At 71.7% G+C, this 56716-nt stretch carries 52 protein-coding genes and 1 pseudogene (1 of these 53 cut by a window edge); 30 read left to right on the top strand and 23 right to left on the bottom strand.

From position 1 onward, the window contains the following. The 9 genes from ACFXPL_RS25945 to ACFXPL_RS25905 all read left to right on the top strand — a co-directional run. Nucleotides 1-710, top strand: the 3' end of a protein-coding gene (locus tag ACFXPL_RS25945; protein ID WP_384923984.1) for a germacradienol/geosmin synthase. The gene continues 1642 nt to the left of window position 1, outside the view; 710 of the gene's 2352 nt are visible here — the last part of the coding sequence; its start codon lies beyond the left edge, outside the window; the stop codon is at nt 708-710. A 75-nt stretch (nt 711-785) separates the two neighbouring features. After that, nucleotides 786-2192, top strand: a complete 1407-nt coding sequence (locus ACFXPL_RS25940) for a beta-ketoacyl-ACP synthase 3 (protein WP_384923982.1) — start codon at nt 786-788, stop codon at nt 2190-2192. Continuing rightward, nucleotides 2176-3612 (top strand): beta-ketoacyl-[acyl-carrier-protein] synthase family protein, encoded by a 1437-nt coding sequence (locus tag ACFXPL_RS25935; RefSeq protein ID WP_384923980.1) that lies wholly within the window; start codon nt 2176-2178, stop codon nt 3610-3612. Before ACFXPL_RS25940 ends, ACFXPL_RS25935 begins: the two co-directional genes overlap by 17 nt. A gap of 235 nt (nt 3613-3847) precedes the next feature. Beyond that, the gene (locus ACFXPL_RS25930) at nt 3848-6004 is read left to right on the top strand and encodes an acyl-CoA dehydrogenase (RefSeq protein ID WP_384923978.1); all 2157 of its coding nucleotides are present in this window, start codon (nt 3848-3850) and stop codon (nt 6002-6004) included. Nucleotides 6005-6044: 40 nt separating this feature from the next. Further along, nucleotides 6045-6302 (top strand): acyl carrier protein, encoded by a 258-nt coding sequence (locus tag ACFXPL_RS25925; protein ID WP_384923976.1) that lies wholly within the window; start codon nt 6045-6047, stop codon nt 6300-6302. Then, nucleotides 6299-7537: a beta-ketoacyl-[acyl-carrier-protein] synthase family protein gene (locus ACFXPL_RS25920; protein ID WP_384923974.1), complete on the top strand. Its 1239-nt coding sequence runs from the start codon at nt 6299-6301 to the stop codon at nt 7535-7537. Before ACFXPL_RS25925 ends, ACFXPL_RS25920 begins: the two co-directional genes overlap by 4 nt. A gap of 86 nt (nt 7538-7623) precedes the next feature. Further along, nucleotides 7624-8481: an SDR family oxidoreductase gene (locus ACFXPL_RS25915; RefSeq protein ID WP_384923972.1), complete on the top strand. Its 858-nt coding sequence runs from the start codon at nt 7624-7626 to the stop codon at nt 8479-8481. Between the two features lie 192 nt (nt 8482-8673). Then, nucleotides 8674-10833, top strand: a complete 2160-nt coding sequence (locus ACFXPL_RS25910) for a TerD family protein (RefSeq protein ID WP_384923970.1) — start codon at nt 8674-8676, stop codon at nt 10831-10833. A gap of 223 nt (nt 10834-11056) precedes the next feature. Beyond that, nucleotides 11057-11815 (top strand): alpha/beta hydrolase, encoded by a 759-nt coding sequence (locus ACFXPL_RS25905; RefSeq protein WP_384923968.1) that lies wholly within the window; start codon nt 11057-11059, stop codon nt 11813-11815. 169 nt (nt 11816-11984) lie between these two features. On the opposite strand, the gene ACFXPL_RS25900 is transcribed toward ACFXPL_RS25905, so the two are convergent. The 3 genes from ACFXPL_RS25900 to ACFXPL_RS25890 all read right to left on the bottom strand — a co-directional run bounded on the left by ACFXPL_RS25900 (nt 11985) and on the right by ACFXPL_RS25890 (nt 13563). After that, nucleotides 11985-12338 (bottom strand): antibiotic biosynthesis monooxygenase family protein, encoded by a 354-nt coding sequence (locus ACFXPL_RS25900; RefSeq protein ID WP_384923966.1) that lies wholly within the window; start codon nt 12336-12338, stop codon nt 11985-11987. A 140-nt stretch (nt 12339-12478) separates the two neighbouring features. After that, nucleotides 12479-12682 (bottom strand): DUF397 domain-containing protein, encoded by a 204-nt coding sequence (locus ACFXPL_RS25895; protein ID WP_384923964.1) that lies wholly within the window; start codon nt 12680-12682, stop codon nt 12479-12481. Then, the gene (locus ACFXPL_RS25890) at nt 12679-13563 is read right to left on the bottom strand and encodes a helix-turn-helix domain-containing protein (RefSeq protein ID WP_384923962.1); all 885 of its coding nucleotides are present in this window, start codon (nt 13561-13563) and stop codon (nt 12679-12681) included. The genes ACFXPL_RS25895 and ACFXPL_RS25890 overlap by 4 nt, the downstream gene beginning before the upstream one ends. A 267-nt stretch (nt 13564-13830) precedes the next feature. On the opposite strand from ACFXPL_RS25890, the gene ACFXPL_RS25885 reads away from it, so the two are divergent. Then, nucleotides 13831-14283 (top strand): ATP-binding protein, encoded by a 453-nt coding sequence (locus ACFXPL_RS25885; protein ID WP_384923960.1) that lies wholly within the window; start codon nt 13831-13833, stop codon nt 14281-14283. An 8-nt stretch (nt 14284-14291) separates the two neighbouring features. After that, nucleotides 14292-14534, top strand: coding sequence for a hypothetical protein (locus ACFXPL_RS25880; RefSeq protein ID WP_384923958.1), 243 nt, complete (start codon nt 14292-14294; stop codon nt 14532-14534). 109 nt (nt 14535-14643) lie between these two features. On the opposite strand, the gene ACFXPL_RS25875 is transcribed toward ACFXPL_RS25880, so the two are convergent. Continuing rightward, complete coding sequence (locus ACFXPL_RS25875; protein ID WP_384923956.1) at nt 14644-15207, bottom strand: DoxX family membrane protein; 564 nt, start codon at nt 15205-15207, stop codon at nt 14644-14646. 226 nt (nt 15208-15433) lie between these two features. On the opposite strand from ACFXPL_RS25875, the gene ACFXPL_RS25870 reads away from it, so the two are divergent. The 3 genes from ACFXPL_RS25870 (at nt 15434) to ACFXPL_RS25860 (ending at nt 18534) form a co-directional block, all read left to right on the top strand. Beyond that, nucleotides 15434-15904 (top strand): MarR family winged helix-turn-helix transcriptional regulator, encoded by a 471-nt coding sequence (locus ACFXPL_RS25870; protein WP_384923954.1) that lies wholly within the window; start codon nt 15434-15436, stop codon nt 15902-15904. Nucleotides 15905-16528: 624 nt separating this feature from the next. Further along, complete coding sequence (locus ACFXPL_RS25865; protein ID WP_384923952.1) at nt 16529-17377, top strand: hypothetical protein; 849 nt, start codon at nt 16529-16531, stop codon at nt 17375-17377. A 206-nt stretch (nt 17378-17583) separates the two neighbouring features. Then, nucleotides 17584-18534, top strand: coding sequence for an intradiol ring-cleavage dioxygenase (locus ACFXPL_RS25860; protein ID WP_384923950.1), 951 nt, complete (start codon nt 17584-17586; stop codon nt 18532-18534). A 95-nt stretch (nt 18535-18629) separates the two neighbouring features. Here ACFXPL_RS25860 and metG read toward each other — a convergent pair whose 3' ends face one another. Then, nucleotides 18630-20234 (bottom strand): methionine--tRNA ligase, encoded by a 1605-nt coding sequence (gene metG, locus ACFXPL_RS25855; protein WP_384923948.1) that lies wholly within the window; start codon nt 20232-20234, stop codon nt 18630-18632. Between the two features lie 362 nt (nt 20235-20596). Between metG and ACFXPL_RS25850 the strand changes: the two genes are divergently transcribed. Continuing rightward, nucleotides 20597-21250, top strand: coding sequence for a response regulator transcription factor (locus ACFXPL_RS25850; RefSeq protein ID WP_384923946.1), 654 nt, complete (start codon nt 20597-20599; stop codon nt 21248-21250). A 74-nt stretch (nt 21251-21324) separates the two neighbouring features. Then, nucleotides 21325-22521: a sensor histidine kinase gene (locus ACFXPL_RS25845; protein ID WP_384923988.1), complete on the top strand. Its 1197-nt coding sequence runs from the start codon at nt 21325-21327 to the stop codon at nt 22519-22521. 152 nt (nt 22522-22673) lie between these two features. Here ACFXPL_RS25845 and ACFXPL_RS25840 read toward each other — a convergent pair whose 3' ends face one another. From ACFXPL_RS25840 to ACFXPL_RS25830, 3 genes are all read right to left on the bottom strand, one after another. After that, a complete protein-coding gene (locus tag ACFXPL_RS25840; RefSeq protein WP_384923944.1) occupies nt 22674-23084 on the bottom strand; it encodes a VOC family protein in 411 nt (136 codons plus the stop codon). Between the two features lie 10 nt (nt 23085-23094). Next, on the bottom strand, nt 23095-23565 hold the full coding sequence (locus ACFXPL_RS25835; RefSeq protein WP_384923942.1) for a helix-turn-helix transcriptional regulator: 471 nt from the start codon (nt 23563-23565) through the stop codon (nt 23095-23097). 118 nt (nt 23566-23683) lie between these two features. Then, complete coding sequence (locus tag ACFXPL_RS25830; protein ID WP_384923940.1) at nt 23684-25255, bottom strand: VWA domain-containing protein; 1572 nt, start codon at nt 25253-25255, stop codon at nt 23684-23686. Between the two features lie 335 nt (nt 25256-25590). Between ACFXPL_RS25830 and ACFXPL_RS25825 the strand changes: the two genes are divergently transcribed. From ACFXPL_RS25825 to ACFXPL_RS25795, 7 genes and pseudogenes are all read left to right on the top strand, one after another. Beyond that, nucleotides 25591-27687, top strand: a complete 2097-nt coding sequence (locus ACFXPL_RS25825) for a PhoX family protein (protein WP_384923938.1) — start codon at nt 25591-25593, stop codon at nt 27685-27687. Nucleotides 27688-27784: 97 nt separating this feature from the next. Next, on the top strand, nt 27785-28213 hold the full coding sequence (locus ACFXPL_RS25820) for an RNA-binding S4 domain-containing protein (RefSeq protein WP_384923936.1): 429 nt from the start codon (nt 27785-27787) through the stop codon (nt 28211-28213). 264 nt (nt 28214-28477) lie between these two features. Beyond that, nucleotides 28478-28573 (top strand): annotated as a pseudogene (locus ACFXPL_RS25815) (IS5/IS1182 family transposase); the annotation flags it as partial. Between the two features lie 1041 nt (nt 28574-29614). Next, entirely contained in the window at nt 29615-30427 is an 813-nt protein-coding gene (locus ACFXPL_RS25810; protein WP_384923934.1) for a 2OG-Fe(II) oxygenase, read from the top strand. A 53-nt stretch (nt 30428-30480) separates the two neighbouring features. Then, on the top strand, nt 30481-34767 hold the full coding sequence (locus tag ACFXPL_RS25805; RefSeq protein WP_384923932.1) for an amino acid adenylation domain-containing protein: 4287 nt from the start codon (nt 30481-30483) through the stop codon (nt 34765-34767). 32 nt (nt 34768-34799) lie between these two features. Then, on the top strand, nt 34800-35558 hold the full coding sequence (locus ACFXPL_RS25800) for an SDR family oxidoreductase (protein ID WP_384923930.1): 759 nt from the start codon (nt 34800-34802) through the stop codon (nt 35556-35558). Between the two features lie 196 nt (nt 35559-35754). Beyond that, entirely contained in the window at nt 35755-37332 is a 1578-nt protein-coding gene (locus ACFXPL_RS25795; protein WP_384923928.1) for a class I adenylate-forming enzyme family protein, read from the top strand. A gap of 66 nt (nt 37333-37398) precedes the next feature. On the opposite strand, the gene ACFXPL_RS25790 is transcribed toward ACFXPL_RS25795, so the two are convergent. The 5 genes from ACFXPL_RS25790 to ACFXPL_RS25770 form a co-directional block, all read right to left on the bottom strand. Continuing rightward, nucleotides 37399-37905 (bottom strand): hypothetical protein, encoded by a 507-nt coding sequence (locus ACFXPL_RS25790; RefSeq protein ID WP_384923926.1) that lies wholly within the window; start codon nt 37903-37905, stop codon nt 37399-37401. Then, nucleotides 37889-38380 carry an RNA polymerase sigma factor gene (locus tag ACFXPL_RS25785; protein ID WP_384923924.1) on the bottom strand — a complete coding sequence of 164 codons (492 nt, stop codon included), beginning with the start codon at nt 38378-38380 and terminating at the stop codon, nt 37889-37891. Before ACFXPL_RS25785 ends, ACFXPL_RS25790 begins: the two co-directional genes overlap by 17 nt. A 115-nt stretch (nt 38381-38495) precedes the next feature. After that, entirely contained in the window at nt 38496-39125 is a 630-nt protein-coding gene (locus ACFXPL_RS25780) for a class F sortase (RefSeq protein ID WP_384923922.1), read from the bottom strand. Then, a complete protein-coding gene (locus tag ACFXPL_RS25775) occupies nt 39122-39571 on the bottom strand; it encodes a sortase-dependent protein (RefSeq protein WP_384923920.1) in 450 nt (149 codons plus the stop codon). Before ACFXPL_RS25775 ends, ACFXPL_RS25780 begins: the two co-directional genes overlap by 4 nt. Nucleotides 39572-39854: 283 nt before the next feature. Beyond that, nucleotides 39855-40622 carry a hypothetical protein gene (locus ACFXPL_RS25770; RefSeq protein WP_384923919.1) on the bottom strand — a complete coding sequence of 256 codons (768 nt, stop codon included), beginning with the start codon at nt 40620-40622 and terminating at the stop codon, nt 39855-39857. A gap of 234 nt (nt 40623-40856) precedes the next feature. On the opposite strand from ACFXPL_RS25770, the gene ACFXPL_RS25765 reads away from it, so the two are divergent. Then, nucleotides 40857-41654: an SAM-dependent methyltransferase gene (locus ACFXPL_RS25765; RefSeq protein ID WP_384923917.1), complete on the top strand. Its 798-nt coding sequence runs from the start codon at nt 40857-40859 to the stop codon at nt 41652-41654. Nucleotides 41655-42318: 664 nt separating this feature from the next. On the opposite strand, the gene ACFXPL_RS25760 is transcribed toward ACFXPL_RS25765, so the two are convergent. Together ACFXPL_RS25760 and ACFXPL_RS25755 are read right to left on the bottom strand one after the other, a co-directional pair. Continuing rightward, on the bottom strand, nt 42319-42510 hold the full coding sequence (locus ACFXPL_RS25760) for a DUF397 domain-containing protein (RefSeq protein WP_384923915.1): 192 nt from the start codon (nt 42508-42510) through the stop codon (nt 42319-42321). Then, on the bottom strand, nt 42510-43409 hold the full coding sequence (locus tag ACFXPL_RS25755) for a helix-turn-helix domain-containing protein (protein ID WP_384923913.1): 900 nt from the start codon (nt 43407-43409) through the stop codon (nt 42510-42512). The genes ACFXPL_RS25760 and ACFXPL_RS25755 overlap by 1 nt, the downstream gene beginning before the upstream one ends. Nucleotides 43410-43646: 237 nt before the next feature. Here ACFXPL_RS25755 and ACFXPL_RS25750 point away from each other — a divergent pair, with 237 nt between their 5' ends. Further along, complete coding sequence (locus ACFXPL_RS25750) at nt 43647-44081, top strand: ATP-binding protein (RefSeq protein ID WP_384923911.1); 435 nt, start codon at nt 43647-43649, stop codon at nt 44079-44081. Between the two features lie 94 nt (nt 44082-44175). Here ACFXPL_RS25750 and ACFXPL_RS25745 read toward each other — a convergent pair whose 3' ends face one another. Next, complete coding sequence (locus ACFXPL_RS25745; RefSeq protein ID WP_384923909.1) at nt 44176-44922, bottom strand: DUF4232 domain-containing protein; 747 nt, start codon at nt 44920-44922, stop codon at nt 44176-44178. Nucleotides 44923-45099: 177 nt separating this feature from the next. Here ACFXPL_RS25745 and ACFXPL_RS25740 point away from each other — a divergent pair, with 177 nt between their 5' ends. Further along, nucleotides 45100-46620, top strand: coding sequence for a helix-turn-helix domain-containing protein (locus tag ACFXPL_RS25740; RefSeq protein ID WP_384923907.1), 1521 nt, complete (start codon nt 45100-45102; stop codon nt 46618-46620). Between the two features lie 85 nt (nt 46621-46705). Here the strand turns inward: ACFXPL_RS25740 and ACFXPL_RS25735 are convergent, their stop codons facing one another. After that, on the bottom strand, nt 46706-47539 hold the full coding sequence (locus ACFXPL_RS25735; RefSeq protein ID WP_384923905.1) for a M55 family metallopeptidase: 834 nt from the start codon (nt 47537-47539) through the stop codon (nt 46706-46708). Between the two features lie 114 nt (nt 47540-47653). Next, the gene (locus tag ACFXPL_RS25730) at nt 47654-48157 is read right to left on the bottom strand and encodes a MarR family winged helix-turn-helix transcriptional regulator (RefSeq protein ID WP_384923903.1); all 504 of its coding nucleotides are present in this window, start codon (nt 48155-48157) and stop codon (nt 47654-47656) included. 128 nt (nt 48158-48285) lie between these two features. Here ACFXPL_RS25730 and ACFXPL_RS25725 point away from each other — a divergent pair, with 128 nt between their 5' ends. The 3 genes from ACFXPL_RS25725 (at nt 48286) to ACFXPL_RS25715 (ending at nt 50505) form a co-directional block, all read left to right on the top strand. After that, the gene (locus ACFXPL_RS25725; protein ID WP_384923901.1) at nt 48286-48801 is read left to right on the top strand and encodes a YceI family protein; all 516 of its coding nucleotides are present in this window, start codon (nt 48286-48288) and stop codon (nt 48799-48801) included. A gap of 74 nt (nt 48802-48875) precedes the next feature. After that, the gene (locus ACFXPL_RS25720; RefSeq protein ID WP_384923899.1) at nt 48876-49673 is read left to right on the top strand and encodes a maleylpyruvate isomerase family mycothiol-dependent enzyme; all 798 of its coding nucleotides are present in this window, start codon (nt 48876-48878) and stop codon (nt 49671-49673) included. Between the two features lie 163 nt (nt 49674-49836). Then, entirely contained in the window at nt 49837-50505 is a 669-nt protein-coding gene (locus ACFXPL_RS25715; RefSeq protein WP_384923897.1) for an ATP-binding protein, read from the top strand. Here ACFXPL_RS25715 and ACFXPL_RS25710 read toward each other — a convergent pair. From ACFXPL_RS25710 to ACFXPL_RS25690, 5 genes are all read right to left on the bottom strand, one after another. After that, a complete protein-coding gene (locus ACFXPL_RS25710) occupies nt 50474-52642 on the bottom strand; it encodes an FUSC family protein (protein WP_384923895.1) in 2169 nt (722 codons plus the stop codon). The genes ACFXPL_RS25715 and ACFXPL_RS25710 overlap by 32 nt on opposite strands. 122 nt (nt 52643-52764) lie before the next feature. Further along, entirely contained in the window at nt 52765-53019 is a 255-nt protein-coding gene (locus ACFXPL_RS25705; protein WP_384923893.1) for a DUF2630 family protein, read from the bottom strand. A gap of 75 nt (nt 53020-53094) precedes the next feature. Beyond that, nucleotides 53095-54111 (bottom strand): endonuclease/exonuclease/phosphatase family protein, encoded by a 1017-nt coding sequence (locus tag ACFXPL_RS25700; RefSeq protein ID WP_384923891.1) that lies wholly within the window; start codon nt 54109-54111, stop codon nt 53095-53097. 261 nt (nt 54112-54372) lie between these two features. After that, a complete protein-coding gene (locus ACFXPL_RS25695; protein ID WP_384923889.1) occupies nt 54373-54903 on the bottom strand; it encodes a hypothetical protein in 531 nt (176 codons plus the stop codon). A 72-nt stretch (nt 54904-54975) separates the two neighbouring features. Further along, a complete protein-coding gene (locus ACFXPL_RS25690; RefSeq protein WP_384923887.1) occupies nt 54976-55896 on the bottom strand; it encodes a hypothetical protein in 921 nt (306 codons plus the stop codon). 354 nt (nt 55897-56250) lie between these two features. Here ACFXPL_RS25690 and ACFXPL_RS25685 point away from each other — a divergent pair, with 354 nt between their 5' ends. Beyond that, nucleotides 56251-56622, top strand: coding sequence for a hypothetical protein (locus tag ACFXPL_RS25685; protein ID WP_384923885.1), 372 nt, complete (start codon nt 56251-56253; stop codon nt 56620-56622). Nucleotides 56623-56716 lie beyond the last annotated feature (94 nt).

The following is a 56716-nucleotide window of genomic DNA, read 5'->3' as shown; positions in this document are numbered from 1 at the left end:
CGCGGCGCACGTTCCGCAAGGCGGTCGAGGACATGACGGCGTCCTGGCTGTGGGAGCTGGCCAACCAGGCGCAGAACCGTATCCCCGACCCGGTCGATTACATGGAGATGCGCCGCGCGACCTTCGGCTCGGACATGACGATGGCCCTGTCCCGGCTGGGCCACGGCCGGCGGGTGCCGCCGGAGCTCTACCGGGCGGGGCCGATGAAGTCCCTGGAGAACGCGGCGCAGGACTACGCGTGTCTGCTCAACGACGTCTTCTCGTACCAGAAGGAGATCGAGTTCGAGGGCGAGGTGCACAACGCCGTGCTCGTCGTGCAGAACTTCTTCAACTGCGACTACCCGACGGCGCTGTCCGTCGTGGATGACCTGATGAAGTCTCGGATGCGCCAGTTCCAGCATGTCGTCGCCCATGAACTGCCCGTCCTGTACGACGACTTCGCCCTGGACGACGAGGCCCGGCGGGTGCTCGGCGGCTATGTGGGGGAACTGGAGAACTGGCTCTCGGGAATCCTCAACTGGCACCACGGGTGCAAGCGTTACAAGGAGCACGAACTCCTGGAGGACCGGGCAGGTATCGCCCGCTGGGCGCCTCCGGTCCCGACCGGGATCGGTGTCTCGGCGGCACGCGTCCGGCTTCCGGGATGGTCGCCGACGGGCGGGTCCGCGCTTCCCGCGCCCGTTTCCGTTGTCCCCCAAATGGCCCAGTAACCCGTTTGCCCGGCAGGGAGTTTGACATCCGGTCGACGCGGTCGGCGACGATCGTGAACCGGATGGGGGCCTTGAGTGGCGAGCGGGCAGGTCCGGGGGGCCCGGGGTGCGCGGGCGGCGGTGCTGGAGGCCGTCGCAGGATGGGTCCCGGGCGAGCCGGTCCGTAACGAGGCACTGCCCGCCGCGTGGGGCGTGGACGACGCGTGGGTCCGTACGCGTACGGGCATCGCGGCCCGTCACCGCGCCGGGCCGGGAACGGCGACGGGGGACCTCGCGTACGAGGCGGCGCGGCTGCTGATCGGAGGCGGAGGCGGAGGCGGAGGCGGCTACGGAGGCGGGGGCGGCTACGGGGGCGGAGGCCGGGCCCCGGCGGGCTCCGGGGTCCGGCGCGGCTCCGGGGCGCACCAGGGCTACGGGGCGCGCGGCGGTCTCGCGGGCTCCGGTTTCCACGGGGGCCTGGGGGGCTCCGGGGTCCATGGGGGCCCTGGTGTCCAAGGGGGCTCCGGCGACTCCGGTGTTCATGGGGGTGCCGGGGTCCGTGGGGACCCCGGGGGCGGTTGTGAGCGGGCTGCGTGCGGCGTGGCGGCGGACCGGGCCGTGGACGGTGTCGACGCCGTGGACGCCGTCGTGCTGGCCACGGCCACCCCCGACCACCCCTGCCCCGCGTCGGCGCCCGAACTGGCGGCGCGGCTGGGGCTCGGCGCGGTGCCGGCGTTCGACCTGGGCGCGGTGTGCAGCGGCTTCGTCTACGGCCTCGCCGTCTGCCACGGCCTGGTGGTCTCGGGGCTCTACGACCGCGTACTGCTGGTGGGCGCGGACACGTACTCGACCTGGCTGGACCCCCGGGACCGCGCGGCGGGCGTGGTGTTCGGGGACGGCGCGGGGGCGGCGCTGATCGGCACGGGCAGAACCGGTTCCCCTGGCGAGTTGCTCGGGTTCGACCTGGGCAGCGACGGCTCGGGGCGAGAGCTGATCACCGTCGCCGGGGGCGGCTCGCGGGCCCGCGCCCAGCCCCGGTCCCCGGGCCAGGACCGGTCCGATCCGGCCGTCGGGAGCGACCCGTACTTCCGGATGCGCGGCCGGGCCGTCTACCAGCACGCGGTCGAGCGGATGACCGGCTCCTGCCGCACCCTGCTCAACACCGTGGGCTGGGACCCGGCCCAGGTGGACCACTTCGTACCGCACCAGGCCAACGCCCGCATCCTGCGGGCCGTCGCCGACCGGGTGGGGATCGGCGCGGACCGCTGCGTCACCCACCTCGACCGCGTCGGCAACACCGGCGCGGCATCCATCCCCCTGGCCCTGGCGGACGCGGCGGCGCGGGGGCGTTTCCGCGCGGGCGACCGCGTGCTGCTCACCGCTTTCGGCGGCGGCCTCACCTGGGGGACGGCGGCCCTGAGCTGGCCCGGAACCGTACGGGCCACGCCTCTCGACGGAAGGTACGCACCATGGGAAGGAACGCATCATGACGGGGATGGCTGAGCGGGCGGCGCGGGCCGGGGTGGCGGTGACCGGGCTCGGGGTGGTGACGCCGGCGGGCATCGGCGAGCCGGCCTTCTGGGCGGGGCTCTGCGCGGGACGGTCGGTCGCGCGGCGGCGGCCCGAACTGGCGGGCATGCCGGTCGACTTCGTGTGCGCGATCGGCGACCCGGGGGAGGCGGACACAGAGGTGACGGAGGAGGAGGCGGCGCGGGTGGCGGACGCCGCCGCGCCGTTCGCCCCGGCGTCCGGCACTCTGTACGGCCCGCACGGCTTGCCCGCCGCGACCGCCTCGTACGCCTCCACCGCCCCGCACGCCTCCACCGCCCCGACCGCCCCGCCCCGCCCGTCGTACAGCGTGCTGGACGTGGACACGGCGGTGGGCGGGCGCTCCGTGTGGCGCATGGCCCGGTTCGTGAAGCTGGCGCTGATCGCCGCGCGGCAGGCGGTCGCGGACGCCGGTCTCGACCCGGCCACCTGGGACGGCGGCCGGGTCGGGGTGGTCCTCGGCGTCGGCGTGGGCGGTGTCTCCGTACTCGCCGACAACGCGCTCAAGCTCCAGGCCCACGGGCCGCAGTCCGTCTCGCCGCTGCTGGTGCCGATGATGATCCCGAACGCGGCGGCCGGCGAGGTGGCCATCGCGCTCAAGGCCCGGGGGCCCAGCCTGGCCCCGGTGACCGCCTGCGCGTCCGGGGCGACCGCGCTCGTCGTCGCCCGCGACCTGCTGACCGGCGGGCAGTGCGACGTGGTGGTCGCGGGGGGCGCCGAGTCCGTACTGACCCCGCTGGTGGTGACGGCGTTCGCGCGGATGGGCGCCCTGTCGACGCGTACCGACGACCCGGCCGGGGCGTCGCGGCCGTTCGCCGCCGACCGCGACGGATTCGTCATCGGGGAGGGCGCCGGGATACTCGTCCTGGAGCGGGAGGCGGACGCCCGCGCCCGGGGCCGGGTGCCGCGCGCGCTGCTGACCGGCGCGGGGGCGAGCACGGACGCGCACCATCCGACGGCGCCCGCGCCGGACGGACGGATCGCGCAGGTGGCGGTGGAGACGGCGCTGCGGGAGGCGGGGTGGAGCGCGCGCGACGTCGAGCACGTCAACGCGCACGGCACCTCGACGCCGCTCAACGACGCCATGGAGGCGTCGCTGATCGAGCGCGTCTTCCCGCACGGGCCGCCGGTCACCGCGGCGAAGGGCGTGGTGGGGCACACGCTGGCGGCGGCGGGGGCGATCGAGGCGGTGGCGACCGTACTGACGCTGGAGCACGGCCTCATCCCGCCGATCGCCAACCTGGACGCCCCCGCCGTCGAGTTCGACCTCGACTGCGTGACGAAGCAGGCGCGCCGGCAGCGGGTGCGGAGCGCGGTCAGCCACAGCTTCGGCTTCGGCGGACACAACGTCGCGCTGGCGTTCGCGAGAGTCTGACGGGATGACGGTCCGTGCGCGGACCGTGCGGTGCGCGCGGACCGTGCGGCACGTACGGCGCGTGCGGCGCGTGCGGCGCGTACGGAACGCACGGTGCGCGCGGAGCGTCCGGTGCGTGCGGAACGCGCTGGTGGCGGGCGCGTGGAGCGGATCGGCCGAACGAATGTCTTGTGGCCCCGAGCGCGGCAAAGTCGTTTCTTCATCAACCGTCGCTCGTTCTTCTCAGGTGAGCGTAATGATCAACAGCGGTGCCGCGGACGTGAGGAAGGCGACGGCGAGGCGGCTGACGCACGTGCTGTACGGAGACGACTTCGAGCGGGTGCACGGGCCCTGGCGACGGTTCGCCGCCGACGGCCTCTTCCGCGGTCGCCCGGACTCGCCCCCCGCGGAGCGGCTGTCCCTGGCGTACGACCGGCTGCGGGCCGTGAACGGGGCGATCGACAGCCCGGCGGGCCTGGCCGCCGACCCGCGCGGGGTCGCGGCACTGCACGAGTGGCTGGGGCCGATCGACCCGTCCTTCACCACCGTGGCCGGCATCCACTACAACCTCTTCCTGGGCAGCCTGCTCGACCTCGACCACTCCGCCGACGGGGACCCCGGGGCCGCCGAGCGCGATCTGACGGACTTCCTGACGCTGCGCCGGATCGGCACCTTCCTCTGTACGGAGGTGGCACACGGCAACGACGCGGTCGCCCTGGAGACGACGGCCACGTACGACCGTGTCAGGGACGGCTTCGTCCTGCACACGCCGCACGCGGGCGCGCAGAAGTTCATGCCCAACACCAGTACCACGGGCGGCGCGAAGAGCGGGGTGGTGGCCGCGCGGCTCCTCGTGGACGGCACCGACCACGGCGTCTTCCTCTTCCTGGCGCCGCTGACGGACGGTTCGCGCACGCTCCCCGGGGTACGGGTGCGGCTGCTGCCCGAGCGGTACGGCAGCCCGCTGGACCACTGCGTGACCTCGTTCGACCGGGTCTTCGTCGGGCGGGACGCGCTGCTGGGCGGCGTACGGGGACGGCTCGGCCGGGTCACCGGGGACGGCGCGTTCAGCAGCGCGGAGAGCAACCGCAGGCGCCGCTTCCTGGCCTCGATCGGCCGGGTCTCCGCCGGGAAGCTGTCGATGAGCGCCGGCGCCCTCGGCGGGGCGCGCGTCGCGCTGGCGCTCGCCGTACGGTACGGCGGGCACCGGCTGATCTCCGGGCCCCGGGCCGCCGAGCGGGTGCCCGTCTTCGCGCACCGCAGCCACCACGGTCCGCTCACCGGGGGCCTGGCGACGGTCTTCGCGATGACGCTCCTGCACCGTACGGTCGTCGACGCGTGGGAGGCGCGCACCGAGGCGAACCAGGGCGAGACCGAGCGGCTGGTGGCGGTCGCCAAGGGCTGGATCACCTGGCGGGCGCGCGAGATCATCGTGGAGTGCCGTGAACGGTGCGGCGCCCAGGGGCTGTTGGCACACAACGGCATGACCGAGATGCTGGCGAACATCGAGGGCGCGATCACGGCGGAGGGCGACAACACCGCGATCTACGCGAAGGCGGCGGCGGAACTGCTGTTCTCGGCGCGGGCCCCGGAGCGGAGCCCGGCGGCGGGGCCGCCCCCGGAGCCGGATCCCGCGGCGGTCCGTGACGCCGGCCGGGACGGGGATCCGAGCCGCGCCCACGGCGCCGATCCGGGCGCCGATCCCGGGGAATGTGACGCGTATTACGTCTCCCCGGAGCTGACCGACACGGGCCATCTGGGTGATCTCCTGCTGGCGGTCGAGCAGTTGTGGCTGGATCGCGCCCGCCGCCGGATGGGCCGCGCCCCCCAGGGCGACCCCCTCTCCCGCTGGAACGCGGCGTCCGGCGCCGCGCTGCGCGCCGTGGAGGCGCACGCCTACCGGCGGGCGGCCGAGGCGTACACGGCGGCGGAACGGAAGCTGCGCGAACGGGAGCTGAGGGATACGGAGCCGGGCGCGGAGCCCGGGTCCGTACCCGCCTCCGCGCCCGGCTCGGCAGCCGCTCTGCTCCGCTCCCTGCACCGCCTCTTCGCACTCCAGTGGATCGACCGCAACAGCGGTGACCTGCTGGCCCACGGTCTGCTGGCCCCCCGGCACCTCGATGAACTCCCCGAGGCGATCGAGCGGCTCCTCGCCGAGCTGGCCGCGTACGCGCCCACCCTGGTCGAATCCTTCGCGCTGCCCGAGGAGATGCTGGCCGACCGGCCGATCGCCGGCGCGGGGTACGCCGACGCGTACGACGACCCGGAGGGCCCGTGGACCGTACCGGAGGCCCTGCCGCGGTGCGCGGCCTGTCGCCAGTTGCCGCCGACCTCCATGCCCTTATCAGATCGATTTGATGTTGTCCATCGGCTTTTGAGGTTTATCAACAATTTGAGAAACTTGCCGCGCTGAGTCCCTTGAGTGCCTTGAGTACCTTTTGAAAGGACATGCCATGAATGCGACACGTCAGGCGATCCATCCGAAGATCACGGAGGTCCTTGCCGAGACCTTCAAGGTGCCGGCCGTCGAGATCCACCCCGAAGCCACCATGGACAGCCTGGAGATGGACTCCCTCGCGGTCGCCGAGTTCGCCGTCATCATCAAGGAGAAGCTGGGCGTCGACGCCGACTCGGAGACGCTGCTCAAGGGCGCCACGCTCGCCGAGATCACCGCGTTCCTCGACATGGCGGCCGTGAGCGTCGGCCGATGACCGGTGGAGCCAGGCCCGCCGTCGCCGTCACAGGACTGGGGATGATGACCCCGGCCGGGAACGACACCCAGTCCACCTGGAACGGGGTCTGCGCGGGCGTGTCCCCCGCGCGTACGGTGCCCGAACTACGGGGCTGCGCCGTCGACTTCGCCTGTACGGTCGACGGCATCGACCTGGACGCCGCCATCGGCGGGCGGACGGCCTTCCGGATGGGCCGCCACGTGAAGTTCGCGCTGCTCGCCGCGCGCGAGGCGGTCGCCGACGCCGGGCTCGACCCGAGGACCTGGGACGGGGCCCGCGTCGCCGTCATCGTCGGGACGAGCAGCGGGGGATCCGCGAGCGTGACGGAACAGGCCGTCGCACTCGACCGGCGCGGCCCCGACGCCATCTCGGCGACCGGGACCCTGCTGACCATCCCCAACATGGCGGCGGCCGAGATCGCCATCAAGATGCGCGCCACAGGGCCCAGCATGGCGCCGTGCACCGCCTGTTCGACCGGGGTGACGGCGCTGTCCGTGGCGCGCGACCTGCTCACCACCGGACAGTGCGACATCGCGGTGGCGGGCGCCACGGAGGCGACCGTCTTCCCGCTCGCCATGAGCGGGTTCGCCCGGTCGGGGGCCGCCGCGGTCGCCGGCCCCGGCGACGATCCGGCGCTGCTCTGCCGCCCCTTCGCCGCCGACCGCGCGGGCCTGGTGATGGGCGAGGGCGCCGCGATCATGGTGCTGGAGCGGGAGCAGGACGCGCGGTCGCGTGGCGCACGCCCCCGCGCGCTGATCGCGGGCACCGGTGCCACGACCGACGCCCACCACCCGACGAGCCCGCAGCCCTCGGGCGCCGTCGCGCAGCGGGCCGTCGAGGTGGCGCTGCGCGACGCGGGCTGGCAGCCCGGCGACGTCGACCACGTCAACGCGCACGGCCCCTCGACCCCGCTGGGCGACGCGACCGAGGCCGCGCTGATCAGCCGGGTCTACCCGCACCGGCCGCCGGTCACCGCACCCAAGGGCGTACTGGGGCACTGCATGGGGGCGGCCGGGGCGATGGAGGCGGCGCTGACCGTGCTCACCCTCCAGCACGGCCTCGTACCGCCGATCGCCAATCTCGACGCCCCCGCAGTCGAGTTCGACCTCGACTGCGTGACGAAGCAACCGCTGCGGCAGCGGATCGACCGGGCGGTCACCCACTCGTTCGGCTTCGGCGGCCACAACGCGGTACTGGCACTGGAACGCGCCTGAGCCCCCGGCCCGTACGCCTCGTGCGTCACGACGAGGCGTACGGAACCACACCCACCCTTTCTCTCCCCCTGTTCGGAGGCCCACCCATGCGCAGGCGCCCACCCCTCCGGGGCCGTACCGCCGTCATCACCGGCGCCGCGCGCGGCGTCGGCGCACAACTCGCCCGTACCCTCTCCGCGCGGGGCGCCCGGGTCGCCCTCGTCGGCCTGGAGGAACAGGAACTGGCCCACCTGAGCACCGAGTTGGCGGGCGAGACCGCGTACTGGCACGTCGACGTCACCGACGCGGACGCGCTGCTCCGTACGGCACGCTCCGTCGAGGCGCTCTTCGGTACGGTCGACATCGTCGTCGCCAACGCGGGCGTCGCGACCGGCGGCCTCTTCCGGCACGCCGACCCCGAGGCGTGGCGGCGCGTCGTCGAGGTCAACCTCTTCGGCAGCGTCAACACCGCCCGCGCCTTCCTGCCCGCGCTGATCCGGTCCCGCGGCTACTACCTCCAGATCGCCTCCCTCGCCGCCCTCGCGCCCACCCCGCTCATGACGTCCTACTGCGCCTCGAAGGCCGGCGCCGAAGCCTTCGCGCACGCCCTGGAGGCCGAGGGCGCGCACCACGGCGTACGCACCGGGGTCGCCTATCTGAGCTGGACGGACACGGACATGGTGCGCGCCCCGGAACAACAGGCCGCCCTCGGCCGCCTCCGCGCCGACCTGCCCTGGCCCACCCGCCGCACCTACCCCCTGGCCCCCGCGGTGGACCGCGTCGCCACCGGCATCGAACGCCGCGCCCGCCATGTCTACGCCCAACCCTGGCTCAGAACAGCCCAGTTGCTCCGCGCCACCCTCCCCGCCCTGGCCACCCGCAACGCCCGGCGCGCGGTGGCCGAACTGGAGTCCCGGCCGACCGTACCGGTCCAGGCCCCGGCGGTCGCGGGTCCGGTGGGGTGACCCCGGGGCGGCGGAGGGAGGGTAGCGCCGAGTCATCGGTTCACTGCAAAGCGCCATCAAGCAGGTACTTCGGGCGCTAGTGTTCACTTCTCGCGCCGCACCTGTGCGGTGCGTCACATGAGCGCGACGCGATGGGCCGCCCGTTTGGGGACGCGGTGGCCCCGTAGTGGGGGGTGCGGCACCATGCACGAGATGACCAAGGGAGCCAACGTCGGGCTGGGATCTCTGAGCGAGGACGCCACGACCGTCCGGGTGGGGCTGAGTTGGAGCAGCGAGACGGGTGACGGTGACGCGGACGTCTCCGTGCTGCTCCTGGGGGACCAGGGGAAGGTCCGCAGTGACGCGGACTTCTTCTTCTACAACAACCCGGTGGCGGAGGACGGCAGCGTACAGCTCCTGGGCAAGACGCCGACGGACAGCGGCAGCGAGGACCGGATCAGTGTCGACCTGTCGGTGGTCCCGGAGGACATCGCGCGGATCGTCGTGGCGGCCAGCCGGGACGAGGGGGAGCGGTTCGGGGACCTCAACGGACTGCGGTTGACGGTCGCCGACCGGAGCGGCGAGGGGCTCCTCGGGTTCTCCATCGACGACGCGGGGGCCGAAGGCGCCTTCGTCTTCGGGGAGTTCTACCGCCGGGGCGGTGAGTGGAAGTTCCGGGCCATCGGGCAGGGGTACGAGACGGGGCTGGCCGGTCTGGCGACGGACTTCGGAATCGACGTCGACGACGCGGCGGAGCCCGTGGAGGCGTTGGAAGCCGCGGCGGATCCCGGCGTCGGAAGTCCGGCAGACACCAAGCCCGCTGAGGAACGGGCGAGTTCGGGGAGTACGGAGGCGGCGACACCTCCCGCTGTCCTGCTGCCGGCTCAGGCGCCGCCGCCTGTGGAGCAGGCCGCGCCGGCCGCGCGTCGCCCCCGTACCGTACGGAAGAAGGTGACTCTGCCCAAGGTCGCCAAGAAGACCCTGGCGGAGAACGACACCTGGCGCTCCGCGCGGCTGTTCCCCGTGCCCTCGCTCAAGAGCGACCGTGAGCGCGAGACGCGCGCGACATCCGTGCTGCTGTCGGTGATGGCGCAGGTACCCGAGTTCGGGCGGCGGCTCACCGCCGGATTCGGGGCGCCGGCCGGGCGGATGGAGACGTTCACCGAGGTCTCCCTGCCGTACGGCGACGCCCGTACCGGCGAGTCCAGGAAGCGCCCCGACGGGGTGATCCGGGTCGAGCGGGCGGGAAAGCTGTGGACGGCCCTGATCGAGACGAAGACGAACGGCAATCCGCTCAAGGCGCAGCAGGTGCAGGACTATCTCGACATAGCGGCCAGGCGTGGGTACGAGGCGGTCATCACGCTGGGCAACGATGTCGCGCTGGAGGGCAGCCCGCTGGTCGACGTCAAGATCGACGGTCGGCGCAAGCACAAGGTCGTGCTGTGGCATCTGTCCTGGGCGGAGGTGGCGCACCAGGCGCAGTTGCTCATCCGCCACGAGGGCGTCGGGAACGCGGCGCACGCCTGGCTGCTCCAGGAACTGCTGCACTACCTCCAGCACGAGAACTCCGGCTGTCACGGGTTCCAGAACATGGGCCCGGCCTGGGTTCCGGTCCGTAAGGCCATCGACGACGAGACGCTGTGCCAGGGCGACGCGCGGGCCGTGGACGTGGTGGAGAGCTGGGAGAGGCTGGTCCGGCAGGTCTGTCTGCGGCTCGGCGGCGAACTCGGCCAGAAGGCGCTGCCCGTGCAGCGCGTACGGCGGGCGGCGGATCCGACGGCCCGGCGCGGCGCGCTCGCCGATCTGCTCTGCCGGGAGGGGCGGCTCCACGCGGAGCTGCGGATCGAGGGCATCCAGGGGATCCTCGCGCTCACCGCGGATCTGCGCACCGGCAAGCTCCGTACCTCCGTCGACATCCCCGCCCCCGACCAGGGCTACCCGCTCACCTGGGCGAAGCGGCTGATCCGGCAGCTCTACGAGGCACCGGCCGACCTGCACGTCCAGACGCTGCTGGCGGAGCACGGCGACGGGCCGCGCGGCACGCTGGAGCGGCTGCGCCCCGAGCCGGCGGATCTGCTGCCGAAGGGCGGTGGGGAGATCACCGGTTTCCGGCTCTCCCTCTTCAAGAGCATGGGGGCCACGCGCGGCACCGCCGAGACCGGCTTCATCCGGAGCGTCGACGACGCGGTGGACCGCTTCTGGGGCAGCGTCGTCACGCCCCTGGAGCGGCGGCTCGCCCCGGTCCGCCCGGCGACGCGCCCGCCGTCGTCGCCCGCGCCCTCCCTGTCGTCGTCCGCGCCCTCCCTGTCGTCGTCCGCGCCCTCCCTGTCGTCGTCCGCGCCCTCCCTGTCGTCGTCCGGGATTCCGGGGTGAGGCCGCCCCCGCCAAGGGCCTGAGGCCGGTGACGGGGACTCCGCGAAAACCCGTGGGAGAGGAGGGGCGGCCACTGCTACCGTTCCGGAGGCCGTGCGAGAGACCGAGGAGGTGGTACCCGTGAACGCAGTATCGACATGGGTGCTCCCCTCAGGGGTCACGGTCGGGCGGTAGACAGGTCGTCCGGGAGCGCCGTTCCAGCGCACTCCCGAAAGGCACGACCATGCACGTCACTTCCGAGCGACGCCTCGACGACGGCGTCCTCGAACGCGAATTCACCCTCGACGGGATCCCCGGCATCCTGTGGACCCCCGCACCCGCACCGGCCTCCGCACCGGCACCCGCCTCCGCACCGGCACCGCTGATCCTGCTCGGGCACCCTCCCCTCGGGCTGTGCAGGATGTACCCCCGCCTGGTGGCGCGGGCCCGGCACTGTGCGGCGGAGGGCTTCGCCGCGGCCACGATCGAGCTTCCCGGAAGCGGCGAACGGCCCCGCCGGCCCGCCGTCGAGCAGGCCCGCGCCGATCTGCGCCGGGCGATGGAGGCCGGTGAACCGGTCGGCGACGAGATCATCGACGCCCTCGTCCTCCCCCTGGTCGACCAGGCGGTCCCGGAGTGGCGAGCCGCCCTGGACGCACTCCTTGCGCTGCCCGGCATCGGCGGCCGGGTCGGGTACTCGGGGGGAGTGATCTCCATCGGCGTCCGGCTGGCGGCGGTCGAGCCCCGCATCTCGGCCGCCGTTCTGTTCGCCGGGAGCTTCGTTCCCCGCGCCGTGTACGAGGAGGCCCGGCAGGTCACCATCCCCCTGCACGTCCTGCTCCAGTGGGACGACGAAGGGAACGACCGGCAGGCGGCCCTGGACCTGTTCGACGCCTTCGGCTCCGAGGAGAAGTCCCTGCACGCCCATCTCGGCGGGCACACCGGCGTCCCGCAGTCCGCGGGGGAGGAGGCGGCCCGGTTCCTCATGCGGCATCTGACGTGAGGCCGGGCCGCCGCACCGGCGGCGGACGGTAGCCCAGGCCGGCCGGGACCGTCGCTCACCGAGGACGGATCCCGGCCCTCCGCGGCTCGCCGCACCGCCGCTGTCGGGCTACCGGCGCTGTCGGGCTACTGCCGCTGTCGGGCTACGGCTGCCGTCGGGCTCTGCGGACCTACGCTCGCGTGAACCCGTGGCTCCGCTCCACTTTCGCCACATGCAGCGTGTAGCTCTCGTACCACTCGGCTCGCCCGCGCTTCTGCGCCGTGCGGTGCTCGGCGTTGCTCCGCCACTCCGCGAGGGCGTCGGCGTCGCGGAAGTACCCGACGGTGATACCCAGCCCGCCTGGGGTCTGCGCATGGTCCATCCCCAGGAACCCGGGAACGTCCTTCACCAGGTCTTCCATCCGTGCGTTGGTCTCGCCGTAGCCGCTCTGATGCGGGGTGCGCACGGTGGTGAAGACAGCCACGTAGTAAGGGGGTTCATATGCCTCGACGGGCGCGACCGTCGCTTCCGAGTAATCGCTCATGGCGTCACCGTAGGACGGCTCGCGCCCGGTGAACCAGAGACTTTGCCGAACGGGATCCATGAGGGATCAGGATCTCGCCCGAACCCCGTTCGGCTTCCCCTCCCCCGGGCGCCCGTACGCCAGGACGCCGGTGGGCGCGGTCAGTTGTGGTGTGCCCGTACGGCGCTGTCGTACTGGAGGGCGGAGTGGAAGGTGCGCCAGGCGGCGGGGGTGACGCGGAGGATGGGGCCGCGCTTGGCCTTGGAGTCCCGGACGGCGATGGTGCCGGGTATGTTGTCGGCCACCTCGACGCACTCGCCGGTCTGCGAGCTGTAGGTGGACTTCACGAAGTCGAAGTCGATCACGAGTGCATCCCCTTGCCAATGTTTTGGATCAGGCTCAGCGAGTCCTTGGGAGCGAGGCTCTTCCGGGCGGTTCGGTCGAAGAACGTGCTGTATACAGAGCTGTCTTCTTCGTTTTCCACCCATAGCGTAGAGGTGATCGTGTCCACGTGAACCACGTCGACCGATTCCGTTTCAGCAAAGGAGACGATGTTGAAGGCACTTGCCATACAGGGGTGTCCACCAGACTGATACGGAAGCACCTGAAGGCGTACGTTCGGCAACTCGGCCACCTCAAGCAGGCGTTCCATCTGCCCGCGCATCACCTCAGGGCCGCCCACCTGCTGCCGGAGCGCTGCCTCCCAGACCACGGCATACACCTCCAGAGGAGCTTCTCCGCCAAGTCGGGCTTGTCGCCTCGTCCGGACTTCTACAACCCGCTCGATCTCATCAGGATCGATCCATGCACCTTCGCTCACCGCCAGCGATCGGGCGTACTGCGGTGTTTGGAACAAGCCCGGCACGAAGGAGAGTTGCCATGTTCTTACGAGACTGGCCACGTCTTCCATCGCGATGTACTCACGCAGGTTGTTCTGGTCGAGCGCGTTCCACCAGCCCTTCGCCCTGCGCCGCTCACGGTCCAGCTTGGCCAGTCGGATCAGGCTCGCGACGACCGCCTCGTCCTCGACCCCGTACAGCTTGCAGAGCGCGATGATGTCCGGGTCCCGGAACGGCACCCAACCTCGCTCCATCTTCGCGACCTTGGCCGCCTGGGCGCTCAGTACCTCTGCCGCAGCCGACTGATTGAGGCCGGCGGCGTCACGGAAGGCCAGTAGCTGGCTCCCCAACTGCCGCGCCAGCACCGTTGATAGGCGGTTCGCTGAACTCCCGCGCCTCTCTGTCACCACTCACGACCTCCTGATGTCACGCACAGTCTGCTCCCGCCCTCAGTGAGCCACAATCACCCATGCGGGGATAATTATCTGCGCGATATTGTCCGCCACGCATTCAAGGCGCTACGTTCAGTGCGCAGTCGCTCGCTCAGCGGAGCCGTTCGGCGGAAGTGCACCGCCCTGCCCTGCCTAACGGCAGCCGTAGGCCCTGGTATCGCCACCGCCGCGCTTCCGTTCGTACTGGCAACGTCCCCCGACCGCACGTGGAGGTGTGCGTCCATGTCTTCGCCCCTTGAAAGCCCCGCGTCCGAGCCCGTGTTGTACGAGGATCGGCTGAACTACACCCCCGTGGCCGGCAGTGTGAGCCTGGCGCGGCGCCGGGCGTCACGCCTCATCGTCGAGTGGGGGCATCCCGAACTCGCCTGGGTCACCGGCCTGGTGGTGAGCGAACTCGGGACCAACGCCCTGCTCCACGGATGCTTGCGGGACCGGCTCTTCCAGGTCGCCGTCGTCCTGCGGGCCACCCTCTTCCGTATCGAGGTCAGCGACCCGCGTGGAGAGCGGCTGCCCACGCTGCGAACCGCCCACGAGAGCGAGTGCTTCGGGCGCGGGCTGGCGCTGGTCGTCCAGGTCACCGACCGGTGGGGAACCGAGCCCCGGGTCGTCGGCAAGACGGTTTACGCCGAGATCGACCTGAAGCCCGAGCCGTCCGACGCGCTGCCCCGGAGGTGATCGCGGTCATGGCCGACGAGACGTTCTGGGGCGTCGTCGCGCTCTCCATCAGCCTGATCGCGCTGGTATTCGGCGTGTTGTACGCGACCCACGGGCGTCCCGGGGCGGAAGAGGGCGCCCCGGATCCGCCGTTCGTCGCGGCGGAGGAGACGTACTCCTCCACCTGTCATTGCCATCGCGAACCGGTGCACATCACCATCCGCGCTCGCCAGGTTCCCCGCATGGTCGGACGTGGACGCTGGCTGCCGTGACGGGGTGGGCCGGGGGTGCTCCATGGCGGGCGGCCCGCCATGAGGTACCCCGGGCCCGCCCCGACAGGCCCAGGCGTTCAGCCCGACCTGCCCCGGCCCCCCCGCCCTGCTACTTCCGCAGCAGCAGGGTGATGCCCGCCACCACCAGGCCCAGGGCCACCGCCGACGCTCCGTACGCCAGGCGGTGTGTCTTCAGGCCGGGGAGGAAGCGGTCGACGGCGATGCGGCCGGGGCCCGTGAGGGCCAGGGCGGCGGCGCCTGCGGTGAGCAGGACCTCGTACTCGATGCCGGCCGGGGCGAAGAAGCTGCCGGTGCCCTTGACGGCGAGGGCGTTGACCATGGTGCCGACCACGGCGGCGCCCATCAGCGGGGTGAGCAGGCCGATCGCCAGGCCGAGGCCGCCCAGGGTCTCGGTCAGTCCGGCGACGACGGCGAACGCCTTGCCGGACGGGTAGCCGCTCATCGTGAAGAACGCGCCGGTGCCGTCCAGGCCGCCGCCGCCGAACCAGCCGAAGAGCTTCTGGCTGCCGTGCGCGGCCATCGTCAGGCCGAGGACGACGCGGAGCAGCAGCAGGCCGACGTCGTAGGCGTGGGGCGTGGAGGCGTGGGCCTGGTCTCCGGAGGCGGAGCCGGGGCGGGACAGGGGCGCGAGGGTGCTGGTGAGGGAGGGCATGAGCGCGTTCTCTCCTGGGGGTGAAGGGGGTGGGGGCCGCTTCGGTGAGGCCGTTCCGTGCCTGCCCGGCTCCGGTGATTCATGGGGCATGAGCCATGGGTCACCCAGGGGTCATGCCCCACGGGCCGTGAGCCGTTGCAGCATTCCTTGAAAGTTTAAGCAAAGGTCCGCGTTCACGACCGTACACAGTGATTTGAATTTGAACAACAGGGCCTAGGATGGCGTCATGGACGAGCCCCGCTGGCTGGACGAGCACGAGATGGCCGCGTGGCGCGGTTTCATCAGCGCCGGCACCCTCCTGGAGCGCCGCCTCGATCAGCAGCTCAAGGAGGACGCGGGCCTCTCCCACCCGCAGTACGAGATCCTGGCGCGCCTCGGTGACGCGCCCGGCGGCGAGCTGCGCATGAGCGGCCTGGCGGATCTCCTGCTCACCTCCAGGAGCGGCGTCACCTACCAGGTCGGACAACTGGAGAAGGCCGGCCTCGTCAGCCGCCGCGCCTGCCCCTCCGACGTACGCGGCGTCATCGCGGCCCTCACCGACGCGGGCCGCGAGCGGCTGCGCGCCTCGGCGCCCGGGCACGTCGCCCTCGTACGCGAACTGCTCATCGACGTCCTCGACCGCGACCAGCTCGCCGCTCTCGCCGACAGCCTCGGCGAGGTCAGCCGGCGATTGCGTGACGGCGCGCAGAGCGGCTGAGGGCCGGAGCCAGGTCGGGGGTCAGGTACGGGAGCGGGTCGTCCGGGGCCGCCGCAGGCGCCGTACGGCCGGAGCCGTCGCGGCGGCCGTGGCCGGGCCCGTGCCGGCCGGGGTGCTGCTGCCCGGTGTTCCGCGCGGCGGGCCCGAGCGGGTGCTGCCCGTCGCCAGCCTGCCCGCAGCCAGCCAGCCAGCCAGCCAGCCCGCAGCCAGCCAGCCGCCACCGTGCCCGCCGCCAGCCGGCCAGCCAGCCCGCCGCCACCCTGCCCGGCCCCGGCCCCGTCCACGCCGGCACTTCGCCGTCCACGGCGCGGGACCGGTCGGGTGAATCCCCGGCCCCGGACGGCGCTTGGATCGGCTTCACGCATCTACGGGGCCTGACGCTGCGTCCGCTCTCCGGCTGGTACACGCTCGGCGCGCCGCCGAACGACGAGCCCGGGGTGGCGCCCCCGGCTCCCCGGACCCCACCGCCGCCGACCTGGTCGCCGCCTACACCCTGTCTGCCAAGGGCGACGCGCCGGGGATCGTGGAGGCCGTCCACACGATGATCACCGGCGCAGACTTCGACGCAGGAAGCGCGTCCGCTCCTCCTGCCTTCTCCCGGAACACGAAATGAGAGGCCCGTACATGTCTGTGCGCACTGTTCGCGGAGGACCACGGCTGGCCGCCGTTCTGCTGGCGACCGGTCTGCTGCTCACCGGCTGCGCGGGTGACGGGGGCGGCGTGCGCGACGCGGGCCGGGCGGAGACGGCGGACAAGGCCGGGACACGTTCCGCCTCGGGTTCCGCCGCCTCGGGTTCCGCCGGCGCCGGTACCGGCGCCGACAAGGGTGGCGGCTCCGGTACCGGCGCGTCCGGGCCGCGGGAGGCCCACGGCGCCGAAGCGCAGAGGATTCCCGGCCTCGGCCCGGCGACCCGCGCCGAGATCCCCGCGGGGACCCGCCAGGCCGTCGTGGTCACCGGCATCAACCGTGACTCCAACCTGGCGTCCGTCGTGGTCTACGAGCGCGATCCGGTCACCGGCTGGGCGCCCGTCACCGAAACCTGGCCCGCGCACAACGCGCTGGAGGGGTGGACCGACGACCACAACCAGGGCGATCTGCGCTCGCCCATCGGCGTGTACGGGCTGACCGACGCGGGCGGCCGGCTGGCCGATCCGGGTTCGAGGCTCCCGTACGACCAGGGCCCGGCCTTCTCCGTCTCGGGCACCGGGTTCGAGGGCGAGCCGCTCGAAGGCTCCTTCGACTACGTCGTCGCGATCAACTACAACCGCGTACCGGGCAACACCCCGCTCGACTGGGGGCGGCCGCTCGGTGACGACAAGGGCGGCGGCATCTGGATCCACGTGGACCACGGCGGACCCACCCAGGCGTGCGTCTCCGTGCCCGTCGACCGGATGAAGGAGCTGCTGCGCACGCTGGACCCGCGGAAGAAGCCGGTCGTGGTGATGGGCGACGTGGACTCGCTGGGACTCTGAAACCGGGTCCCGGGTCTCCGGAGCCCCTGATGCCCCCGGCGTCCCCGGCGCCCCTGATGTCCCCGATGCGCCCGGTGCCCCCGTTGTCCCCGTTGTCCCCGGAGTCTCCGGCGTCCCCGATGCGCCCGCCGGCTGACGTTGAGTGATGGAGTGTTCACAGCTCACGCTCAGCTCACTGCCAGCTTGGCTCCCTAGCCTCCCCTGTCATGACAGAGACACAAGAGCCTGTAGGGAAACGGGACTTGATGCGCCGCAGGGCGGTACTCGCCGGCGGCGCGGCCATCGCCGCGGGCGGCATCGCCGCCGCGGCGGTCACCTCCGCGTCGGCGGGCGAGGACCCGGCGGCCTCGTCCTCCGCCACCCGGCCCGGTGCCACGGCGACCGGCGACGGGGAGGTGTGTTACCGGCTCACCTCGCAGACCACCGAGGGGCCGTACTACATCGACGCCGACAAGATCCGTAAGGACATCACCGAGGGCAAGGAGGGCATCCCCCTGACTCTGCGCCTCAAGGCGATCGACTCGGACACCTGCAAGCCGCTGCCGGGCGCGGCCGTCGACATCTGGCACTGTGACGCGCTGGGCCTCTACTCGGGTTACGAGGACAGCTCCACCGGCGGTGGCCCGCCGCCCACGGGCGCCCCGCCCACCGACACCCCCACCGACGCGCCGACCGACACCCCCACCGGAACGCCTCCGACCGATGGTCCCGGCGGTCCCGGCGGCCCCGGTGGTCATCAGGAGCCCACCGACGACAAGCGGTACCTGCGGGGCACCTGGCTCACCGACCGGCACGGCTTCGTCGAGTTCAGGACGGTCTTCCCGGGCTGGTACCGGGGCCGCGCCGTGCACATCCACACCAAGGTGCACGTCGGCGGCAAAATGACCGACGCCGGGTACGAGGGCGGGCACACCTGCCACACCGGCCAGTTCTTCTTCGAGGAGGCCGCGGTCCTCGACTCGGCGGAGCTGGCGCCGTACTCCACCAGCACGACGGAGCGCACGACGCTCACCGAGGACACCATCTACGACCAGAGCGGGGTCCAGGGCGGGCTGCTGAAGCTCTCGTACCGCAAGAACGACATGGCGCGCGGCGTCGTCGGCACCCTCACCATGGGCGTCGACCCGGACGAGACCCACGACGGCACCGGCCTCTGAGCCGTCGCTCCGTCGCTCCATCGATCCACGAAGCAGGGCCCGGGACCAGGCGTACCAGCCTGGTCCCGGGCCCTGCTCCCGTAGGAGGTGGAGCGTTACGCCGCCGGCTCCTCCAGGCGCGGGAAGAGCACCGCGCCCTTCGTCACCGTCGTGCCGGCCGGCAGCAGGCCCCACGTGCCCGCGTCCTGGACCCGCTGGTCGGCGAGCGCGCCCAGCGACTCCGCCGCGCCGAGCGAGTCCCACAGCTTCTGCGACGTCTCCGGCATCACCGCGTTGAGCAGGACGGCGAGCGCCCGCAGCGCGTCCGAGGCCGTGTAGAGGATCGTCGCGAGGCGCGCCCGGCCCTCGTCCGAGTCGTCCTTGGCGACCTTCCAGGGCTCCTGCTCGGTCAGATAGCCGTTGACCTGCTTGACGAAGTCGAAGACCGCGGCGATCCCGCCCGCGAAGTCCAGCTCCTCGCCGATCTTCCGGTCGGCCTCGGCGACCGCGGTCGCCAGACCGTCCCGTACGGCCTGCTCCGCGTCGCCGGGGGCGGCGTCTGCGGGCAGCGTCCCGCCGAAGTACTTGCCGACCATGGCCGCGACGCGCGAGGCGAGGTTGCCGTAGTCGTTCGCCAGCTCGGAGGTGTAGCGGGCGCTGAAGTCCTCCCAGGAGAACGAGCCGTCCTGCCCGAAGGCGATGGCCCGCAGGAAGTACCAGCGGTACGCGTCGACGCCGAAGTGCGAGGTCAGGTCCTGCGGCTTGATGCCGGTCAGGTTCGACTTCGACATCTTCTCGCCGCCGACCATCAGCCAGCCGTTGGCCACGACCCGGCCCGGTACGGGCAGCCCCTGCGCCATCAGCATGGCGGGCCAGATGACCGAGTGGAACCGCAGGATGTCCTTGCCGATGAGGTGGACGTCGGCGGGGAAGGTCGTGTCGAACTTCTCCTGGTTGGCGCCGTAGCCGACCGCCGTCGCGTAGTTCAGCAGGGCGTCGACCCACACGTAGATCACGTGCTTCTCGTCCCACGGCACCGGGACGCCCCAGTCGAAGGTCGAGCGCGAGATCGAGAGGTCCTGGAGGCCCTGCTTGACGAAGTTCACGACCTCGTTGCGGGCGGACTCGGGCTGGATGAAGCCCGGGTTGGCCTCGTAGTGCGCGAGGAGCTTCGGACCGTACTCACTGAGCTTGAAGAAGTAGTTCTCCTCCTTGAGGATCTCCACCGGCTTCTTGTGGATCGGGCACAGCTTGACGCCGTTCTCGTCCTCGATCAGATCGCCGGGGAGCTTGTACTCCTCGCAGCCCACGCAGTACGGGCCCTCGTAGCCGCCCTTGTAGACCTCGTCCTTGTCGTACAGGTCCTGCACGAACTCCTGCACACGGGCCGTGTGCCGCTTCTCCGTCGTCCGGATGAAGTCGTCGTTCGCGATGTTCAGGTGCTTCCAGAGGGGCTTCCACGCCTCCTCGACGAGCTTGTCGCACCACTCCTGCGGGGTGACCCCGTTCGCTTCCGCGGTGCGCATGATCTTCTGACCGTGCTCGTCCGTGCCGGTGAGGTACCACACCTTCTCGCCGCGCTGGCGGTGCCAGCGGGTGAGCACGTCGCCTGCGACGGTCGTGTAGGCGTGGCCCAGGTGAGGAGCGTCGTTGACGTAGTAAATGGGGGTGGTGACGTAGTACGCCTTCCCACCCTGCTCTTCGGATCCAGTGGCCGCCATGCTCGAAATGGTATCGGCCCGGAACGAGTGCCTTCACATGGATAAACCACCGTTGCTACCCGGTGGAGACCTCGGGGAAACAGCCGTCACGGTAGACAGGCACATCCTGGGAGGGAATGGGCATCATGTACAAGGCGGGGCGCCGGATGAGACGTGGGACGGATACGGCCGCGGCAACGGCCATGGCCGCGGAGCCGGATTCCGGTTCGGGGGCCGGTTCGGATTCCGGTTCGGGGGCCGGTACGGGGGCGGAGAGGGCGCCGGGGGAAGGGCCGGGGCCGGAGTCGAGGTCAGGGCCGGGAACGGCGGGGCCGGGGCCGGGGGCGGCGTCGGGTCCGGGGAGAGAGACAGGGGACGACAGCATGCGGGTACTGGTCGCCGAGGACGAGGAGGTCCTGGCCGAGCTGGTGGCCACCGGGCTGCGCCGGGCGGGATTCGCCGTCGACACCGTGTACAGCGGGGACGCCGCCCTCGCCTATCTGGGCCTGCACGACTACGACGTCGTCGTCCTCGACCGTGACCTGCCGCGCGTCCACGGCGACGACGTCGCCCGCAAGCTGGTCGCCGATTCGTCCCGTACGCGCATCCTCATGCTCACCGCGTCCGCCTCCCTGGAGGACCGCGTCGAAGGGCTCGACCTGGGCGCCGACGACTACCTGGGCAAGCCTTTCGACTTCCCCGAACTGGTGTCGCGGGTGCGCGCCCTGCGGCGGCGCAGCGCCCGGCCCGTACCGCCGCAACTGGAGCGGTACGGGGTGCGCCTCGACTCCGTACGGCGCACCGCGTCGCGGGACGGGGCGACGCTGGACCTCTCGCCCAAGGAGTTCTCCGTCCTCCAGATCCTGATGGAGGCGGACGGGGTGCCCGTCTCGGCCGAGGAGCTGCTGGAACGCGCGTGGGACGCGCACGCGGATCCGTTCACCGGGGCGGTACGGGTCTGCCTGAGCAAGCTGCGCTCGAAGCTGGGGGACCCGCCGCTGATCCGTACGGTGCCGGGAGCGGGGTACGCCCTGTGAGTCCCAGGCCCGTGAGCCCCGCGGCTCCGGTGAGCGGGCCGGTCAGCCGCGCGGCCGGGGCGCGGGGCGGGCGGCTGCTCCGGCCGTTCACCGGCTCCACGATCCGTACCCGCATCGCGCTCGTCTACGGCGGCGTCTTCCTCGTCCTCGGCGGCTGCCTGCTGACCATCGTCAACCTGCTCTCCACCGCCGGCACCCAGACGGAGGCGGCGGAGATCGCCGCCCGGGTGGCGCCGGCCCAGGTGGCGCCCGTATTACAGCCACCGTCCGTGACACGGCTGATCGGCGAGCAGCAGATCGCGCCCGTGACCGTCACCCAGGTCGCCGACAACGTGACGAACGCGGCCTCCGACGAGATGGTGTTCTGGTCGGTCGTCGCGCTGCTGGTCATGGCGGCGTGCGCGGTGGGCGTGGGGTGGTGGACGGCGGGCCGGGTGCTGCGGCCGGTGCACGCCATGACGGACAAGGCCCGCAGGCTCTCCGAACGCAATCTGCACGAGCGGATCAGAGCGCGCGGCCCGAACGACGAGCTGAAGGAACTGAGCGACACCCTGGACGCCCTGCTGGCACGGCTCCAGAAGGCGTTCGACAGCCAGCGCCGCTTCATCGCCAACGCCTCGCACGAGCTGCGCACCCCGCTGGCGACGCAGCGCACCGCGATCCAGGTCGGCCTCGACGACCTCTGCTCACCGGACGAGCTGGCGCGTACGAAGGAGACCCTGCTCGACAACAACCGGCGCAGCGAGAAGCTCATCGAGGGGCTGCTGGTGCTGGCGCGCAGCGAGCGCGAGGTGGACGACCTGGAGCCCGTCGACCTCGGCGAGGCGGTCGAGGAGGCGACGGTACGGTGCGGCGGCGAGGTGTCCCTGACGGTCAAGGACGCCGGGACCGTACGGGGCAACCAGCTGCTGCTCGGCCAGCTCGTGGGGAACCTGCTGGCCAACGCCGTCTCGTACAACGTGCCGGGCGGGACGGTGGACGTGGAGGTGACCGGCACGGTCCTCGTGGTGCGGAACACGGGCCCCGAGGTCGCGGCGGCGGACGTGGCCGCGCTGTTCGAACCCTTCCGGCGGGGCGAGGGCCGCGACCGGATGGGGCGTGGCGCGGGGCTCGGCCTCTCGATCGTCCGGTCGATCGCGGAGGCGCACGGCGGGACGGTGGACGCGGTGCCGGGCGGTGACGGCGGGGGCCTGGTGGTGACGGTGACCCTGCCGGTGCAGCCCCCGGAGCCGGCGGCGGAGGGGCGGGGGAGACGCGCGGCGGGGGACTAGGACGGTCCCGCGGCGGCGCGGGTCGTACGCACCCGGTGGCGGCGCAGGCCGTATGCACTGGTGGTGGCGCGGGGCCGGACCCACCGGTGGTGGCGCGGGCCGTACCCGACGGTGGTGCCGTGGGCCGCACCACCGGTGACGCCCCCGCGTCGCTACGCCTTGGGCGCCTGCGAGATGCGCACCATGCTGCCCGAGGGGTCACGGAACGCGCAGTCGCGCGGGCCCCAGGGCTGGTCGATGGGCTCCTGAAGCACCTCGGCGCCGGTCGCCCGCACCTTCTCGAAGGCCGCGTCGACATCGTCGGTACGGAAGATGAGCTGCTGGAGGACGCCCTTGGTGAGCAATTCCTGAAGGGCGTCGCCGTCGGCCTGGGAGCGGCCGGCGTGCGGCTCGGAGAGCACCAGCTCGACGTCCGACGGGGACGCGCTGCCGAGGGTGACCCAGCGGAACTCGCCGGAGGAGACGTCGTTGCGCACCTCGAAGCCGAGCGCGTCGCGGTAGAAGGCGAGGGACTCGTCCATGTCGTTGACGGTGACGTTGCAGTACTGGAGTGAGAGGCTCATGAAGGCAACGCTAGACGCGGGCTGTGCGGACCGCTTCTTCAATCCTGACCGGTTCGTCACCGGTCGGCACGCCTCCGGCGGTCCGGTCCCTGGCCGGCCGGGTGCGCTCCTTCGCCACGCAGGTGGGCATCGCCACGACGGCGTCGTGCTCGCGGGCCCGGTAGGCGCTCGGCGTCATCCCCACCAGCTCGGTGAAGCGCGAGCTGAACGAGCCGAGTGAGGTGCAGCCGACCTCCATGCACGCGTCGGTCACGCTCGCGCCGGCGCGCAGCAGCGCCATCGCCCGCTCGACGCGCCGGGTCATGAGGTAGCTGTACGGCGTCTCGCCGTACGCGGCCCGGAACGCCCGCGAGAAGTGCCCCGGCGACATCAGCGCGTGGCGGGCCATGGCGGGCACGTCGAGCGGACGGGCGTACTCCCGGTCGACCAGATCCCGGGCCCGGCGCAGGTGCGCGAGGTGGGCGAGCTGCTGCGGCTCCATGGGGCGAGCGTACCGCCCGCTCCGCGGACAGCCCCGGCTCCGGCCTCGGCCCCGGCCCCGGCGGAGCAGCGGGGTGCGCTGTCCGCCGGCCGGGAGGTCCTGCTACGCCGAGGTCCTGCTACGCCGGGAGGTCCTGCTCCTGGGTGGCGTCGGGGCGCCAGGCGGCGAGCAGTCCGCGGTAGAACGCGGCGGCGGGCACGTCGCGCGGGGCCGGGCCCGCGTGGAAGAAGCCGACGTTGGCGGTGGCCTCGTCCGTACCGAGCTTCCGCGCGAAGTCGAAGGCCTTGGAGTCCTCCTCGCCGAACGCCACGAACTGCCAGAAGATCGGCAGCCCGGCGGCCTCGGCGAACGCCTGCTCGGCGGCGCGTACGACGCTGGGCGCGCCGTCCGTCTGGAAGATCACCAGCGCGGGCCCGCCGTTCCCGGACCTCTCGTGGTGGGCGACGACCTCCTCGACGGCGCGGTGGTAGTTCGTACGCCCCATGCGGCCGAGGGAGCCGTTCAGTTCGTCGACCTTCCCCTCGTACGCGGAGAGCTCGATCTCCCCGGTCCCGTCGATCTCGGTCGAGAAGAACACGACGGGGACGGCCGCGCCCTCGTCCAGATGCGCGGAGAGCGCGAGCGCCTGCTCACCGAGGTGCTGGGCGCTGCCGTCCTTGAAGTACGGCCGCATGGAACCGGAGCGGTCGAGGACGAGATAGACGGTGGCGCGCCGGCCGGTGAGCTCGTACTTCTTGAGCGCGGCACCGGCGGCCTTGTAGTGGTCGGCCAGGCCGGGGGCGCGGGACTTGACGCGCGCCAGGGAGACGGCGGGGCGACCGGCGGTGGTGGAAACGGGCGCGGGGGTTCCGGCGGGCTCGGCCTCGGGCGTGGTCTCGGGCGCGGTCCCAGGCTCCGGATCTGCCTGAACGCCGGCTTCGGCCTCGGCCTCGGCCTCGGCCTCGGGCGCGGGAGTTACGGCGGCCTCGGGCGTGGGCTCGGTCACGGCTTCGGGCGTGGGCGCGACGACCGGCTCGGGCTCGGGCTCCGTGACGGCTTCCGGCTCGGGCGTGACGACCGGCTCGGGCTCAACTACCGCTTCGGGCTCGGCCTTCGCCTCCGGCTCCGGCTTCGGCTCGGGCTTGGCCTCGGTCTTCGGCTCCGGCTCGGCCGACGCCTGCGCCGGGACCGTCGGGACCGTCGGAACGGCCGGGGCCACCGGGGTCGCCGAAGCGGCCGGGGTTTCCGGAGTGGTCGTCAGCGGCTCGTCGGCCGCCCGCGTACGCGATGCCTGTGACGGCACGCTGCGCTCCGGCTCGCTCGGGCGGGCGTTGTCGAACGCCGCGGCCACCAGGTCCGCGGCCCCGGCACCGACGCCCGCTCCGGTCCCGGCGTTCGCCGTCGCGGGCGACTTCCGCGCGGGGGCCGACTTCTCCGTACGGTCCGTACGGTCCGCCTGGGACGGTACGGAGACGGACGCCGGCGCCGAGCCGGAGCCGGCGGAGTCCGAGGAAGACGCGGGAGCGGAGTCCGAGGTAGACGCAGAGGCAGAGGTAGATGTGTCGGCTGAGCCCGAGGTGGTGGACGCGTCCGCGTCCGGGGCCGAGCCGGTCGCCACGTCCGGCGTCGCGTCCGACGCCGTCGCCGACCCGTTGCGCTCCTCCGCACGGTCGCGTCCGAACACCTTGCGCAGCAAGCTCCGAATGCCCATGGGCGAGCCTTTCAGATGAGGTGGGTGCGGTGTCCGCCGCCGGGGAAACGCGCATCCCTGGCCAGGGCGGATACGTAAGGTTAGCGGCCGTCCCCGGCGATCTACGGCAGGGGCGGTTTACGTAACGGGCAGAAGGGTATCGGCGTGACTGCCCCGTTGCCTCGCGTTTGCGGGCGTGCCGGGCATTACTCTCCCCGGACCACTCGGTCGATTCGGATTCACGCGCCGTTCACCTTCCGGCTGCCGCCCTGCTGGGGCCTGCGCTTAGCGTCACCGCCGAGACATCCCGACACCCTGTCGGCGCGGTGCGCGCCGAACCACCACCGGAGGCGATCGTGCGCAAACTGCTCCCGCTGCTCAGCTCCCCCTCTTCCCCGCATCCCGGCGGCCGTTCCGCCCTGACCTGCCGTTACCGCTGTGGTGACGCCTGCTTCCACGAGGTGCCCAACAAGAGCGACAACGAGTACGTCGGTGATGTCATCGCCGGTGCCCTGTCGAGGCGTTCGATGATGCGGGCCGCCGCTGTCGTCACGGTCGCGGGCGCCGCGGGCAGCGCGTTCGCCCTCGGTGGTCCCGGTGGTTCCACCGCTTCCGCCGCCCCCGTCGTCGGCGACGGCCACGGCAACGCCGGTGCGAGTGGCGGTTCCGCCACGACCGACGGCGCCCGCGGCCTGCGCTTCGAACCGGTGGCGCCCAACACCGCCGACAAGGTGACGATCCCCGCCGGCCACAGCCAGAACGTCGTCATCCGCTGGGGCGACCCGATCCTGCGCGGCGCGCCGGCCTTCAACCCGGACAAGCAGACGGCGAAGGCCCAGGCCGGCCAGTTCGGCTACAACAACGACTTCCTGAGCCTGCTGCCCATGACGGGGAAGAGCGAGCAGGGACGGCAGCTCCTCGTGGCCAACCACGAGTACACGGACGAGATCCTGATGTTCAAGGGGTACGACCCGGCCAAGCCGACCCGTGAGCAGGTCGAGATCGCCTGGGCGGCGCACGGACTCTCCGTCGTCGTGGTCGAGGAGGACCGCAAGAGCGGCAAGCTCACCGCCGTCACCCGCCACCAGCTCAACCGCCGCCTCACCGTGAAGAGCGAGTTCCGCCTCACCGGTCCGGCCGCGGGCAGCGATCTGCTGCGTACCTCCGCGGACCGTACGGGCAGCAAGGTGTACGGCACGCTCAACAACTGCGCGGGTGGGACCACCCCGTGGGGCACCACGCTGCACGGCGAGGAGAACTTCAACCAGTACTTCGCCAACGGTTCCAGCCCGACCGACCTGCGGTACGGCATCGGTACCGGCGCGACCGAGCGCAAGTGGGAGCTGTTCGACAAGCGCTTCGACCTCAAGCAGGAGCCCAACGAGGCGCACCGCTTCGGCTGGGTCGTCGAGCTGGACCCGTACGACCCGGACTCGACGCCCCGTAAGCGCACCGCTCTCGGCCGCTTCAAGCACGAGGCCGCGCAGCCGCGCCTGACCGCCGACGGCCGGCCCGTCGTCTACATGGGCGACGACGAGCGCTTCGACTACCTCTACAAGTTCGTCTCGTCGAAGAAGATGAAGAAGGGCGGCGGGCGCGCCGCCCACGAGCACAACCTCACGCTGCTCGACGAGGGCACGCTGTACGTCGCGAAGCTGACGGGTGACAGCCCGGCGGGCGACATCGACGGCTCGGGCAAGCTGCCGAACGACGGCGAGTTCGACGGTTCCGGCGTGTGGATCCCGCTGGCCACCGGCGAGGTGTCGCACGTCCCGGGCATGTCCGCCGACGAGGTGTACGTCTTCACGCGCCTCGCGGGCGACAAGGTCGGCGCCACGAAGATGGACCGTCCCGAGGACGTCGAGCCGTCCCCGCGCACCGGCCGCGTCTATGTCGCGCTGACGAACAACACCGACCGCGGCAAGGCCGGCAAGGCGGGCCCCGACGAGGCCAACCCGCGCAACGCCAACAAGCACGGGCACATCCTGGAGCTGGCGGAGAACTGGGACGACCCGGCGGGCGACGGCTTCGCCTGGCGGCTCTTCCTGGTCGCGGGCGACCCGAAGGACCCGGCCACGTACTTCGCGGGCTTCCCGAAGGACAAGGTCTCCCCGATCTCCTGCCCGGACAACGTCGCCTTCGACCCGCACGGCAACCTGTGGATCTCGACGGACGGCAACGCGCTCGGCAACCACGACGGGCTGTTCGGCGTCGCGACGCAGGGCGAGCGGCGCGGTGAGCTGAAGCAGTTCCTGACGATGCCGAACGGCGCCGAGACCTGCGGCCCGATCATCCAGGACCGCCGGGTCCTGGTCGCGGTCCAGCACCCGGGCGAGGTCGACGGCGCGTCGGTCGAGAAGCCGGCGAGCGCCTGGCCCGACGGCCCCGGCAAGATCGTCCGCCCGTCGGTGATCTCGGTCTGGCGCAACGACGGCCGTGACATCGGCGTGTGACGCCGGGCGCGTAGTCGCGCGACGGGCATGACCAGGGGTGGCGCCGCTCGGACCGGCGCCACCCCTTCCGCGTGCCCGGCCCGGCTACCCTCGACGTATGGCTTCTGAGGCTTCCGGTACGAGCGCGGGCGCGGCACCGGTGTCGGCGCCGGGCGAGGGAACGGCCCGGGTCGACACCTGGATCTGGTCCGTACGGCTCACCAAGACCCGTTCCCAGGCGGCCGCGGCCTGCCGCGCGGGCCATGTCCGCGTCAACGGGGAACGCGTCAAACCCGCGTACACCCTGAAGCAGGGCGACGAGCTCCGCCTGCGGCACGCGGGCCGCGACCGGGTGGTCGTGGTCTCCCGTACGGTACGGAAACGGGTCGGCCCCCCGGTGGCGGCCGAATGCTACGTCGACAACAGCCCGCCGCCCCCGCCGCGCGAGCTGACCCCGTCGGTCCCGGTGCGGGACCGGGGCACGGGACGTCCGACGAAGCGGGACCGCCGGGAGATGGAGCGGTTGCGCACCTCCCCGGACTCCTGAAGTCCGCCAGGGCTCCTGAAGTTGCTCAGGACTTCTGAACCTCAGGACTTCTGAACCTCAGGACTTCTGAACCTCCCCGGGCTCTGGAAACTGTTTGAGTGAGCGTTCTCGTCCTCGAAAAGGAAGCGGGCGTGGGCGGCCCGCGAAGCGCCGGGCAGGCGACTCATTCAAGCCAGACTCCATAAGCGGAGCACGACCGATCGGGCTGGGACGGTGCCCGAACAATGCGGCGGGTGGGCCCGTTCGGTGCCCGCGTCGAGCGGCTGGAAATTCCTCCGCGACTGCCGTCTGAAAGGCGACGGCGGCCACCACGACATGCTCGGCATCGCCCGCCTGTGCGACCTCGGGCCGGTCGGATGAGGGGCAGCGACGCTGGTCAACCGGCACGCCGTAGATCATTTACGGGACGGCGCCTACTTATGGCCAATGAGGTGAATCCGGGATGGGGAGTTACATGAAGCTCAAACCGCCCAAGCCGGGGAAAACCTTTGATCATCATTGACAACCGGCGCTCAATCAGCTCTCGCATCTGCCGGCGATCCGGGCCGTAGGGCTCAAAATGCATCGTTCCCAGCGGCTTCCCCTGGTTCCGATTGCTGCATCGTTGACACAGCTGGGAAAGATCACCCAGACTCAAATCTGGTAGCGCGGATTCCGGGTTATGTGAAAGTCAGGAGCAGTGGACCGGTGACCAGTGGTGATGTCGGGTGATGGTGAGTTCTTGCGTAATCCTCTATTCATCGAGATGTCACTGCATGGCCACGCGGAAGTGGAACAAGGGGTGAAGAGGTGTGAGGGCATGCGTGCGGCATGTTCACCGTATTGGCGAGAGCTTGGTGGTTCAATTCGCGAACGGCATGTGTTCCACCATCGCGGCCGGTGTGGAAGCGCGATGAGTGCACACGTCGCCTCGCCTGCTGGTTCCCAGGCACTCCTGTCGCCGAGGGTGGCGCGATCCACGGTGTTGCCCGTTGCTCAGCAGCAGGTTTCTGTGTGGTGTCCCGCGGCCCCTGGGCCCACCCCCATCACTCCTGGAAAACCGCCCGCGGCGGGCCACAGAACGCTATGAGCCTGTTCACCGTCGAGTGATCGCGGAGAAATCAGACGCGCAGCGCATGGGCAATGGGTTGGCGATCACCTTGAGATGTACGCCCCCGGAGCGGATTCCCTGGACGGCCGGTGGAGCGTCACCTGGCTTGCTCGATGCCGGGAGTGACCGGCCGGGAACAAGGGTCTCAGCTCGCTGATCTCCGACCGACCGTGTTGCGGCCGGCTTATTCCGTTCTTTCTGATCCGGGCTGTCTCGCCATTCATGCCGATCCGGATGGGCGCGAAATCGAGTTCCCAGCACGGTGACCCCTTCGCGCCGGTCCTGTGCCATCCATCGAGAGGAAGTCATCCGTGACCACCCTGCCCGACGCCGTCGTACGGTCCGCGACAAGCACGGTCGCGAACGAACTCACCACAGATACGCTGCTCCAGCTGGCCAATCGGGAGATCGCCGCGATTCACGTGCGCGGCTATTACCCGGCCGAGATCGCGGCCGAGGCCGCCAAAAAAGCAGTCAATCACCAGGAACTCGGTCATTACCACAAGCAGCACACCAGCAGTGTCGGTCGTGTCTACATGCCTCACATCGATACCAAATGGGACAAGGAACTGACGGACAAGTACCACGAGCAGGCGCTCCCGGCGATCGAAGACGTCCGCTCGATCTTCCATCCCTACATAGCGCCGGTGGACCGCATCCGACTGGAGCTGCAAGAACTGTGGCCGGCCGGCGCCAACCTGCTGCGCCTGCGGGACCGGACCTGCTTCGTCGGTGCCCTCCGCGTCTTCCAGCCGAACACCTCGGAGTTCTGGCCGCACAGCGACGCGATCGATCAGGAGACCGACGCCCCCGAGATCGAGGGCGTGCTCAACCAGCTCGTCGCCAACATCTACTTGCAGTCGGCCGATGAGGGCGGCGATCTCCAGCTCTGGTTGCGTGAGCCCACTGCGGAGGAGACGGAGCGGATCCTGGAGGTCGAGGGCCTGGATCCGGACACCATCGAGAAGCCGGTGCTCCAGATCCACCCGGAAGCCGGGGACCTCATTCTCATCAGCCCCCGTCAGCTGCACGCGGTGACGCCGGCCAAGGACCAGCACCGGGTCGGGGCCAGCGCCTTCATCGTCACCAAGGGCCCGCAGGAACCGCTCCTGTTCTGGAGCTGACGCGTCACCACCCGCCGCCCGGCCACGAGTCGACACCCGGAGGACGACAGCAGATGCTCCCGGCTCAGGTCCAAGCGCACGCGAGGGCCCACCCGAACCGCACGGCTGTCGCCGTGGGTCAGGATCGTCTGACCTACGCACAGCTCGACGTCCGGGTCTCGCGACTGGCCCGCCGTCTGCGCCACCGAGGCGTCGGCCGCGGGCACCTCGTCGGCGTGTACCTGGACCGTACGCCCGCGACGGTCGCCGCGCTCCTGGCCGCGCTCTCCGCCGGTGCGGCCTACACCGTGGTCGACGTGACCGATCCGGTCTCCGAGGGGGCGGGCCGTCTCGCCGCGGCCCGCCCCGACGTGGTGCTCGGCGCGGCACCGTACCTCGACGAACTACGTCGGCATGGGCTCGACGTGATCGACGTCCACGAGAACATCCCCGGGGACTCCGGGGAGCCCCCCGAGGAGGGCGTGACCACGCCCGCGGCGCAGGACACCGCGTACGTGCTGCACACTTCCGGCTCCACCGGGGTGCCCAAGGGCGTCATGGTCTCGCACGCCAACATCAGGCACTACACCGAGTCTCTGCTGGAGCGGCTCGGCATCACCGAGCCGCTCCAGTACGCCCACGTCACCACGCTCGCCGCCGACCTCGGCAACACCTGCGTCTTCCTCGCCCTGTGGACCGGCGGCACCCTGCATCTGGTGGACGACGCCACACGGCGCGACCCCGCGGGTCTGCTCCGCCATCTGCGTGCCGAGGGGATCGACGTCCTCAAGACCACGCCCTCGCACTGGAGCGTCCTGTTCCAGGCCTACGGGCTCGACGGCGCCACCCGGCCGAGGCTCCGGCATCTGCTGCTCGGCGGTGAGCTCCTGCCCCTGCCGCTGGCCCGCAGAGTCATCGCCTCCGGCATCACCGCCACACTGGTCAACCACTACGGCCCCACCGAGACGACGGTCGGCGTCTCCGTCCACCTCCTCACCTCCGAGACCGACCTCGACGCCCTGGGCGACGCGGCGTCGGTGCCGATCGGCCGCCCGCTCGGCGCGAACCGGCTCTTCGTCCGCACGCCGGACGGAGCCTTCCAGGAGCGGGACGCGACCGGCGAGCTGTACGTCGTGGGCCCTTCGGTCGCACGCGGCTACCGCGGCGACCCGGAGGCCACCGCGGTGGCGTTCACCGAGGAAGTGGCCGCGCGGTATCCCGGTCTCGGCGTGGCCTATCGCACCGGCGACCGGGTCCGCGCCGACCCCCACGGTGTGCTGGAGTTCCTCGGCCGCGGCGACCGGCAGGTCAAGGTGCGCGGCCACCGCGTCGAACTCGGCCACGTCGAAGCCGCGTTGCGAGGGGTGCCCGGCGTCACCGACGCCCTCGCGATGCTGCTCCCCGGAGAGCAGGGCCGACTGGTCGCCGTGGTCAGCGCACCGGGTGCCCGGGAGCGATCGGGCTCGCTCCGGGCCCGGGCCCGGGACGTGTTGCCTCCGTACATGGTCCCGGACCGGATCGATGTGCTCGACGTCTTCCCGCGGACCGGCAACGGCAAGACCGACCTCGCGGCGCTGCGCCGGCTGGCCGAGGAGAGCCCCGGCGAGCGCCGGAGCGCACCTTCCGCACAGGATCCGCTGCTCGACGAGGTGCTGACGGCCTGGCGGCGCCAGCTCGGTCACGACGACTTCACCCCGTACGACGACTTCTCGTCGGTCGGCGGGAACTCCATCGACGCCATCCAGGTGATCGCGGACCTGCAGTCCCGCGGCCACCGGGTATCCGCCGCCGCGTTTCTGGCCGAACCCACAGCAGCCGCCCTGGCCACCCGGCTACGGGCGGGCGCCGCGGGCGGGGGACCCGCGACCACGGACCGGCCGGTGGTCGCGTTCCAGGCCGAGGACACCGCGCTGTCACCCGCCCAGGACTGGTTCTTCCGGCAGCACTTCGCCCAGCCCGACCAGTGGAACCAGGCGGTGCTGCTGGACGCCGACCCGCCCGTCCGGCCGGAGATCATGGCCGCCGCGGTGGCCGACGTGATACGCCTGCACCCGTTGCTCCGTACCGCCTTCCGCCCCGGGCCGAGCGGTGTCCGCCGCGTGCTCACCGAGCCCGGCGCTCCCTTCACCGGCTCCACCCTGCCGGACGCCGCCGCGGCGGCCGAACGGCACATCGAGGAGACCGCCGCCGCCTGCCAGCAGAGGATCCGGGTCGAGGACGGCACCCTGTTCCAGGCCCACCTGTTCCTCGGCACGGAACGGAGCCACCTGTTGCTGGTGGCCCACCACCTGTGCGTCGACGCCGTCTCCTGGCGCATCGTCACCGGCGACCTGGCCCACTGCTACGCCGAACGGCTGCGCGGCGGAACCCCGTCCCTCGCTCCCGCACCCACCGACTTCGGCGACTGGGCGACCCACCTGCGCGGCCAGGCCCCCGTCCTCGCCGACGACCTGGTGCACTGGGCCGACATCGCCACCTCGGCTCCGGCCTCCGACGCCCCCGGCGGCAACCGCGAGGGCGACGCCGAGACGGTCTGGTTCCGCCTCTCCCGCGCCCAGACCGACGCGCTGCATCGCACCAGGCTGCCCCCTCATGCCGTCCTGCTCGGCGCCTTCGCCCAAGCGCTGGCCACCGCGCGTGGCACCGACGAGGTCGTGGTGGATGTCGAGAGCCATGGACGGCTCCCCCTGGACGAGGCCCTGGACGTCTCCCGCGTGGTGGGCTGGTTCACCTCCACCTTTCCGGTCGGCATCGCCGCCGTCGCCGACGACATGACGGCTACGGTCAAGGCCGCCGAGGTCGCGCTGACGGACGTGCCCCGACTCGGCATCGCCTACGGGCTCCACGGCCGGCCGCGGCGCACCGACGTGTGCTTCAACTACCTGGGCACGCTTGCCTTCCCTCAGGACGACGAACTGCGGCTGTCGCCCTCACGGCACCGGCTCGGCCCCGTCCGCGGACCGGAGAACGACCGCGGTCACGCCCTCAAGCTCACCGCGCGCCTGTACGACGGCCAGTTGGTCGCCGACCTGTCCTACCCCTCACGCCCGCACGACTCCGGGCGGTTGGCCGACCTGGCACGCGACACCCGGGCGCATCTGCTGGAGGCGGCCGGACTTCCTCCGGAGGAGGGGCAGTTCGTGGTGGAGCCCTGCTCCTCCACGGGGCTGCTCGTCCAGGTCCCCCGCACACTGCGCTTCGAGCCGTCGGCCGGCGGCGGCCTCGGACGGACCGGCGTGCGGGAGTACGGCACCGTGCTCCTCACCGGCGCCACCGGCTTCATCGGTGCCCATCTCCTGCACCTGCTGCTCACCCGTACCAGCGGCACGATCCACTGCCTGGTCCGCGACCGCGACGGCCGCCCGGCCGCCGAGCGGCTGCGCGAGACGCTCGCCTGGTACCTGCCCGAGGTCGACTTCGACCGTTACGCCGACCGGCTCACCGTGCTGGCCGGTGACCTCGCCGAGCCCGCGTTCGGCCTGTCCGACCAGGAGTACGAACGACTGGTCCGCGAGGTCGAGGCCGTCTACCACCTGGCCGCCGACACCCGTTTGTTCGGCGACCGCGAGAGCTTCACCCGTCTCAACACCGAACCGGTGCGCGCGGTCGTCGCTCTCGCCTCCACCGGCCGGCCGAAGGACCTGCACTACGTGTCCACCCTCGCGGTCTGCGGTACCGGGCCGGAGGGCGAACCGGCGGTCTTCTCCGAGGAGAGCCTCACCATCGGCCAGAGCTTCCTCAACGAGTACGAGCGCAGCAAGTACGACGCGGAGCGGATCGTCCACGAGTTCGCCGCGGCCGGCGGCGCGGGTTTCGTCTACCGGTCCGGCAACGTCACCGGCCACTCGGTCACCGGCCGCTTCCAGCGCAACGGCGGTGACAGCCGGCTGGTCCAGCTCCTGCGCGCCGCGGTACGGATCGGCCGGGTGCCCAGGGTCGACGCGCGGACGGTGGCACTCAGCCCGGTGGATGTGGTGGCTGAGGGCATCCTGGCGATCTCGCGGAGCGAACGGGTGTCCGGCGGCACCTTCCATGTCGACACGCACCACGAGGTGCCCTACGCGGACCTGTTCGCCGCCCTGCGCGGGCTCAGGTGTGTCCTGGAGCCCGACGAGGCCGCCGACTTCGCGCCGCTGTTCGCGGACCATCTGGCCGGCGGCGACGAACAGATCGCTCTGGCGCATTTCTGGGCGAGCCGTCCGGAGCGCAACGTCCGTTACGACCACAGTCGCACCCGTCGTCTGCTCGCCCGCCTGGACGTGTCGTTCCCCGCGCCGGACCGTACCTGGCTGCACGCCTGGCTGACCGGCCTGATCGACCGGGGCGAGCTGCCGCGCCCGCCCGTTCCGCCCTCTCCATGAGCCAGCCGACCGACGAACCACAGGGACTCAACATGACAGACCGACGCATCGCAGTCGTGACCGGGGCCTCGTCAGGGATCGGGCGGGCCGTCGTCCACCACCTCGCCCATCAGGGCGCCCACGTGGTGGCCGCCGGCCGGCGCGCCGAACGACTGAAGGAACTGGCCGAAGAACTGCGTACGGCGCCCGGCCTGGTCGTACCGCTGGCCGGCGACATCGCGCAGGCCGGCCACACCGAGGAACTGCTGGTCACGGCCGAGCGGGAGTGGGGACCGGCCGACGTGTTCGTCGCCGCCGCCGGGCAGGGCCTGCCCGGCACCGTGCTGGGCTCCGACCCGGAGCGGTGGCAGCAACTCGTGGAAGTCAACTACCTCGCCATGCTGCGCCAACTCCGCTCGGTCGGCGCCGATTTCCGTAAGCGTGCGGAGGCCGACGGCGCCGCGCGGGTGCGGGACATCGTGGTCGTCGGCTCGACCGTCGGCCGGCAGGTGTCGGCGGCGAATCCGGTCTACGGCTCGACCAAGTTCGCGGTGCACTCGCTGGTGGAGGCACTGCGGCAGGAGGTGTGCTCGTACAACATCCGGGTGACCCTGATCGAACCGGGGTTCGTACGCTCCGGGTTCCAGGAGGCCGCGGGATACGACGCGGCGTGGTTCGAGGCGGTCGCCGAGGAGAACGGGCCGCTGCTGGTCCCGGAGGACGTCGCCGACGTCGTCGGGTACGTGATCGGGCGCCCGGCGCATGTCCACCTCGACGACATTCGTCTGCGCCCCACTCGCCAGCGGGCCTGACCGGACGGCCCGTCGGCCTGTCCCACCCGCCCACCGGCCTGCGCGTCCACGGGACGACCCGTCCACCGGCCTCCCCGTCCACCGGCCGAGCCGGACCGGCCACGCCTCAGGGGCGCACCCGCATCTGGCGGATGGCGCTCCGTCGATCACGTAATCCCGCACCGACCGTTGAACGGGCCGGCGGAATGGAGTTCCGATGTCTTCCCACGAGAATTACGTCCGCCGGGTGCTTGAGGCGCTGGCGTCCGAACCCGACCGGATCGCCCTGTGGCGGGACGGCGAGGAGTTCACCGCGGGCCAGTTCTCCCGGGCGGTCCTCACGGCGGCGGAACGGCTGCGGCGGCACTTCACGGAACACGGAGCTCCGAGCACGGAAGGCAAGGTTCCGGTGGTGGCGGTGCTGACCGTCACCAACAGCCCGGCGACCATCATCTTCCGCTACGCGGCCAACCTGGCCGGGGCCACCCTGGTCCACCTGCACTCCACGAACGCGGTGGATCCCACCGATCAGCTGGCCGCCGCCGGCCGGCAGGCGATCCTCAGCAGGACCGGGGCGACCTTCCTCGCCGTCGACAAGGAGAACCTCGACGCGGCCCGCGAGCTGTGCGACCGGCTGCCAGAACCACCGCGTCTCGCCGCGCTCGGCACCCTCGGCCCCGATGTCCTGGACCTCTCGTCGGGCGACCCGGATGCCTTCGGCCTCGACGCCGTCGAGGCCGACCCCGAACAGCCGGCCGTGGTGATCTGCACCAGCGGTACCAGCGGCAGCCCCAAGGCCGTCACGATGCCGTACCGCGTCCGCAGCCTCTACCTCCAGGTGGGCCTCAAGGTGGGCTTCCAGTCCCCGGAACCCCTCGTGTACCTGTCGACCCTGCCGGTGAGCAACTCCAGCGGCTCCGTCGTCGACCTCGCGCTCGCCTCCGGCGGAACGGTCGTCCTGCACGACGGGTTCGAGGCGGGCGCGGTGCTGCGGGCCGTGGAACAGCACCGCGTCTCCACGCTGACGATCACCCCGCCGCAGCTGTACATGCTGGTCGACCACCCCGACATCGCCACGACCGACCGGTCCAGCATCAGGGCCATCACCTACGTCGGCTCCCCCGCGGCACCCGCCCGACTGGCCGAGGCGGTCGAGGTGTTCGGCCCGGTGCTGGTCCAGATCTACGGGACCACGGAGACCAGCCCCATCAGCGTCCTGACCCCGCCGGACCACGTGGACCCGGAACTCCTGCGTACCGCCGGGCGTCCCGCCGCGGAGGTACGCATCCGCGACCTGGACGACGACCGTGACGTCCCGCCCGGCGAGATCGGCGAGGTGTGTGTGCGGAGCCCGTCCACCATGCTCGGTTACTGGGGCGAACCGGAGCTGACCGCCGTGACCGTCCGCGACGGCTGGGTGCACACCGGCGACCTCGGTTCCATCGGCGGGAACGGCTTTCTGCGCCTGCACGGCCGGATGGGCGAGGTGATCAAGACCAACGGCATCAAGGTCCGTCCCACGGATGTGGAGAACGCGCTGCTGACCCATCCGGAGGTCGCCCAGGCCGCGGTGTACTGCGTGGTCGACGACGACCGCGTGGAGCACATCCACGCCTCCGTCGTGGTGCGGCCGGGCGGCACCGCCGACTCCGGGACGCTGATCGGCCACGTCGCCGCCGAGCTGACCCCGAAGCACGTACCGGCCGTGGTGACGTTCCACGACGCGCTGCCCCTCACCGGTGCCGGCAAGCCGGACAAGCGGGCGCTGGCCGCAGGGCACAGGGGTGCGGCATGACACCGGCCGCCGCGCCCGCATGTGGCCGAGTCCGCCACCCGGCGACCCGACCGGCGCTTGAAGCTCTTAAAAATCGGGTGACGGCGAGGGGTTGACCCGGCCGGCCGTGGTCGGGGGTGCCGATCCCTCGGCCGACTGCGAGGACGGTGTCGCCGTCGGCGGCGCGAGGGACGGCCCGTTGACCGGGGTGGTCCCGTCCGGGTCGGCCTCCGGCACCGGACGGTCGGACCGGGGCTGCGAGGTGGGGGCGGGACTGGGCGACGCCGGCGAGGTGGGCGCGACCGAGGGGGCCGGCGGGGGCGGGCTGCTCGCGGGCGGCGGGGCGAGCGGGGCCGTCGGGGTCGTGGGCGCCATCTCCGCCGCGTAACGCAGCGGCAGCACGACGAGGGTGACGACGGCGCAGGACACCCCGACCCCGACCGCGGTACGGAGCAGCCGGCGGCGGGCGGCGGTGCGGCGGATCGCCTCGTAACGGCCGGGCGGCGGGCGCAGATGGTCGGAGGACGGTCGCAGGATGACGGCGAGCGGGTCGTCGGGCTCGAACTCCGGATCCTCGTCAGAGTGTGTGATCAACGCTTCTCCTCAGGTGGGCGCGGAGCAGTTCTCGGGCCGCGTGGAGGTCGGCCTTGACGGTTCCTTCCTTGCGCCCGGTCAGTACGGACACCTCCCGGATCGGCATGTCGGCGTAGTAGTGCAGCAGGATCGGGACGCGCAGCCGTTCCGGCAGTGACTGTACGAGCAGCCGGACCGAGGGGTCGTCCTGCTCGGTCGGCGGGCGGATCGAGGCTTCGACCCCGGCCCTGCGCACGGCCCTGCGCTCACGCTCCAGCTTGCGCCAGTGGTCCCTGACGAGGTTGGCGGCGGTGACGTAGAGGAAGCCCTGGGGCTCCGCGACGGAAGTCCAGCGCGCCCAGAGCCGGGTGAACGCCTCCGAGGCGATCTCGTGGGCCGTCTCGTCGTCGTCGACCAGCCGTCGGCACCAGCCGGAGAGGCGCGGGTAGAGCGCGGCGAACAGCTCGGACGCTGCTTTCTCGCGGGACCGTTTCAACGCTCTCCATGGTCGTGAGGGCACTCGTGGGGGGAGGCAGGGGGGAGGCCCCGGGCCGGCGGATCACGGTTCCACCGGCCCGGGGCCGCGTACGGGGCGGGGGTTGGGGCGGGGGTCAGGAGGACGCGGACGCCAGCCTGGCGAAGGCGATCACGTTGTCGGGGTAGCCGTCCTTGGTGAGGGCTCCGCCGCAGGTGATGAGACGCAGTTCGGGCCGGTCAACGTTCCCGTAGACCTCCTCCGTCGGGAAGTCGGCCTTGGCGACCGTCCGTACGGCGGTGACGGCGAACGTCGCCCGCTCGCCGTTCTCCAGGCGTGCCACGATCCGGTCCCCCTCCTGCAACCGGGACAGCTGGTGGAAGACCCCGGCCCCGTAGGAGCCGACCGTGACATGGCCGAGGATCACCGAGGGGCCTTTCCGGCCCGGCACCGGCGAGTGCTGGTACCAGCCCGCCCGGTCGTTCGCGGAGATCGGGGGCGTCTGCACGGTCCCGTCCGGGGCCAGCCCCAGCGTCATGACCGCGGTGTCGACGCCGATGGCCGGGATCTCCAGCCCGACCGGCACCGTACGCCCGCCGTCCGGCGCCGTACGCGCGGACGGGGGCGCCGGCGACGGCGTGCCGCCGGAGCGCGCGGCGGTGTCGCGTGCCGCCGTCCCGTCACCTCCGGCGCCGCAGCCCACCAGCAGTGCGGCCGTCGACGCGGTCGCCGTGGTCAGGAAGGCGCGCCTGGAGAGCGAGGTCACGCTCCGGTCGCCTGGCGGCGCCGTACGAGAAGGATGGTCGCGCCGCCCACGGCGAACGCGGCGGCGGCGCCGCCGCCGATCAGCCCGCCGCCGATCCCGGAGTCCGCCACGGGCGCGGCACCGGTGTCGGGCGCGCCCTTGGGCACGACGGTGACCTGGCCCGGCTGCTCAGGGGCGGCGCTCGGCGCCTCGGCCGCGGGCTCGGCCGCGTTGGCCTGGGTGGGGGCCTCGGTGGGGGCCTGCTCGGGGGCGGCGGCCTGGGTGGGGGTCTGGGTGGGGGCCTGGTCGGGGGTGGGGGCCTGGGTGGGGGCGGCCGGGGCCGGGGTGGGGTCGGTCGTGGACGCGGTGACGGGGGCCGGGGCCTCCCCGTCGGCGAACGCGGGGACGGCGCCCGCGAGTACGGCGGTGGCCGCGAGTGCCAGGGCACTGAAGACAGTTCGGCGCATGAATCGCTCTTTTCGTCGGTCCGCCCGCCCGGTGGACGCGGCGGGCTGCTTACGGATCGAGCGGAGAGACGAGGCAGCGGCCGGACCGGTTGTAAAGAGATGGCAAAGTCGCCGGAGGGATGTTCCGGGGCGGGCGTCAGGCGGTGACGATCTCGGTGAAGCGCCGGGTGTCGATGTTGCCGCCGGAGGCGATCAGGCCGATCCGCCGGGCGCGGTGCTCGACGCGACCGGAGACCGCCCGCCCCGGGCCCGGCCTCCGCCGACGGCCCGGGGCGGGCGGGGTTCAGCGCACGTCGACGTAGTCGCCGGTGGCCGTGGTGCCCGCGGTGGTGGAGGTGCCGGTGAACTTCCAGCGCCAGTAGCCGTCCGAGGCCGCCTTCACGGTGGTCTTGAGGCTGCCGGACCCGTTGGTCTTCACCGTCTTGACGAGGGAGTAGGTGCTGCTGTCCTTCTTACGGAACTCAAGCCGTACGGACTGGGATCCGTAGCCCGCGTACTTGTTCGTGTTCCAGTCGGCGCGGGTGAGCTTGCCGGTGACGGTCAGCGTCTTGCCCTTCTGCACCGGCTCCGGGGACGCGTCGACGGCCAGTTGGGCGGCGCGCTTCACGGGGACGGTCGAGTAGTAGTCACCGTAGAGGTCACCGTCCTTGCCGAACGCCTGGGCGTGGACCCGCCACGTGCCCGCCTGCACGTTACGGAACCACTCGGCACGCGGGTCGATGGTGAGGGTGGCCTTGCAGGAGTACCGCGACTTCCCCGCGGACGTGCAGGTGGCGGGCTTCTGGTAGAAGTTGTAGTGCGGATCGTCGTGCTCGATGGCCAGGTCGGCCTCCTTGATGCCGGAGTCCTCGGTGACGGTCGCCGTGACCGTGAAGGACTTCTTCGCGCTGGTGCCGACAACGATGCTGCTGCCGCCGTTGGCGACCACATCGCTGATCGACAGGTTGTCCTTCGCCGCGAACGCGGCCGGCGCGGTGAAGACGGAGAAGGCCAGAGCCCCCGTCGTGACGGCGGCCACGACAGAGGTGGCGGTGGTGGCGCGTACGCCCATGAATCCCCCTCGGGAACCGCGGCACGCCCGGTCTCCCCACCCGGCGTGCCGCTCGGTGTGCTGGAAAAGACCTTGATCGTACAGAGCGCGTACGTCGCCACCGGACCTGCCTGGAACGGGACTTCGGGGGTGGGGCCGATCCGCGGGCGTGGACGGGTTCGTTGTCCCCGTGCGCGGGAATGGCCGTATTCACGGTCGCGAAAGCGGAAACTCGAACACTCCGAGGGGAAACCGATGAGCAGCCACGACGACCTGACACAGGACCTTGATCTTCAGCCCGAGAAACCGCATTCCGCGCGGTTCTGGAACTACCTGCTGGGCGGCACGGACAACTTCGAGGCGGACCGCGAGCTGGGCGAGCGGATGAAGCGGGAGTGGCCCGGTGCCGTCGATCTGGCCCGCGCGAGCAGGGCGTTCCTCGGGCGGACCGTCCGTCATCTGGCCGCCGAGCACGGCATCCGGCAGTTCCTCGACGTCGGAACCGGCCTGCCGACCGCCGACAACACCCACGAGGTCGCCCAGCGCGTCGCTCCCGACGCCCGGATCGTCTACGTCGACCACGACCCCATCGTGCTCGCGCACGCCCGCGCCCTGCTCACCAGCACCCCGGAGGGCGCGACCGACTACATCCACGGAGACCTGACCGACCCGGACAGCGTCCTGGCCCACGCGGCACGGACCCTCGACCTCGACCGGCCGGTCGCGCTGATGCTGCTGTCCGTCATCGGCCACATCCCCGACCCGGCCGACGCCGCGAGGCTGGTACGGGCGTACACGACCCGTCTGGCGCCGGGCAGTTGCCTCGTCCTGTGCACCACGATCTCGACACCGGAGGCCGACGCCGCGAACGAGACGTACGCGGCCTCGGGCACCCACCCCTACGTCACCAGTACCGCCGGGCAGATGGCGGCGTTCGCCGACGGCCTCACCATCCCACCGCCCGGACTCGGTCCCATCAACCGCTGGTACCCCGAGGACGGGACGACGGCCCCGGACGTCGAACAGTGGGGATACGTCGCCCACAAGGAATGACCGGCCACGTCGCGCCCGCCGGTCCGCACGCCGTGCGGAATGCCGCTCACCGTCCGGCGGTGAGCGCGCCACCGCCCGCAGCGGTTGCCACCCGCCGGCGGGCGCGGCTCCGTACGTCGCCACTCCGCCTCCCCCGAGATCCTCCCGACCAGTCGTGCAAGAGGCAGCGAATCAGTGGACGGCGCCGAAACGGTCAGCACCTCCGATGCCACCACGCCAACTCCGGATCTGACATGGGCTCGTGATGCGTTCGCCCGAGCAACACCATGTCCAGGCGCTCGATCTCCGCTCGGAGTTCGGTGGCGGCCCGAGGCGGAAGCATGAACAGAGCCTCTTCCAGCTTGTCCCGAGCCCAGCCTTCGCAGCACGGGCAGGCGAACTCTGCCTCCCACCGACTCCAACGGCGCTTGGTGCCGTGGACGCGCACAGACCATACGCTCAGCGCCACTGACACGATGCCCGGAGACAACCGCTCCCGTTCGAGCATGCGGACGGCGGCATTCGCCGCCCCCGACAGACCCGGGACATCGCGATACCGGACCCAGGGGCTTCTCCAGCCGCGTTCCCGCGGTCGAAGTGAAGCTGGTGATCTACGCGGCACGGCCCCTTCGGATACACATCATGTGGTGCACCTTCCCACGGTCCAAGATCGGCCGGGCAGGACCTAAGAGCCGGACGCCACGTTTGTGTTGACGGTCGCGGCGAAGGCGGACCAGGCGGCGGGGGTGAGGAGGAGGACGGGGCCGGTCCGGTTCTTGGAGTCGCGGACGGCGACCGTGCCGGGTATGTTCCGGGCGACTTCGACGCAGTCGGTCTGACCGACGCTGTAGCTCGACTTCTTGAACTGGAGCAGCACTACTTGCTCGTCTCCTTGCGTACGTTGTCGATGAACCGAGCTGACTCGCGCGGCGAGAGACTTGCCTCGGCTGTCCGGTCGAAGAGGTTGGCGAAGCTGGCGCCCTCTTCCGCGTTCTCGATCCAGATGAGGGAGCGAGGAGTCTCCACGTACGCCAGGTCCAGTGCCTCGTCCTCCCCGAAGGAGAGGATGCTGAACGGACCGCCGATACAGGGGTGCCGCCCCGCCTCGAACGGCAGCACCTGAAGCCGGACATTCGGGAGTTCCACCACCTCGCAGAGGCGGGCGAGTTGTTGCTTCATCACTTCTGGTCCGCCCATCTGCTGCCTCAGCGCAGCTTCCCAGACGACGGCGTGAATCTGTAGAGGGTCGGCGCTGTGGAGCCGTTCCTGTCGTTTCATGCGCGTCGCGACGACATCGTCCATCCGGTCCATGTCGTCCCAGGTCACCTCTGCCGTACCCAAGGCGCGGAGGTATTCGGGTGTCTGGAACAGCCCAGGGATCAAAGCCATTTGCCACTGCCTGATGCCGTACGCCGCGTCTTCCAAGTACAGGTACTCGACCGGTGTGGTGGGTGTGGTGGTGCTGATCCACCACCCCTTGGCCTTGCGTCGCTCGCGGTCCAGCCGCGCCAGTTCCAGCAGCCAGCCCACGACCTTGGGGTCGTTCACACCGTAGGACTCGCAAAGGATCCGGATGTCCGGGTCCCGCATCGGTACCCAGCCGCTCTCCATCTTCACGAGTTTCGAGTTCGTCGCGTTGATCACGTCACCGGCCTGCTGCTGGGTCTTACCGGCCGCGATACGCAGGCGCAGCAGCTCACGTCCGAGCTTGCGTCCCAGAACAGTCGAGACCCGATTGCCCAGTTGACTCGTTCTCTTCACGCTCTCAGTGTCCACCCGAGGACCCTGCGTAGTCGACCCGGGTTCACTCGTTGGAGACGAATGTCTCCGATTGCCTTGCGCCCGAGACTCGTGCATCGCTACTTTCGGTGCTCATTCGCTCGCACTGTGGAGTCGCCTGGTGGAAGTGCACCGCCGCGCCTTCCCCCGGAAGGGGGACGGCGCAGCGGCATCGCCACTGCCATGCGCGCCCTCGTACGGGCAGATCCCGACCGCACACGGAGGTGCGTGTTCATGACCGCTGCGCAGGAAGTTCCGGCCCCGGGACCCGAGTTCGGGGCCGTCCTTCAGGTGGATTCGCTGGACTACACGCCGGTCGCCGGCAGTGTGTCGCTGGCCCGGTGCCGCGCCGGGCGGCTGGTGGGCGAGTGGGGGCGGCCCGAGCTGTCCTGGTCGGCGGCGCTGCTGGTGAGTGAGCTTGCTACGAATGCCTTGCTGCACGGGTGTCTGCGGGACCGGTTCTTCCGGGTGCGGCTCGCCCTGACTGCCACGATGCTGCGTATCGAGGTCACCGATCCGCGCGGGGAACGGCTGCCGACGCCCCGGGCAGCCACCGACGAGGAGTGCTTCGGCCGGGGGCTGCTGATCGTGGAGCAGGTCGCCGACCGCTGGGGAGTTGAGCCCCGTACGGTCGGCAAGACCGTGTGGTGCGAACTGTGGACGCGCTGAACGTCCTTCACCGCGTCCACCGCGTCCACCGCGTCCACCGCGTTCACCGCGTCGGCCCGAGCGGCCCGCCTGCCGCCGGAGCGGAGACGTGGGTTCACCAGCTGATGGCGTCGTCCATCGACTGCTGCCAGTACGTGACCTTGAGCGAGTCGTCGATGTACACGCCCTTGGCGGGCAGTGCGGGGGTGGCGACCGAGCCGACGCTCTCACTGCCGGAGCGGTCCCAGAAGGAGATGGCCAGGGACTTCTCCGTGGTGCCGTTTGAGCCGCTGCCGTCGGTGGCGGACAGGGCCACGGCGGCGTAGCCGGACTGGCCCGGCTCAAGCGTGACGACCGCCTGCGGCTGGGATTCCTCGATGACCGGCGGCACCGACTGGGCCTCGCCGAAGGCGACGGCCGGGTAGGTGTACAGGAAGCAGGTGTTGCTGCCGGTGTTGGTGACCGTGAGGAGCATGTGGTTCACCGGGCGGGTCAGCGGGGCCGCGACCGTCTTGGTGTTGGATCCCTCGCAGGTGACCGTCTTGCCGGAGGAGGCGGGGGCATCCCCGGCGGGGGCCTGCGCGGCCGGCTTCGAGGCGTTGGAGCCCTGCTTCGCGTCGCCGGAGGAGGAGCCGGTGTCCGAGGAGCCGTTGTCGGACGAGCCGTTGTCGGACGAGCCGGAGTCGGACTCCTTCGACGCGGGAGCGTTCTTGTCGGGCGAGGTGGTCCCGGTGGAATCCGTCGACGCGCCCTCGTCGACCACACCTGTTCCGTCCTGGCACGCGGTCAGGGAGAGAGCGGCGAGTGCGACGGCCGCCGCGGTGGTCACAAGGCGGGCACGGGAGCTACGGATGCGGGACATGCGGTTGTACCCCTTGGGTGTTTGGATGGGTGTGGTGTTTGGATGACCGAAGCTTGTGGGCTGTTCCGTCCCAGCCGCCACGCATAGCGCGGAGTTCGGGACGCTGGAACGCTGGAACGGGCTCTGAACAGGGGAAACACGCTGCCCCTGGAACGCGTGAATGGGACAGGGACAGGGATGACAGAACGAGTGCCGGACGCGACACGGTCGGGGAGAACGGATGAGTTCGCGGCGCGGCTGCGGGAGCTGAAGGACCGCTCGGGGCTGAGCTACGGGGCGCTGGCCAAGCGGCTGCACATGAGCACGTCGACGCTGCACCGCTACTGCAACGGCACCGCGGTGCCCCACGGGTACGCACCGGTGGAGAGCCTCGCGCGGGTGTGCCGGGCAACGCCGCAGGAACTGGTGGAGCTGCACCGGCACTGGATCCTGGCGGACGCGGCACGAGGGGGCAGGCCGGAGCAGGTGGCGGCGGCCGGGGTGGCTGAGGTTGCCGAGGAGGGGGACGCGGGGGACGCGGATGACCGTGCCGGGGATCCGGCCCCGGCGATGAGGCCGGGTTCTGCGCCGACGCCGGGGTCTGGGCCGACATCGAGTTCGGCCGCGGTGCCGCCGGCTTCCACGCCGGAATCGGCCGGCGCGGCGTCAGTGCGGCGGCAGGGCACGGACGGTGAACCGGTTGTCGTCGACCCGCTCGTCGCCGATCCGGCCTCCGTCGATCCGGTTGTCGTCGACGTGCCGCGCGAGCCCGCGCCGTCCCGGCGTGGCCGCACCGCGCTGATCGCTTCCTCCGCTGCCGCCGCCGTACTGGGAGCCGTGGTGCTCGCCGTCAATGTGCCCTTCGGCGGGGGAGCGAAGGCCGCCGGGGGCGAGCGGCCGGCCGGTGCCACCGCCCCGGCCACCGGCCCGGCGGGCGCCACAGAGCCGTCGACGGCAGACTCCACCACCCCTTCTCCGAGCGGTAAGAGCCCCGGCCCCTCGGTATCCGCGTCCGCCACCGCATCCGGCGGGGTCAGCCCCAGCGCCTCGAAGGGCGGTGACAAGGGGGGCGCGGCCGAGCCCGGTAGGGGCGGCGCGGATGAGCCTGCCGGTGACAGCACCGCCGCACCGCTGAACGTCGCTGTCAACCCCTACTACTACGAGGACCCGTGCAGTCAGCATTTCCTCGTCGACAGTGAACCCGAGCAGGTCGGCCCGCCCGCGTACGAGCCGGAGGCGCCGCACTGGGCCGCCGTGTACGGCGCGGTCTCCTCGGGGGTGCAGCGGGTCGCCCTGACCGTTCAGGGCAGCGGGCGGGGCACGGTCGTCCTGAAGGAACTGCACGTACGTGTCGTCACCAAGCGGGCACCGCTCGCCTGGAACGACTACGAGATGGGGAACGGCTGCGGCGGTGGCGTCGAGACCAAGTCCTTCGACATCGATCTCGACAAGGGCAGTCCCACGGTGACCGTCAAGGGCGGCCAACGCGACTTCCCGTACAAGGTCAGCGAGTCCGATCCGGAGGTCTTCTACATCACCGCGCGCGTCAAGGCGCACGATGTCCGCTGGGATCTCAGCCTGGACTGGTCGAGCGGCGGCCGCAGCGGCACCGTGCACATCAACGACGACGGCAAGCCTTTCCGCACGAGTGCCCGTACCGGCCGGCCGGAATACATCTACCCCTTGGGCGGCAGCGAGTGGATCAAAAACGAACAATGACCGGCCCCGCGCGACCGCGGCGGCCGGGTGTCCCGGTTCCGGCGTTCACGCCCCGCGGAACTGGGGGCTCCGCGGGACCGGGGCCCTATCCGGGCTTGATGGAGGAGAGCTGTACGAGCAGGAGGACCAGCCGGTAGGCGTCGGTGAACTCGTCGACCGTGAAGGTGACCGTGCGGCCCCCGTCGCCTCCGGCGCGTGAGACGCCGGGGATGAGCGTCGCCAGGTCGACCGAGACCGGGCTGTAGAGGTCGACCTCGACATCGAACGGTCCGTCCAGGACGAGCGGCGGAACCGCCGCGCGTCGGGCGATGGCCTCGGCGGCGGCGCGGCGCAGCCGCTCGCGGGCCTCCTCGGGGTGCAGGGCGACAGCGGCGGCCTGTCCGAGGGCCTGTTTGACGGGAACGGTGACCGCGGTGGGGGCCAGTTCGCGCAGTTCGGCGCAGGCGGTGTCGTCACCGCTGAGGAGTACGACCGGTACCCCAAACGCCCCGGCCAAGGCGGCGTTGAGGCCGATCTCGCCCAGGGAGCGTCCGGCCACCCGTACGTCGAGGATGGCGTCGCTCATGGTGTGCGCGAGTACGGCGGGCCCGACACCGGCACGGGCGTGACAGCCGATGAGCAGCACCGCGTCGGTGGCCTCGTCGAGCCCGCCGAGCATGCCCAGGGGGCGCGGCTTGCCCCGTACCAGACAGGCCCGCCGGTCGAGTTCCTCCGGCAGCAGGTTACGGAACGGCCCGTGCGCGTCGGCGACCCACACCACGGCGGTGGGATCGGCGTCGAGGACACCGGCGATCACCGCGTTCGCCTCGGCCGTCATCAGCGCCCGGCCGCGCTCGTAGTCGTAGCGATCCGGATTCGTCTCGGTGGGGTGCACCACCCCCGAGATGCCCTCCATGTCAACCGATATCAGCACCTTCATAGTTCACGGAGCTTAGGCGCACGGCGAACTGTCACCTACGGGTTCCGGCGCGCCGGAGTGGCGTGCCGGCGCACGGGACGCCACTCCCGCGGCCGGGCGCCGGGGCCGGGGTGCTCAGTCCCCCGGAGCGTTCTCCGTCCGGGTCTGCGGCAGCAGCCCGCAGAGCGCGGCGCGCTGGGTGGGATCGATGTCCTCGGTCAGGGCCCGGGCGACGGTGGCGGCCAGGGCCGGGAACTCTTCGCCCAGGACGCGGCGGGCCTTGTCGGTGAGGGCGACCTCGACGCCGCGTTTGTCGCAGGAGACGGAGCGGCGGGTGACCAGTCCGGCGTGCTGGAGGCAGGCGACCTGATAGGTCAGCCGGGTCTTGGGGCGGCCGAGGAGTTCGGCGATCCGGGTCATCCGGAGGCTTGCCTCCGGCTGGTCCGCGAGCAGGCACACCACGAGGAACTCGTCGTGCGAGACCCCGAGGGCCTCCTTGACCTGCGAGCGCAGCCCCTGCTCGATCACGCCGGCCGCGGCCAGGAGGTGCATCCAGGCGCGTAGCTCGGGTGGTAGCAGCGCGTCGCCGCGCGGCGAGGTGCACTCGGGCGCGGCTGGGTGGTCGGAGGGTTCCTGCATAGCCACGATTCTAACGGTTGTCCAATTTTGGAGAAGTAGGTTGTTCATATTTGGATTACGGGCTACGGTGACGTTGTTCAAATTTGGATGACCGATGCCCTGTGCCGCCCTTCGTCAGGAGCCCTCCCATGACCGTCGCCGTCGAACCCGGGCTGTGGCAGCTCGACCAGGCCGCCTCCGTCGTCGCCGTACAGCAGAAGACGATGTGGGGCCTGGTCACCGTCAACGGGACCTTTACGTCGGTGAGCGGCCAGGGCGAGGTCCTGGCCGACGGTTCCGCCCAGGGCGCGATCACCGTCGACGCCGCCTCCCTCGACACGAAGCACGCCAAGCGTGACAAGCACCTGCGCCACGCCGACTTCTTCGACGTCGACAGCCACCCCGCCCTCACCTTCGCCGTGCAGGGGGCCGGGCTCCGTTCCGACGACACCGTCGAGGTCGAGGGCCGGCTCACCGTGCGCGGCGTCACCCGGCCCCAGGCGCTGGTCGCGCGTGTCGTCCGGGCGGACGGCGGTGCGGTCGCCCTGGAGGTCGAGTTCACCGTCGACCGGCTCCAGTTCGGGGTGGGCGGGAGCCAGATGGGCATGATGCGCGGCCTGACCACGGTCACCGCCACGCTTCGCTTCACCCACGCGGTAGCCTGACCGGCTCCGTACCCTTTCCCCTTGTTTCGCTCCCCTTTCACGTTTCTGCCACGCTGGTAACGGAGACCACTGCAATGACGACCGACCGTGCCGACCTGACGATCAAGGCCCTGCGTACCGGGCACGACGAACTGGCTTCCCTCGTACGCGGTTTCACCGAGGACGACCTCGCTCGCCCGTCCGGGGCCTCGGAATGGGACGTGTCGCAGGTGCTGAGCCACCTCGGAAGCGGCGCCGAGATCAGCCTCGCCGTCCTCGAAGGCGCCCTGAACGGCACGGGCAGCCCCGACGGTGACTTCAACCCCTCGGTCTGGGCGCGCTGGGACGCCATGACGCCCGCCGAGCGGGCCGCGGGCTTCCTCGAAGCCGACGAGGTGCTGGTCCTGCGGTACGAGGGCCTGGACGCGCCGGCCCGCGCCGACCTCCGTATCGAACTGGGCTTCCTTCCCGCGCCGGTCGACGTGGCCACCGCGGCCGGCCTGCGGCTCTCCGAGTTCGCGCAGCACGCGTGGGACGTCAGGGTCGGCTTCGACTCCACGGCGACCCTGGCGCCCGAGGCGACCGAACCGCTGCTCGACCAGACCGCCTCGCTCATCCATTTCCTCGCCAAGCCGGCCGCACTCGACGGCCGCCAGGTCGCGCTCGCCGTCCGCCTCATCTCCCCGGACCGCTCCTTCGGCCTCGACCTCGGTGACGCCGCCACGATCGGCGACACCCCCGCCCAGCCGGACGCTCTCCTCACCGCCCCGGCCGAGTGGTGGCTCCGCGCGGTCACCGGCCGCCACGCGCCCGACCACACGCCCGCCTCGGTGGTGCTCACCGGCGACGCGATCACCCTGGACGACCTGCGCCGCGTCTTCCCCGGGTTCTGACCTGGAGGCGGGGCGTCGGGCGGTGCCCGGAGTGACTTCGGGCGGGTCCCCGGGGTGACTTCGGGCGGGTCCGGCGCGGTTTCGGGCGGGACCCGAACGGAATCCGGATCGAGATATTCGGGCCGGAAAACGTAAATGTCCTGTTACGGGGAAGTTCCTTCCCATGAATCACGACGCCCCCATGAAGCAGGACGACGAACAGCGCGATCCGCAGGGCCAGTACGTCACTTTCCGGCTCGCCAGTCACCCCCGTAGCGTCGGCCGGGCGCGCCATGTACTGCGGGCCCGGATCGGGTTGGCCGGGGACACGGGCGCGACCGCGGCGCTGCTGCTGTCGGAGCTCGTCACCAACGCGCTGCGGCACGGCAGTCCGCCGGGCCGGGAGATCGCCGTCACCCTGTTCCGCGCCGACGGGCTGTTCCGGGTGGAGGTCGAGGACGCGGGGGAGTCCCTGCCGAGTCCGCGCGTTCCGGGGGCGGACGACGAGTGCGGGCGGGGGCTGGCGCTGGTCGCGGCGCTGGCCGACGACTGGGGCGTGGCGCCGCGCCGGGGGCCGGGGAAGCGGGTCTGGGCGCTGCTGAAGGTGCCGGGCGCGGGCGAGTCGGGGGTCTCGGGCGGGATCGTGGCAGGGATCGAGCCGGGGCTCTCGTCGGGGATCGTGGCAGGGATCGCGCCGGGGGTCTCGTCCGGGATCGCGCCGGGGGTCTCGTCCGGGATCACGGCGGGGGTCTCGTCCGGGATCGAGGCGGGGGTCTCGTCCGGGGCCACGCCCGGGATCACGCCGGGAACCCCGCCCGGGGTCACGCCGGGGGATTCGATGCGCGACCGGTGAGGCCCGTGCGGCGCTGCGGGGAGGCGATGGCGCGTGCGCCCCGTACCTCCTGGCGCAGCGGGGCCAGTACGCCCTTCTCATCGCCGCCGAGGTCCGCCCGTACCTCCACCAGGACGGCGCTCGACCGCATACCGTCCGCCAGTTCGCGCAACTGGCGTTCGATCGCGGCGATCTCGGCGGGGGCGGGCGGCGGGGCGCCGTGGTCGACGCGCACCCGGGCCGCCGTCGTGGCGTCCACGACGCGTTCGACGGCGACGAGCAGCGGCCACCAGGCGCGGGCGCGCGTGCCGGTGGGCGGCGGTTCGGTCAGGGCGCGCTGGAACTCGGTGCGGACGACGGACAGGTCGCGGTAGATACGGCGGCGCGTGCGGACCCGTTCCGTACGGTCGGCGTCGGGCGGCGCGGCGAAGGCGCACCGTACGTACTCCGCCGTCTCCTCGACCGCGTCCGCCAGCCGGTCCCCGATCCGGGTGTGCCAGCTCTCCGGCCAGAGCAGGTACCCCGCGATCAGGGCGATCGCGCACCCCATCATCGAGTCGACGAAGCGCGGGAGCAGCAGGCCGGAGCCCTCATGGCTGAGGAGGTCGGAGAGGAGCAGGATGACGGGGGTGATGGCCGCCGTCTGGAAGGCGTACCCCTTCGCCGTCATCGCGGGCACGATCCCCGCGATGACCAGCATCACCGCCACGTCCCACCAGCCCCGTGCCACGTGCGAGAGGATCGCCGCCGCGACGACGAGCCCGGCCACCGTGCCGAGGGCGCGCAGCACCGCCCGGGAGAAGACCGAACCGTAGTCCGGCTTGAGGATGAAGGTGACGGTGAGGGCCACCCAGTAGGAGCGCGGTACGGGGATGAGGGACACCAGCGCCTGGGAGAGCCCGATGCAGAGCGCGAGGCGCAGTCCGTACCGCCAGGAGTCCTCGGAGAGCAGCACGTCGCGGGTGGCGCGGCGGGCGCGGACGCGGAGGGCGGCGGGGCGGCCGAGGCGGTCGTCGACGTTGTTCGGGTCGGGCTCGGAGTGGTGCACGACGGACGTGGCGTGGCGGAGCGCGGCGTCGACGGCGCGCTCCGCCGAGGTGGCGCCGGGCCGGTGGGGGCGGTCGTCCGTGCCGTCGGCGGCGCGCGGGCGCCCTTCGGCCACGGCGTCCGCCAACTCCCGTACGGCGGCGGGGACGGCGGCCGGCAGCGGACGGCCGTGCAGATGGGCGGCGGGGGCGGCCTCGACCAGCGGGATGACGACGTTGAGCTGGGCGAGCAGCCGTACGAGGGGTTCGGAGCGGCCGTGCTCGCGGGCGCGGCGGGCGAGGACCAGGTCGTACGCCTCGTTGAGGGAGTCGGTGACGGCCTGACGCCTCGTGTCGTACGCGTCCTGTCCCGGAGGCCCGCCGGACTCCCGGTGGCCCGCCGCGGCGAGGAGGTCGGCCACGGCGCGGTACGTACGGGCGACGGCGGCGCGTTCCGGGTCCAGGCCGCGCAGGGGCCAGGCCAGCAGGGACAGCAGGAGGATGAAGAGCCCGCCCAGGGTGAAGAGCAGCGGCGCCACCCACCAGGGCTCGGGCATCGCCAGTCCCGCGCCCAGGACGGCGAAGAGGAGGAGCTGGAGCCCCGAGGACGAGGCGACCGCGCCGATGGAGGACATCATCCCGGAGACGAGCGCGAGCAGGGTGAGAACGCCGACGGCCCACCAGCCCCGGTCGAAGACGAGCGCGCCGAGCGTGACGCCGACGGCGCCGAAGAGCTGGGGGACCGCGATGTAGAAGATCCGCATCCGGTACGCGTCCGCGGTGTCGCCGATGACGCCGTACAGGGCGCCCAACGAGGCGAGCGCCCCATAGGCGGGCTGATCGACGGCGAAACCCACCGCGAGGGGGACGGCCATACCGACGGAGGCACGGGCGACGGCGGCCCACGGGATGGGCGCGGGGCCGGGGCGCAGGCCCGCGAGCAGCCAGGGGGGTGCGGTGGGGCGGCGCGGCGAGGGCGGGCTCGCGCTGCTCCGGCCGTTGGGCAGGCCGTTGGCCGGGCCGCTGTTCCGGCCGCTGTCCCGGCCGTTGTCCTGGCCCTTGGTGGGGCCCTTGGTGGGGCCGTCGGTCCGGTCGTCGGCCGGGTCGTCGCTCGGGTCGGAGTGTTCTCCCATGGCGCCAGGGTGACGTACGGGGCCGGGCGGGGCCGACACCGGTGCCCGGCCCGGCCCGGCGCCCCACCCGCGCGTACGGCTACGGATGCGGCCGGGCAGGCGGACGCGGCTGTGGCCGTGGACTACGCCTGGTAACCCTCGACCTCGCTCGCCGGCCGCACCCGCGCCTCGTCCGGGTTCTCCCCGAACTCCGACTTGGCGCGGCGCTGGCGCAGCAGGTCCCAGCACTGGTCGAGCTGGACCTCCACGGAACGCAGCCGCGTCTCCTCCTCCGGCGCGAGACCGAGCCGGCGGGTCGAGCGGTCGCGCAGGGTGCGTTCCTCGGCGACGAGCGTGTCGATGTTCCGCAGGATGTCGGCATTGGGTTCGTCGTTCATGTTCCGATCGTCACGCCGGGCCGCCCCGCCCGCACGTCGAGCTGTCGAGCCGTCGTGGCGCGGGTGGCGGCGCCGTCAGCGCAGTTCGAGGCCGACGAGCAGCGACCGGTGGTCGGTGTCCGCCAGGTCCAGGAAGCGGGCGCTCCGTACCGAGAAGTCGTCGCTGACCAGGACGTGGTCGATCTGCGCGCCCAGCGGACGGGGCAGGTCGGTGGGCCAGGACGGGGTGCGGCCCGCGCCCGCCAGGAGCGCGCTGTCGCGCAGCCCGCCCGCGTCCAGGACGGCGCGGAAGGTGGCGTGGTCGCGGGTGGCGTTGAAGTCGCCCGCGAGGATCAGCGGGGTGTCGGCCGCGTGCTGCGCGGCGGCGAACGCACGGATACGGCCCAGCTCCGTATGCCAGTCGTCGACCATGCCCGGGATGGGCGGCAGCGGATGGGCGAGCTGGAGCCGCACCGTACGGTCCCCGATGCGGGCCGTGGAGCCGGGCATCGCGAGGAGGCCGGGGATGCGCGCGGTGTCGGTGAGCGGGAAGCGGGAGAGGATCGAGGACCCTTCGGCGCTGCTGGCCTTGACGACGTTCCGGTACGGGTAGTCGGCCTCGGGTATCCGGTCGTCGAGGAGTTCCACACAGCGGAACTCGCATTCCTGGACGAAGACCAGATCGGGCTTCTCGCGGCGGATCACGTCGATCAGGCCGCGGGTGCCCAGCCCGTACTCGACGTTGGAGGTCAGCACCTTGAGCGTGACGGGCGCGGTGCCGGTGCCGGCGGTCCCTGACGCGGACGCGGCCTCCGTGTCGTACGGCCGCAGGAACCACCCCGCGCAGCCGACCACCACCAGCGCCCAGACCACCCCGGCGCGCCAGCGCAGCAGCGCGGTGAGGAGCAGGGCGACGGCGGAAGGGACGATCAGCCAGGGCAGGAACGCGAGGAGCTGGGGTACGGGGGTGACGCCGTCACTGCCCAGCGCGCGGCAGCCGAGGAGGACGGTGGCGGCGAGGAGGAACAGACCGACGGCCCCGGTCAGCAGGCGCTGGAGGAGGGGGCGGGCGACGGGCGGTGACGGTGTGTTGGTGTTGTCCGCGCCGTTCAAGGGGGCCTCTCGCACTCTGCCTGCTGGGAGTGCTCATCTTCCCTCAAGCCTTACGGGCCCACGACGCACACGTGTGGACCACGGCGGATCACGGCGCGTACGCGTGGGGCACGGCGCTGTGGATCACGGGCGTGCACGCGTGGGTCACGACGCACAGGCGTGGGGCACGGCGCGCACACGCGTGAAGGCGGGAACAGCGACGACAACCGCTGTTCCCGCGTGGATGGTTGGGTTTTCTGAGCTGCTCGGGGTGCCGGACCGTCAGGTTCTCGCGCCCGACCCGGCTCGTGCTCCGGTATCGAGAGCGCCCCGGTCGTTGGCCAGCGCCCAAATGATGAACGCCGACAGCGCTATGCCCACGACGGCCCAAACCGGCTGGTGTGGCAGATACATGAACTGCGCGATCATGTTCAGTGCCGCAAGTCCTATACCCGCGTACCGCGCCCACCTGGCCCGTGCGAGGAGTGCCATACCGACGAGGGCGAGCAGAACGCCTATCGCCAGATGGATCCAGCCCCACGACGTCAGGTTGAACGAGTAGGTGTAGCCGGCGGTGTTGAGGAAGGCGTTCCTCCTGATCGCCGCTATCCCCTGGAGAATGTCTGTCGCTCCGATCACCAGCAGAAGGACGCCGGCGAAGAAGCTACCGCCAATTGCCCAGGCGGCCTTCCTTTCCGCATGGGCTCCGGTGCCGGTTCCTACGCCGGTGGTTCCCATGCCCATTCCAGTACCAGTACCTGTGCCTGTGCCCATGCCCGTGGTGGGGGGCCGCTGTGCTGTGTTCTGGCTCATATCCCCATGGTGCTCCAAATGGAACAAAAGGGACATTCGGCTGGGTGGTATCGGCATAAAGATTTAGTAAAGTCAGGCGTGGCGGCTCTGGGGGCCCGCGTCACGGCCCGTGCGGCGCCGCTCCCGGCGGCGCGTGAGGGGCCCCGTCAGCCACGCGGCCAGGGCCAGCAGCAGCCCAGCACCCAGCAGAGACCAGCCGGTGATGCGGAGTGAGCCGGTCAGCGCGTCGTAGAACGCGGCGCCGGCCGACCGGTCACCGTTGGCCGGCAGGTCCTGGAGTACGGTCCCCCGCGCCACCGCGACGACCACGATGAGCAGCGCCCCGCCCGCCGCGACCGCGAGGCAGGCGCCGGTCAGCGCCCGGCGCCTGCGGCCGGCCGGGGCGATGAGTACGGCCGCCGCCGCGATCAGCGCCGTTCCGACGGCCGGCCAGATCCCGGCGGCGCGCAGCCCTTCGGCGACCTGGCGCCAGACGCCGAGCCCATTGGCCTTCAGAACGACGATCCGGGTGTCCCGTACGGGGATCCGGTCCGCGAACGGCACCCCGTCGGCCACCAGTTGGGCCTTCACCTGCCGGACCACGGGCGCCAGATCAAGGGTCACGGCGTTGCCCCGCCCGCTGGTCAGCGCCTGTTCCACCGTGGAGTGGGCGGCGCGTACAGCGGTCCGCCAGGCGTTCTTGAACGCGTCGGACTCGGTGAAGGACAGCACGGCGTCGTGCGCCAGACCGCGCATCGCCCTCTGTACGTCCCCCTGCAAAGGGCCCACATCGAGCCCGCCCCTGTCGATCTCCGACATGACCTGCTCCGTGATCCGGTCCGCGAGGGCCGTCCGCACGGCGGGGTCGGAGCTGAGCGGCGCGGTCGTGGCAACGAAGCGGTGGGTGTCGCCCACCTCCAGATCGGACCAGGCGGCGACCGCGCTGAGGGGGGTGAGGACCGTCAGCAGGAGGATCAGCGCCAGGGAGAGGGAGTTCCGGTGGTTGGTCCGCACCCCTCAAGGGAACGTGGACCGGCCGGACCGCGCGAGCGGTGCGCCGCCGACCCGGTGAGGAGGGAAGGGGGCCAGGAGGGAACGGGAGGAAAGAGGAAGGGACGGGAGAAAATAAGGAGAAAACAGGGAGAAGCCGGGCTTGACGGGCGCGAGGGGCGGGTGTGCTCTGGAGAAGTGGGGGCGTGGGGGGTGTGAGGGAAGGAGTTCCCGGCCATGGCCACACCTGTTCTGCCCGGACGGCACGGCGGCGGCGCGCCGCTCCGTACGCAAGGGGCGCACCGTAGGTACGAACCATCGGGCGCTCACGGCGCTCACGGCGCTCACGGCGGTCGCGTCGCTCACGGCGCCCATGGCGTGCGTTCCGGGCGCAGCGGCCGGCGCGTCTCCCCACTCACCCTCGGCGTACCGCTCTTCCTGGGCATCGCCTACGGCGCGTACGCACAGGCCATCGCGCGCAGCGGCGGCCCCGCGACCTGGGGGCAGCTCGCCCTGGCGCTGATCTCCGGGGCGGCCTTCGCGCTGCTGCTCTTCGGACTGCTCAGGGTGGAACACGCCCTGCCGCGTGAACTCAGGGCGGCGGCCTGGGGCGTGCTGGTGGGCGGGTCCATCGGCTTCCTCTACAGCCTCACCGGGCACAGCGTGCTGCTGTCCTCGGGGATCGGCCTCGCGATCGGCGCGGGCACGGTCATCGCCACCTTCTACCGCTTCTACACGCGAGAACCCTGAGGCCCGAGCGGTACCGCGATACCGCTGAGCTGCCGCGCGGCCTGTTATCCCCGGGGTACCTTTTATCCGTTGAGCGACGGCGCTTCCACAAGCC

It is taken from the genome of Streptomyces sp. NPDC059092, from assembly GCF_042756365.1.
Taxonomy (GTDB): domain Bacteria; phylum Actinomycetota; class Actinomycetes; order Streptomycetales; family Streptomycetaceae; genus Streptomyces.
The sequence above is the reverse complement of the archived record's forward strand: the minus strand, read 5'-3'. Positions and strand labels throughout refer to the sequence as shown.

Bases quoted from the DNA above. Each gene is read 5' to 3' on its own strand.
- ACFXPL_RS25935 (WP_384923980.1), top strand. From the start codon at position 2,176: ATGACGGGGATGGCTGAGCGGGCGGCGCGGGCCGGGGTGGCGGTGACC.
- ACFXPL_RS25930 (WP_384923978.1), top strand. From the start codon at position 3,848: ATGATCAACAGCGGTGCCGCGGACGTGAGGAAGGCGACGGCGAGGCGG.
- ACFXPL_RS25925 (WP_384923976.1), top strand. From the start codon at position 6,045: ATGAATGCGACACGTCAGGCGATCCATCCGAAGATCACGGAGGTCCTT.
- ACFXPL_RS25920 (WP_384923974.1), top strand. From the start codon at position 6,299: ATGACCGGTGGAGCCAGGCCCGCCGTCGCCGTCACAGGACTGGGGATG.
- ACFXPL_RS25915 (WP_384923972.1), top strand. From the start codon at position 7,624: ATGCGCAGGCGCCCACCCCTCCGGGGCCGTACCGCCGTCATCACCGGC.
- ACFXPL_RS25910 (WP_384923970.1), top strand. From the start codon at position 8,674: ATGACCAAGGGAGCCAACGTCGGGCTGGGATCTCTGAGCGAGGACGCC.
- ACFXPL_RS25905 (WP_384923968.1), top strand. From the start codon at position 11,057: ATGCACGTCACTTCCGAGCGACGCCTCGACGACGGCGTCCTCGAACGC.
- ACFXPL_RS25900 (WP_384923966.1), bottom strand. From the start codon at position 12,338: ATGAGCGATTACTCGGAAGCGACGGTCGCGCCCGTCGAGGCATATGAA.
- ACFXPL_RS25885 (WP_384923960.1), top strand. From the start codon at position 13,831: ATGTCTTCGCCCCTTGAAAGCCCCGCGTCCGAGCCCGTGTTGTACGAG.
- ACFXPL_RS25880 (WP_384923958.1), top strand. From the start codon at position 14,292: ATGGCCGACGAGACGTTCTGGGGCGTCGTCGCGCTCTCCATCAGCCTG.
- ACFXPL_RS25875 (WP_384923956.1), bottom strand. From the start codon at position 15,207: ATGCCCTCCCTCACCAGCACCCTCGCGCCCCTGTCCCGCCCCGGCTCC.
- ACFXPL_RS25870 (WP_384923954.1), top strand. From the start codon at position 15,434: ATGGACGAGCCCCGCTGGCTGGACGAGCACGAGATGGCCGCGTGGCGC.
- ACFXPL_RS25865 (WP_384923952.1), top strand. From the start codon at position 16,529: ATGTCTGTGCGCACTGTTCGCGGAGGACCACGGCTGGCCGCCGTTCTG.
- ACFXPL_RS25860 (WP_384923950.1), top strand. From the start codon at position 17,584: ATGACAGAGACACAAGAGCCTGTAGGGAAACGGGACTTGATGCGCCGC.
- metG (WP_384923948.1), bottom strand. From the start codon at position 20,234: ATGGCGGCCACTGGATCCGAAGAGCAGGGTGGGAAGGCGTACTACGTC.
- ACFXPL_RS25850 (WP_384923946.1), top strand. From the start codon at position 20,597: ATGCGGGTACTGGTCGCCGAGGACGAGGAGGTCCTGGCCGAGCTGGTG.
- ACFXPL_RS25840 (WP_384923944.1), bottom strand. From the start codon at position 23,084: ATGAGCCTCTCACTCCAGTACTGCAACGTCACCGTCAACGACATGGAC.
- ACFXPL_RS25835 (WP_384923942.1), bottom strand. From the start codon at position 23,565: ATGGAGCCGCAGCAGCTCGCCCACCTCGCGCACCTGCGCCGGGCCCGG.
- ACFXPL_RS25830 (WP_384923940.1), bottom strand. From the start codon at position 25,255: ATGGGCATTCGGAGCTTGCTGCGCAAGGTGTTCGGACGCGACCGTGCG.
- ACFXPL_RS25820 (WP_384923936.1), top strand. From the start codon at position 27,785: ATGGCTTCTGAGGCTTCCGGTACGAGCGCGGGCGCGGCACCGGTGTCG.
- ACFXPL_RS25805 (WP_384923932.1), top strand. From the start codon at position 30,481: ATGCTCCCGGCTCAGGTCCAAGCGCACGCGAGGGCCCACCCGAACCGC.
- ACFXPL_RS25800 (WP_384923930.1), top strand. From the start codon at position 34,800: ATGACAGACCGACGCATCGCAGTCGTGACCGGGGCCTCGTCAGGGATC.
- ACFXPL_RS25795 (WP_384923928.1), top strand. From the start codon at position 35,755: ATGTCTTCCCACGAGAATTACGTCCGCCGGGTGCTTGAGGCGCTGGCG.
- ACFXPL_RS25775 (WP_384923920.1), bottom strand. From the start codon at position 39,571: ATGCGCCGAACTGTCTTCAGTGCCCTGGCACTCGCGGCCACCGCCGTA.
- ACFXPL_RS25770 (WP_384923919.1), bottom strand. From the start codon at position 40,622: ATGGGCGTACGCGCCACCACCGCCACCTCTGTCGTGGCCGCCGTCACG.
- ACFXPL_RS25765 (WP_384923917.1), top strand. From the start codon at position 40,857: ATGAGCAGCCACGACGACCTGACACAGGACCTTGATCTTCAGCCCGAG.
- ACFXPL_RS25750 (WP_384923911.1), top strand. From the start codon at position 43,647: ATGACCGCTGCGCAGGAAGTTCCGGCCCCGGGACCCGAGTTCGGGGCC.
- ACFXPL_RS25745 (WP_384923909.1), bottom strand. From the start codon at position 44,922: ATGTCCCGCATCCGTAGCTCCCGTGCCCGCCTTGTGACCACCGCGGCG.
- ACFXPL_RS25740 (WP_384923907.1), top strand. From the start codon at position 45,100: ATGACAGAACGAGTGCCGGACGCGACACGGTCGGGGAGAACGGATGAG.
- ACFXPL_RS25735 (WP_384923905.1), bottom strand. From the start codon at position 47,539: ATGAAGGTGCTGATATCGGTTGACATGGAGGGCATCTCGGGGGTGGTG.
- ACFXPL_RS25730 (WP_384923903.1), bottom strand. From the start codon at position 48,157: ATGCAGGAACCCTCCGACCACCCAGCCGCGCCCGAGTGCACCTCGCCG.
- ACFXPL_RS25725 (WP_384923901.1), top strand. From the start codon at position 48,286: ATGACCGTCGCCGTCGAACCCGGGCTGTGGCAGCTCGACCAGGCCGCC.
- ACFXPL_RS25720 (WP_384923899.1), top strand. From the start codon at position 48,876: ATGACGACCGACCGTGCCGACCTGACGATCAAGGCCCTGCGTACCGGG.
- ACFXPL_RS25715 (WP_384923897.1), top strand. From the start codon at position 49,837: ATGAATCACGACGCCCCCATGAAGCAGGACGACGAACAGCGCGATCCG.
- ACFXPL_RS25710 (WP_384923895.1), bottom strand. From the start codon at position 52,642: ATGGGAGAACACTCCGACCCGAGCGACGACCCGGCCGACGACCGGACC.
- ACFXPL_RS25705 (WP_384923893.1), bottom strand. From the start codon at position 53,019: ATGAACGACGAACCCAATGCCGACATCCTGCGGAACATCGACACGCTC.
- ACFXPL_RS25695 (WP_384923889.1), bottom strand. From the start codon at position 54,903: ATGAGCCAGAACACAGCACAGCGGCCCCCCACCACGGGCATGGGCACA.